Annotated in this window: 42 protein-coding genes; 23 read left to right on the top strand and 19 right to left on the bottom strand. The window is 46.3% G+C overall.

All coding sequences use genetic code 11. From position 1 onward, the window contains the following. The 3 genes from ACH10T_RS05560 to ACH10T_RS05570 all read right to left on the bottom strand — a co-directional run. Positions 1-96: DUF4372 domain-containing protein (locus ACH10T_RS05560; protein ID WP_394808366.1), on the bottom strand; the 96-nt coding region annotated here is incomplete at its 3' end. A 258-nt stretch (positions 97-354) separates the two neighbouring features. Further along, complete coding sequence (locus ACH10T_RS05565; protein WP_394808327.1) at positions 355-645, bottom strand: Lpp/OprI family alanine-zipper lipoprotein; 291 nt, start codon at positions 643-645, stop codon at positions 355-357. A gap of 277 nt (positions 646-922) precedes the next feature. Beyond that, a complete protein-coding gene (locus ACH10T_RS05570; RefSeq protein ID WP_394808328.1) occupies positions 923-1,438 on the bottom strand; it encodes a L,D-transpeptidase family protein in 516 nt (171 codons plus the stop codon). Between the two features lie 128 nt (positions 1,439-1,566). Between ACH10T_RS05570 and ACH10T_RS05575 the strand changes: the two genes are divergently transcribed. After that, the gene (locus tag ACH10T_RS05575) at positions 1,567-1,806 is read left to right on the top strand and encodes a HypC/HybG/HupF family hydrogenase formation chaperone (RefSeq protein ID WP_394808329.1); all 240 of its coding nucleotides are present in this window, start codon (positions 1,567-1,569) and stop codon (positions 1,804-1,806) included. 23 nt (positions 1,807-1,829) lie between these two features. Further along, entirely contained in the window at positions 1,830-2,135 is a 306-nt protein-coding gene (locus ACH10T_RS05580) for a hypothetical protein (RefSeq protein WP_394808330.1), read from the top strand. 34 nt (positions 2,136-2,169) lie between these two features. Here ACH10T_RS05580 and ACH10T_RS05585 read toward each other — a convergent pair whose 3' ends face one another. Then, the gene (locus tag ACH10T_RS05585) at positions 2,170-2,346 is read right to left on the bottom strand and encodes a transposase (protein ID WP_394808331.1); all 177 of its coding nucleotides are present in this window, start codon (positions 2,344-2,346) and stop codon (positions 2,170-2,172) included. A gap of 258 nt (positions 2,347-2,604) precedes the next feature. Here ACH10T_RS05585 and ACH10T_RS05590 point away from each other — a divergent pair, with 258 nt between their 5' ends. Further along, on the top strand, positions 2,605-2,766 hold the full coding sequence (locus tag ACH10T_RS05590) for a hypothetical protein (protein ID WP_394808332.1): 162 nt from the start codon (positions 2,605-2,607) through the stop codon (positions 2,764-2,766). 335 nt (positions 2,767-3,101) lie between these two features. Here ACH10T_RS05590 and ACH10T_RS05595 read toward each other — a convergent pair whose 3' ends face one another. After that, complete coding sequence (locus ACH10T_RS05595; RefSeq protein ID WP_394808333.1) at positions 3,102-3,545, bottom strand: hypothetical protein; 444 nt, start codon at positions 3,543-3,545, stop codon at positions 3,102-3,104. Positions 3,546-3,789: 244 nt separating this feature from the next. Here ACH10T_RS05595 and ACH10T_RS05600 point away from each other — a divergent pair, with 244 nt between their 5' ends. Then, positions 3,790-3,984: a hypothetical protein gene (locus ACH10T_RS05600; RefSeq protein WP_394808367.1), complete on the top strand. Its 195-nt coding sequence runs from the start codon at positions 3,790-3,792 to the stop codon at positions 3,982-3,984. Positions 3,985-3,990: 6 nt separating this feature from the next. Here ACH10T_RS05600 and ACH10T_RS05605 read toward each other — a convergent pair whose 3' ends face one another. From ACH10T_RS05605 to ACH10T_RS05615, 3 genes are all read right to left on the bottom strand, one after another. After that, a complete protein-coding gene (locus tag ACH10T_RS05605) occupies positions 3,991-4,650 on the bottom strand; it encodes an SCO family protein (protein WP_394808334.1) in 660 nt (219 codons plus the stop codon). 30 nt (positions 4,651-4,680) lie between these two features. Continuing rightward, complete coding sequence (locus ACH10T_RS05610; protein ID WP_394808335.1) at positions 4,681-6,531, bottom strand: multicopper oxidase domain-containing protein; 1,851 nt, start codon at positions 6,529-6,531, stop codon at positions 4,681-4,683. Positions 6,532-6,685: 154 nt separating this feature from the next. Then, a complete protein-coding gene (locus tag ACH10T_RS05615) occupies positions 6,686-11,713 on the bottom strand; it encodes a peroxidase family protein (protein ID WP_394808336.1) in 5,028 nt (1,675 codons plus the stop codon). Between the two features lie 1,322 nt (positions 11,714-13,035). On the opposite strand from ACH10T_RS05615, the gene ACH10T_RS05620 reads away from it, so the two are divergent. The 4 genes from ACH10T_RS05620 (at position 13,036) to ACH10T_RS05635 (ending at position 18,464) form a co-directional block, all read left to right on the top strand. Then, a complete protein-coding gene (locus tag ACH10T_RS05620) occupies positions 13,036-14,277 on the top strand; it encodes a TraB/GumN family protein (RefSeq protein ID WP_394808337.1) in 1,242 nt (413 codons plus the stop codon). 6 nt (positions 14,278-14,283) lie between these two features. After that, entirely contained in the window at positions 14,284-16,125 is a 1,842-nt protein-coding gene (locus tag ACH10T_RS05625; protein WP_394808338.1) for an ABC transporter ATP-binding protein, read from the top strand. A gap of 288 nt (positions 16,126-16,413) precedes the next feature. Then, positions 16,414-17,478 (top strand): TonB-dependent receptor plug domain-containing protein, encoded by a 1,065-nt coding sequence (locus ACH10T_RS05630; protein ID WP_394808339.1) that lies wholly within the window; start codon positions 16,414-16,416, stop codon positions 17,476-17,478. Between the two features lie 104 nt (positions 17,479-17,582). Then, a complete protein-coding gene (locus ACH10T_RS05635; protein WP_394808340.1) occupies positions 17,583-18,464 on the top strand; it encodes a hypothetical protein in 882 nt (293 codons plus the stop codon). Between the two features lie 180 nt (positions 18,465-18,644). Here ACH10T_RS05635 and ACH10T_RS05640 read toward each other — a convergent pair whose 3' ends face one another. From ACH10T_RS05640 to ACH10T_RS05665, 6 genes are all read right to left on the bottom strand, one after another. Next, a complete protein-coding gene (locus ACH10T_RS05640) occupies positions 18,645-19,904 on the bottom strand; it encodes a tetratricopeptide repeat protein (RefSeq protein ID WP_394808368.1) in 1,260 nt (419 codons plus the stop codon). Next, positions 19,813-20,241: a response regulator gene (locus tag ACH10T_RS05645; RefSeq protein WP_394808341.1), complete on the bottom strand. Its 429-nt coding sequence runs from the start codon at positions 20,239-20,241 to the stop codon at positions 19,813-19,815. Before ACH10T_RS05645 ends, ACH10T_RS05640 begins: the two co-directional genes overlap by 92 nt. 73 nt (positions 20,242-20,314) lie before the next feature. Next, complete coding sequence (locus tag ACH10T_RS05650; protein WP_394808342.1) at positions 20,315-21,022, bottom strand: sensor histidine kinase; 708 nt, start codon at positions 21,020-21,022, stop codon at positions 20,315-20,317. Between the two features lie 112 nt (positions 21,023-21,134). Further along, entirely contained in the window at positions 21,135-21,914 is a 780-nt protein-coding gene (locus ACH10T_RS05655) for a DUF2063 domain-containing protein (protein ID WP_394808343.1), read from the bottom strand. Further along, positions 21,892-22,749, bottom strand: coding sequence for a DUF692 domain-containing protein (locus ACH10T_RS05660; protein WP_394808344.1), 858 nt, complete (start codon positions 22,747-22,749; stop codon positions 21,892-21,894). The genes ACH10T_RS05655 and ACH10T_RS05660 overlap by 23 nt, the downstream gene beginning before the upstream one ends. Positions 22,750-22,761: 12 nt before the next feature. Next, positions 22,762-23,100 carry a hypothetical protein gene (locus ACH10T_RS05665; RefSeq protein ID WP_394808345.1) on the bottom strand — a complete coding sequence of 113 codons (339 nt, stop codon included), beginning with the start codon at positions 23,098-23,100 and terminating at the stop codon, positions 22,762-22,764. 278 nt (positions 23,101-23,378) lie between these two features. On the opposite strand from ACH10T_RS05665, the gene ACH10T_RS05670 reads away from it, so the two are divergent. Beyond that, positions 23,379-24,101, top strand: coding sequence for a hypothetical protein (locus ACH10T_RS05670; protein ID WP_394808346.1), 723 nt, complete (start codon positions 23,379-23,381; stop codon positions 24,099-24,101). 116 nt (positions 24,102-24,217) lie between these two features. Continuing rightward, positions 24,218-25,756 (top strand): murein biosynthesis integral membrane protein MurJ, encoded by a 1,539-nt coding sequence (gene murJ, locus ACH10T_RS05675; protein ID WP_394808347.1) that lies wholly within the window; start codon positions 24,218-24,220, stop codon positions 25,754-25,756. A gap of 14 nt (positions 25,757-25,770) precedes the next feature. On the opposite strand, the gene folE2 is transcribed toward murJ, so the two are convergent. From folE2 to ACH10T_RS05695, 4 genes are all read right to left on the bottom strand, one after another. After that, complete coding sequence (folE2, locus tag ACH10T_RS05680) at positions 25,771-26,577, bottom strand: GTP cyclohydrolase FolE2 (RefSeq protein ID WP_394808348.1); 807 nt, start codon at positions 26,575-26,577, stop codon at positions 25,771-25,773. A 103-nt stretch (positions 26,578-26,680) separates the two neighbouring features. Beyond that, positions 26,681-28,525, bottom strand: coding sequence for a 1-deoxy-D-xylulose-5-phosphate synthase (gene dxs, locus ACH10T_RS05685; RefSeq protein WP_394808349.1), 1,845 nt, complete (start codon positions 28,523-28,525; stop codon positions 26,681-26,683). 34 nt (positions 28,526-28,559) lie between these two features. Further along, positions 28,560-29,453, bottom strand: a complete 894-nt coding sequence (locus ACH10T_RS05690; RefSeq protein WP_394808350.1) for a polyprenyl synthetase family protein — start codon at positions 29,451-29,453, stop codon at positions 28,560-28,562. After that, positions 29,443-29,697 (bottom strand): exodeoxyribonuclease VII small subunit, encoded by a 255-nt coding sequence (locus ACH10T_RS05695; RefSeq protein ID WP_394808351.1) that lies wholly within the window; start codon positions 29,695-29,697, stop codon positions 29,443-29,445. The genes ACH10T_RS05690 and ACH10T_RS05695 overlap by 11 nt, the downstream gene beginning before the upstream one ends. 473 nt (positions 29,698-30,170) lie before the next feature. Between ACH10T_RS05695 and ACH10T_RS05700 the strand changes: the two genes are divergently transcribed. From ACH10T_RS05700 to ACH10T_RS05740, 9 genes are all read left to right on the top strand, one after another. Continuing rightward, positions 30,171-30,656, top strand: a complete 486-nt coding sequence (locus ACH10T_RS05700) for a hypothetical protein (protein WP_394808352.1) — start codon at positions 30,171-30,173, stop codon at positions 30,654-30,656. 150 nt (positions 30,657-30,806) lie between these two features. Further along, the gene (locus tag ACH10T_RS05705; RefSeq protein ID WP_394808353.1) at positions 30,807-31,958 is read left to right on the top strand and encodes an N-acetyltransferase; all 1,152 of its coding nucleotides are present in this window, start codon (positions 30,807-30,809) and stop codon (positions 31,956-31,958) included. After that, complete coding sequence (locus tag ACH10T_RS05710; RefSeq protein WP_394808354.1) at positions 31,955-32,800, top strand: nucleotidyltransferase family protein; 846 nt, start codon at positions 31,955-31,957, stop codon at positions 32,798-32,800. Before ACH10T_RS05705 ends, ACH10T_RS05710 begins: the two co-directional genes overlap by 4 nt. Before the next feature lie 63 nt (positions 32,801-32,863). Next, the gene (gene lptF / locus ACH10T_RS05715) at positions 32,864-33,943 is read left to right on the top strand and encodes an LPS export ABC transporter permease LptF (RefSeq protein ID WP_394808355.1); all 1,080 of its coding nucleotides are present in this window, start codon (positions 32,864-32,866) and stop codon (positions 33,941-33,943) included. Next, positions 33,940-35,001, top strand: coding sequence for an LPS export ABC transporter permease LptG (gene lptG, locus ACH10T_RS05720; RefSeq protein WP_394808356.1), 1,062 nt, complete (start codon positions 33,940-33,942; stop codon positions 34,999-35,001). The genes lptF and lptG overlap by 4 nt, the downstream gene beginning before the upstream one ends. Before the next feature lie 121 nt (positions 35,002-35,122). Beyond that, positions 35,123-36,361 carry a CDP-alcohol phosphatidyltransferase family protein gene (locus tag ACH10T_RS05725; protein WP_394808357.1) on the top strand — a complete coding sequence of 413 codons (1,239 nt, stop codon included), beginning with the start codon at positions 35,123-35,125 and terminating at the stop codon, positions 36,359-36,361. Next, positions 36,292-38,376 (top strand): diacylglycerol/lipid kinase family protein, encoded by a 2,085-nt coding sequence (locus tag ACH10T_RS05730; protein ID WP_394808358.1) that lies wholly within the window; start codon positions 36,292-36,294, stop codon positions 38,374-38,376. Before ACH10T_RS05725 ends, ACH10T_RS05730 begins: the two co-directional genes overlap by 70 nt. Before the next feature lie 64 nt (positions 38,377-38,440). Next, complete coding sequence (locus ACH10T_RS05735; protein WP_394808359.1) at positions 38,441-39,085, top strand: DUF2959 domain-containing protein; 645 nt, start codon at positions 38,441-38,443, stop codon at positions 39,083-39,085. A gap of 91 nt (positions 39,086-39,176) precedes the next feature. After that, entirely contained in the window at positions 39,177-39,758 is a 582-nt protein-coding gene (locus ACH10T_RS05740) for a YaeQ family protein (protein WP_394808360.1), read from the top strand. 176 nt (positions 39,759-39,934) lie between these two features. Here ACH10T_RS05740 and ACH10T_RS05745 read toward each other — a convergent pair whose 3' ends face one another. Beyond that, a complete protein-coding gene (locus tag ACH10T_RS05745) occupies positions 39,935-40,318 on the bottom strand; it encodes a surface-adhesin E family protein (protein WP_394808361.1) in 384 nt (127 codons plus the stop codon). Positions 40,319-40,642: 324 nt separating this feature from the next. On the opposite strand from ACH10T_RS05745, the gene ACH10T_RS05750 reads away from it, so the two are divergent. The 4 genes from ACH10T_RS05750 (at position 40,643) to ACH10T_RS05765 (ending at position 43,653) form a co-directional block, all read left to right on the top strand. After that, complete coding sequence (locus tag ACH10T_RS05750; protein ID WP_394808362.1) at positions 40,643-41,290, top strand: MotA/TolQ/ExbB proton channel family protein; 648 nt, start codon at positions 40,643-40,645, stop codon at positions 41,288-41,290. Continuing rightward, on the top strand, positions 41,277-41,678 hold the full coding sequence (locus ACH10T_RS05755; protein WP_394808363.1) for an ExbD/TolR family protein: 402 nt from the start codon (positions 41,277-41,279) through the stop codon (positions 41,676-41,678). Before ACH10T_RS05750 ends, ACH10T_RS05755 begins: the two co-directional genes overlap by 14 nt. A gap of 11 nt (positions 41,679-41,689) precedes the next feature. Further along, positions 41,690-42,565, top strand: a complete 876-nt coding sequence (locus ACH10T_RS05760; protein ID WP_394808364.1) for a hypothetical protein — start codon at positions 41,690-41,692, stop codon at positions 42,563-42,565. A gap of 251 nt (positions 42,566-42,816) precedes the next feature. Then, positions 42,817-43,653: a DUF3391 domain-containing protein gene (locus ACH10T_RS05765; protein WP_394808365.1), complete on the top strand. Its 837-nt coding sequence runs from the start codon at positions 42,817-42,819 to the stop codon at positions 43,651-43,653. Positions 43,654-43,752 lie beyond the last annotated feature (99 nt).

A 43,752-nucleotide genomic window follows, 5' to 3' on the forward strand; every position in this document is an offset into this window, starting at 1 on the left:
GCCCGAATCGCCGCCATGACGAGCCACGATTCTCGCGAAGCTCGTCCATGGCACAAACTCCATGAGTTGTGCGAACAGCGTTTTTCCAAAGTTCATAGACTATCTCCAGAAGGTTCAACTTCTGGAGATTACTCGAACCTGAATTTGAAAAATATGATTTCAAATCGGCACCAAAATATTTTCTCGGAGAGCCGCTTCAGCACTTGGCTCTATCGTTTCAGTAGCTAATTTAACCGGACACTATTGACTCAAAATAACAACTAACTCTCTAGAGAGAGAAGAAGAGGTATTCATAAAAAACCCCTCAATAGAGGGGTTTTTTATGAATACAACACTACATCACTTACATCGTTATTACTTATGCATAGCTTTTTTAAACATGCGATCAATTTTTGATTCCGTATCCATTGAACGTCTGTTTGCTTCCTCTGCAATACGTACAGCATCATTTGCTTTGGCGTTAGCAGCATCTGCTGCTGCTTTAGCGGCAGCTGCATCGGCTTTAGCTGCAGCTATATCTGCACTAACTTTATTTTGATGTTCTTCTAATTGACCTGTGGTTGCACAGCCCGTTAACCCAATAAAAGCACCTGCTATCACTGCCAGCGTTAACACACGAACTGGATGCTGGATTTTCTCTCTCATTCCGATATCTCCTCAGTAGTTTATCTATTCAAAACGCACAATCATCCGCCACTTTACTAGCCACTGATACCTGAATATCAGCAACGCACAGGGATCTTATCTGATTTTTTCTGCAAAATAAATGGATTGTATGACAAATTTACGTCTCACTCAGTCATAAAAACAACAAAAAATCCGTTAAGTAACTAATAAAATGACGTATTTAGTCTGAAAATTCAATTCAAGTAATTAACAACAAACAGCTCATATCTCAATACAGCTGTTGATTATCTGCGGCTTAGCGAATATTCACCAATATACCGGGCCTGATCCATTTACCCAGCTGATCAATCTGTTCGTTCGTTAGTGCGATACAGCCATTAGTCCAGTTGTATTCATGATGAATCTCCCGATCCCCCCTCCCGATTCCATGTATGCCTATGTGACCTCCTAACGGTGTATTCTGAGGCGGTGTCTTTCCCATACTTTTTGCTTCCAATATCGACAACCAGGTTTCTTCATTGATCCTATTTTCATCCAGCGCACGTTTTGCTGTATCGAGATTTGGATAATTCAGCCCAAAAAAACGATAATAACGGCTTCTTTCATTGACCCAACCCACTCTGAATCTCCCCAGCGGGGTTTTGTCGTCTTTTGTCATTTTGGACCAAGTTGTACCATAGCGTCCAATAGCTACATTCTTAAATACCGTTTGAATGGTATCGCCTTGCATCACCGACAGAGTATGTGCAGACGTATCTACATCAATCCATATTCCATTATCTGCCCAAACAGAATTCGGTATTACCGACAAGCTCAGCAATCCAAATAGTAAGATCACTAAATAAAGAATTAAAGAATTTTGTTTGATCACTTTCTAGACAATTAATAATTACGATAGTTAATTATGTCATAATTTAAGCATCTAGAAACTTACATAAAATGCTTATGTGCCTTGCTATTCCAGCTTGTGTTGAACAATTGGCTAATAAAAATTATGCAATCATCAATCTTGGTGATATACGCAAGGAAATTTCGTTGACATTGGTTAAGGATGCTATCCTTGGGGGTTATGTCATCGTACACGTTGGTTTCGCGCTACAGAAACCGGATCCGACGGAAGCAGAACGCACACTGGCGATGTTTTCAGAAATATCTGCTCTTGACCAAGAAAACATCTAATGACGGCGAGCAAATGATCTGTCATGAAATATATTGATGAATTTCGTACCGGTGCTTTGGCGCAGAAAATCGCTGCCAAAATCGCATCCGAAGTAAATCCGCAACGCGATTATCATTTTATGGAATTTTACGGCGGTCATACTCATGCCATTTCACGTTTCGGCATTATTGATCTGCTTCCTGACAATGTACATATGATTCATGGTCCTGGTTGTCCAGTGTGTGTTTTACCAATTGGCCGTGTAGAAAATGCTATCCGACTAGCACAAACACTTGGACTGATACTCTGCAGTTACGGCGATTACGTATACCTACCGCAAGCGGCATGAGCTTGTTGAAAGCAAAAGTACAAATGCCGATGTATTACTCGTGGTGTATATCAATCACCGCTCCCGTTGCATTCTTGATCATCATTCCGTGTGATGGAGGCTGTTCATTAATTAAGGCAAGTAGATCGTCTAGCCGGTTACGAAACCGGCACAGAGTAGTTTCGTCCGGTATCTCCTCCGACAAGGACAAACCAAAATTGTAGAAGATCAATGCAGCACATGCAGCGTTTGCTTCAATGCGGCGTCCGATAAACTATGCCACTGACCCAACAGGATCGCTTTGAACATCAACAAAGCATCAAACTTTTAACTGCCTCTATTTTAGAGTCTCATTGTGCTGACAAATTTAAGCTGCACAAAAGTCTTAAACGAAATAATGCATTTACCGGGCGATAATGGATAATGCAGTCTGGATTGAACAGAAAGATGCTATCGATTACCTGCACTTTGCTTTTTATTAATGGTGCCTATGGATACCAAACAATGTAAGCATTTGCGGGAAGCATACCTGAAAGCGACTAAGCGCACTATTCGAGCCATCGTGGTAATGGGTGGCTCTGATTTTATGGTGCAATGGTATACACCTATAAACCACATTGAGCAGGCTATCAGTTCCACCGATGAATTCTAGCGCAATATTAACGCTACGAATGATCTGGTAAAGACCCTTATCATTGACACAGTGTCGTTTACCAATCGGTGCTTTGGAGACACGTTATCGGATTAGTGGAGATCACTTTGAGCTCAATAGATTTCAAGAAAAAATAACACACATCTCTGAAACAATCGTAATCAACTCTGATTCTCTCGCACTACTTCAGAGAAAAGTGCAAAAACACGTCAAATAAACGAACAGCAAGAATCCTTGAAAAGTTATCGAGACGAAGAACTCCGTCACATGCAACTTAATCTCCAGGGTTTTGACCCCAATGACCATGCTGCACTACCATTTCGCACATCGCTTCATTACCGCTGCTCTGCCACTGTATCCCGCTTGAATGTTTTTACCAGGTTTGGATCAAATTCAGGAGGTTTCTCGGCTGGTGGAATTACACCCGGGCATTGTTTGATAATTGCCCATTGTTGTATCGCATCATACTCATTTTTTAGTTGCTCATACTCAGCTTCTTGTTCTTTGGTTCCCCCCAATGCAAATAATGCCGCCCATGATAGCGATAAATCCGCACCGAGCACCCATTTGTCTTTGGTCGGATTTTTGTCATCCATTTTGCCTGTTAATTGACTGACTCTGGTTTGAATTCGTTCAATCTCAGCCAATAACTCATTGCAATTATAAGTTTGAAATTGCCCTGGGGAAATGTAAGGCACATGATTATTCTCTGATGATGCCGCGCAACCCGATAGTAAAATTACGGCGGCAAGAAAAACAGTAGCAATTGATCTTTTCATAACACCAACTTCCTTCTTGGGTTTTTACACTGACACGCAACGTTTCCACACACCTATTTTCGTGAATTAATTGTACACCGATATTAGTACTTTCAGTCCCACATCATAAAATTGACTAAAGAAACGAATTCCTGACAATCATGCACTGTGATCTTTGAAGGTATTGGTGGATGCCATACTCAAAGATGGATCGGTGATTTGATGATATTTATACACAGGAAGTCCGCCCCAGTGAAAGCGGCAACTGACCAAGCATATTGGATACAACCTGTTGTCCCGCTGGTTTGTCAGATTGGACGCAGATGATCCGGCATGGGATCACAACACCTTTACCAAGAAAACCACTGGAACCAAACTGCATTCCAGTGGTTTTAATCTGCAAGGTAACTATTTTCGCAGTAACAGTTTGGGTATGAGTATGCTCTGTTATGCGAGATAGTTGGTACTAGGTAGGCTGCTCCTCATAAGTATGAATAGCTTTTGGATCAAGATGATTGATGGTGGCCATAATTTGGTGCGGCTCAGCCAGAGCAGGTGCCATACTCCATCGTTTCAGTGCATCGTTACCTATGCGTACCATGCCAGTGTGATTCTCTTTCACTTTATCAAGATCAATTTCGCGATCAAAAAAACCCAGTCGGAAGCGAAGTAATTCGATATCTTCCGGCGCACCGGTCAGAAACTTCCAGTTAGCTTTGATGCCATAGCGATCGGCATACTGTTTGAGGCCTTTGGGAGTATCCTGTTCCGGCTGCAAGGTGATTGAGTACATAAAGACATCGCGCCCCGCACGTTCTCCCAGCATGTTTTGCACCTGGAGCAGATTGGCCGTCGCCAACGGACAAATGCCAGCACATTGGGCATACATCATATTGATGGCGACCACTTTATCGCGAATCAAGTCGTCGTAAAATCTGACCGTTTCTCCCTCATGCGTATAGAGCGTTACGTTTGGAAACGGCGTGCTGCTCAATGTATCCCGATTGTCCCAATTAGCAGGGGTGCTCGGCATTTTGCCGCTAAGCCCTTGCCAAGCGGCATTCAGACCGATTAGTCCCAATGCGGCGACCCCCATGCCAGCTAAAATTTCTCTGCGTGTATTCATGATAGTTTCCTCTTTGTTCATGGTATGTTCCTATTGTGGCTCGATATCCCAACGTACCATCATGGCATGGTCTTCGTGGATCATATTATGGCAATGCATCACATATTTTCCTGGAAAATCCCGGAAACGCATGAATAGTCTGATGCGTTCGTTTGGCCCTAGCACGTAGACATCCTTACGGCCTCTCTCGTGGGGAGGTACGGCCACTTGAACACCATTCCTGAATCGTTGAAGAATATGCCCTTCTTCGAAGTGGATATGAATCGGATGAGACCAACCGCCGTTTGGATTGCTCAAATCCCATATTTCTGCGCTGCTCGCCTCAATGTGAGCCCCGGCAGATTTGACGTTGACTAACTTACCATTGATAGTCCACAAGCCATTCGTGCGATTAAAACTCCACGCTCTGACCGGTGCCTCAGCGATTTCATCCGCAGTGGGTCTGCGGATCGGGCGTAAGGTATTCGGTACGAGGCTGTTATCTACCGCAGCACGATTGACAACCATCTTGAGCACGCGCTCACCGGGGGCTACAACAGCACCGGGTCCACGTGTGGTCGTTTGTACCAGCCGATTGACAAGATACAGCTCCGTGTTTAGCGGATAGCGGGAGAAATCCACCACGATGTCACCACGCTCAGCTACGCCCAATCTGACTCGGGTTTGATTGCGCAACGGCGCAGGCAAGAGATTGCCGTCATTGGAAATATAATCAAACGTCTGCACGACGCCTGCGGCGTTCACCAGATAAAACTCGTAAAAGCGGGACGGACCCGCATTGAGCAGCCGCAAGCGATACTTACGTCTGGCGACATTCAGTAGCGGTTCGATCTTGCCATTCACCGTAATCTTGTCGCCAAATGTACCTTCCGGATCAATTTGATCGAATATCTGGACACCCGATGCGTCGAAACGCTTGTCCTGAAAAGCAAGCGGATAGTCGTAGGGATAGCTCGGCAACTTTAAAGCCGGACTTGGATCATTTTCGTTGCCTGTATCGAGGGCGTCGAACAACAAGTAGAAACCTGCCAGACCACGACTCGCATTGGCGGCAGTGAAATCCAGGGTATGGTCGTGGTACCACAACGTTCCCAGCGCTTCACGGCTGTCTCCGCCGACAGGGTTGCCGGGGCCTTTAGGAAACTCATCGAAACCGGCATAGATATTGGGGTAGAACTGATCCTTGAATTTTCCCGGTTTGTTAAGAGTAGGGCCGGCCTTGACCGGGCTGAAATAATCACCGGGAAAACCATCGCTCTCAGACGGCGTATGCAAATTGTGCAAATGCATACTGATCTCAGGCGTGCCGAAGCCGACATGATTTTGTGGCAATTCATTATGTAAACGCACAATGACTGGACGCCCGTAGCGCGCCACAAATGTCGGATTATAATAATCCTGACCAATTATATTCTTGCCTACGTAGTTCCAGACCGGCTGCGCAGGATAGTCTGGATGGAATACGTGACTAACCTCTTTGACCTTCAATTCATACAGATCTACTTGGTCGACCGGTCCCGCGTCCGGATCATTGTTCAGAACCGGACCGTAAAAAAATTCATTCCAACGTTGGTGATTATTGCGTCCGCATTCGTCGTAATAGTCATTCGCTTCTCCCTGCGGTATCCGATTCGGATCTGTAAAAAGATCTGCCTTTTGCATGAGATCAAACGCATTCGGTAAAGATTCTGCCCAAGGCGTGGTCGCTGGGCTCGGCCCTATCGGCGGCGGCACGACTTGTGCTTCACTTTTACTGGAAGTTAACATTACCGGTGCCGCAATAACCGCAGCGCCCGCTGTTTTAAAGAATGTGCGTCTCGATCCGCTGGGTGGGCCATCAGATAGGCTATCTTGGCTCACATCGCGCTCATTGTCCTTCATGATATTCTCCTCTATAACTACTTATTTCTAGATGATAATCACTGATAACATGCAGTCATCGCGTGATTGATTCTTATGGATAATCCTTCCAATGCTTACTACTGACCCCTATCACTCACAATCAATTAGATAGAAGTCAGTATTCCTGGTCGTTTTATAAAATAATATCCGTCACGACAAGTGCCGGAGCTGCCGTTAATTGGATCTCAAAGTCAGCTGCAAGAGTCGCATTCACGTTGGCCTGAAATATACCCGTCGCAGAATCGTAACGCACCTGCGCTGAGCCACTGAAAGCGCCATTGCCGATAAAGACAAAATCCTGATTTCCAGCAGCACCAGTGTTAGCATCAATGGCATTCAGATTGATTTTGTCGGTTCCGCTTAAGAAATCGGTAATGGTGTCTCGAACCCCGGAAGTTGATTCGCTGTTAATGTTGTAAGTAAACGTATCGGCGCCGTTGCCTCCCGTTAAATTATCGGGCCCTAATCCACCGATCAATATATCATCCCCATCACCGCCATTTAGTGTGTCCGCAGCGTCCAAACCTGACAGGATATTGTTGTTACTGTTACCCGTCAGTACATTGATTTGCGAATTACCGGTGCCATTAATAGCATCCGCGCCGGTGAGGCTAAGTCTCTCCACGTTGGCAAGTAACGAGAATGTCACTGAACTCTCCACCGTGTCGGTACCTCCGCCCGCAGCAGCTTCGGTAATAATATCGGTAGTAGTATCCACCACATACGTGTCGTTACCCGTGCCCCCGATCAGTGTATCCACACCCCCCAGACCGTTCAGCGTATCGTTACCGGCCAGACCACTGAGCCTGTTGTTGTTACCATTACCAGTGATAATATTGTTGCCAACATTGCCGGTACCATTCAGTGCAGCACCCAGGAGGGTGAGATTCTCCACGTTGTTCGCCAATGTAATTGTGATGGTACTTTCCACCTTGTCGGCGGTACCGCCGCTGGCCAGTTCAGAAATCGTGACAGCATTATTCACCACATAGGTGTCGTTACCGGTGCCTCCCAGCAGGTTATCCGCACCCCCTGCGCCATTCAACGTGTCGTCGCCAGCAAAACCGTAGAGTGTATCGACTGCGGCTGTACCCACTAAACTATCGACACCGGGGGTTCCGAGAAACGCAGACCTGTCCAAAAACTGCAAACGTTCGATGTTACGCAGCGTATCGCTGCCATCGTCGCCCCCCGCACCACCACCAGGATTAGGGTTAACGTGATCGATAAACACCGTACCGCTAGGACCGCCAGCGCTACTGCTCGTAACCATATAATCGACCCAGTTGCCTTGATACAGGGCGACGTCACCCACACTGGCTGTGGTCTTAATTTCACGGACGATACTGAGCTGATCCGGGGAATAGACGCCATTCTGCATCGCAGTCCTCAGCGCGCTGGTCATGTTTTCGTAGAATACCGGTGTGCTGACCCCATTGTCGGCTTTAATCCGAATATCCAGCCAAGCATCGCCGTCCAGAATATCATCGCCAGCCCGACCTTCGAAAGTATCACTGCCGCCACCGCCCAACAAAATATTACCGGAGCTGAATGCGTTAGCGCCACCCAGCAAAGCCTGTAGCCCAGTGATCTGGGCAATTCTGGCGGCGGCACTGTGGCCTACTTGACCAATGCCATTAGCATCATCCAGCGCGTTGTTCTGCCCTGTAATCGGGTCAATCAATTCCAATTCAAGGAAAGTTTTGTCGTCGCCACGAATGATGTCGTTGAAATTCCATCCCGATGCCGCTTCGACAAAATTATAACGATCCACAATCGGTACGAAAGGACCCGGCAAAACAAGCCTTGCCAAATCGATATCGTTAGCAGTGGTACGGCCATCGCTAATGGTCCAATCAAATCCGCTGTCCCCGTCGCTTCTGTTCTGTCCACCCAATCCGCTCATGATGTCATCACCGCCTTCACCGGTGAAATCATCAATATTATTGCCCCCGTAAAAAACATCATTCCCGCGGATGGAGTCATTCCCCAAGGGGTCGGCATTATCACCTGTAGCACCGCCGGCACCATTCTGAATCCAGTCGTTACCGGCGTTCCCCAGCATGGCTAAATTGGCATTATTGCCGAAGATGAAGTCGTTACCTGCACCCGCAAACACTTCTGAGGAATCGTTGCCAGTAGTCACAAAATCACTGCCCGCACCGGCAAGAATCAGGTTGAGACCCGGGCCGCCGTTGATCGTGTCGTGACCGTCACCACCTTTAATGTTGTCATCGCCAAAGGAATCGCTAATGATGTCATTACCAGCACCACCATTCAGCGAATCATTGCCAGCTCCTCCCTCCAGACGATCATTGCCGCCATCACCCCACAGCGTATCGTCACCGGCACCGGCACGCATTCTGTCGACACCTCCGGTGCCACCCATCACAATGTGGTCTTCGCCGTTATAACGCACCGTATTGGCACCGATTGAAGTGTCACGGATGAGCAGCGCTGTTTCATTGTAAGGCGTAGCTGTATCGTCGATGATCGGACCACCCGGATTCTGAGCACTCATCTCAAAAGTATGCGTCGGTGTCGAAAAGCTGTCAAAAGGCAAATGCTTAACATCCGGTAAATTAAGCATGATCAGCTCGGAAAACGAATTCGCTTCCAGTTCGGTAAGGAAATCGAGCCCAGCTGTACGGGATAGATAGTAGAGGCGATCAGCGTCTTGCAAGCTCTCCATCTGTGTTTCGAACACAAAGTTGAAGGTAGAACCTAATAATCCGCCAAACGGCGCTTGATTCTCAGCCAAGCCGCCAATCCAGAAGTCGACATCGTCCAGCCCGGTAATAACCTCTCCCAACAGCGTGTTCGCCCAATCGCCGGTACTGTTCATAAAATCATCGCGATCGGCAGATGCTCCCAACCCACCGTTTACCAGTAATTCTGCTGCTGCGCGCTTATCAGCCAGCGTTGTTGCGGCAAGGATACTAGGATGTGTGCCGTAGGCTGCAACAAAATTGGTCAGCGACTCGGGATGCCTGATGTTCGCCCCAAAGTCGGCCCAGCTCTCATAAGGCTGTAATGCACTGTTTTGCCCGGTATCTTCGTAGAACATGCGGCGCGCATCATTCAATCCAGGGATGCCAGTATCCCGGCCACGGGCGATGTTGATCGCAGCCAGATCCAGTGGCAAGCCCACTAGATTATTGCGCAAGGCTCCCGTGACAAACTCGTCAAGCTCGTTGCCGACTTGTGCCGTCATACCGTTCACCACTGCAGCAGCAGCTTCGGTATTGTTGTTATAGGCATCAATGCCTTCACCTCGGAATGCCACCGGATTCAGAAATGCTTCAATCAAACCGATGTCATTGGCTGAGCCATCCGCATTGGTTCTAGCTACTGTTTCTGTCAGCATTGAATGACCGAAGCGATAAACCACGTGGGCAAACTCGGCCATGATGGCAGGATTGATCGAACTGTCATAGCCGATAAAGGCATCTACATTTGGCTGCACTTTGCGCGCAAACTCTTCGAACACTAAGTGCTGATATTGCATTTCAGTGGCAAAGCGAGCTGCTTGGAATAAGCGTTCACCGTTCCATGAACCATCCGGCAGCTTCCATTGTGTAATCAGTGCAGTATCCCCAGCGGTGATCGCATCGTCAATCATGACTTTGACAAATTCGACAGAGCGATTGTGCTCAGCATGAAACACTGTGTGCACCGTGGTCAGACCGATATTTTCGTTACCACGGCCATCGCCGGTAATGAAGTGTGCATCGAGCAACTCATCATCATAAATATTTGTGGTCAACGTGGAATCTGACAGTCCAATGGCACTGTCATCGTCAGCAAATTTCATGGTTCCATTAGAATTACGAGGCGCTGCTGTGTGGGCGATATCATCCAAGAAGGCATGGCCAGTGCGAACGACATCAATCGGAACATCGATACCCAGTCCGCTGTTCTCTAACGGATTGCCTTCGACCAGACCGCTGGCTGTCACGATTTGTGCAAAACCATTAGCACCTGGAATAAATTTGCCATAAGTGTCGGTCGCGAGCAGCGGCAAATTAGTCAAATCGGTATCGGTCAAGTTGATACCGAGCATGCTATGCGCCTGTGCCTTGATGTCCGCCCAGGTAGCCAGTCCGTCACCCGTAGCACTACCTTCCAGCAACTTGCCGGTTGCAACCGTTTGACCCGTTGTCAGGTTGGTTTCATATTCACGCAGGAAGACCTGGTGAGAAGGATGCGAAGTATAGGTCTGATTCTGATCGACAAAAGGGGTAGTTTGATTGACGTGATTGCGGTCATCATCGGTAGTTCCCATTATCCCATCTAGACCTGGGCCATTGGTCGCCCGTGTCACCGCCATGAACCGTAGATTCGATGGCAAGTCATCGAGACCCTCATTAATAAAGGTAGCGGGATCGTCGCCGAAAAAGGCTTCTGCGCCGGAACTATCATCAAGACTCTCGTCAAAACCGACTGTACCGAGATCATCACCGAAAAAGGCCTCTGCGCCGGGACTATCATCCAGGCTCTCGTCAATAAATGTCAGGGGGTCATCGCCGAGGATGCCGTCTGGCCCGGGAATCAGCGGATCATCAGCCTCCAGTGGTATGAATACCGTACCGCTCTGGCCCTTGTTCACCAGATCCAGCCCGTGATCGAAGAACTGTCCAAACAACGTAAACCATGAATTGTAAGGAGCAGACAGCCCCACATCGGGGGTTGCATTCGGGATGAAGAAGGTGCCCTTCCCATCCACATTAGAAACTGATCCATTGGTTTGAGCTGCAGCGGCTACTGCAGCCGGATTATCGTCGGTCTGATCAACGATCAGGTTACTCACCGTACGAGGCTTTGAGTCGAATACAAAACCGCTTGTCTGCAAGTAAGACGTAGGATCGCCCACAGTTAGGGGGCCCGGTCCATCCAAATCGAATGTAACTGGTCCAGCAGGTAGAAAATTGGGGGTCAATAAACGCGGGAAAAGCTGATCGGCTGCTCCATACAAGCTTTGTCCCGGAAATAAATTATTATACGATCCATTAACGTTACGTAAACCTTCCGGCAGCAAAGGACTACTGACAAGGGTCGGCAATACATCGAGTGTGCCTCCTTGCTGCGCTGCGGAATCGCCCTCGGCGATAAGAATTTGCTGAAATAGAAAATCTAGATCAGTTCTGCTGAAATTTGCCATTTTATTTTCCTCACTTAAATTATATTTCCAGAAGGATATATCGCAGTTCTAATATGCATCCTTTTGAAATAAAAGTATTTTATTTGATCCCAATTTTCAATTCTAAGCTATGCACTTTCTACAGTGCGTAGACTCACTACAATAAATCTATTAGACGACACTCTCTTTAATCACTTACCACTTCCGGGCTTAACTCCTCTCTGCTGGGAACGGCGCACTTTAATACGCTGTGCGGCCTTTACACTTGGGCAACGTTATTACTTCCTATCAACCGGATAAAATGCTACACGGTCAGATAAGCATCACTGATACTCTAGAGACAGGCCTATTAGCCATTGGGAAAAAGGGCAACACAAACAGTTTCAAACGAAAAACTGATGAATCAACCGGAGAAATTCAGAACAACCAAGCCACTTACTACTTGTAACCTAAATAATACAAATTGTTTTTATTCTTAAAGGCCTAGATACCTGTTTCTTATTGTTCTGAAATCCTTAACTACTCTTCTTCTTTTTGGCATTAGTAGATTACTTCAGTAAGCACCTGTTAAGTAAGGGACAAATGGAGTCATTTTACTAGGACACATATCCTAGTAATGTCCTTGTTTACATAAGAATATTCTTATGTACTGAGCGCCAATTCACTTATCTTCTGCCATAAAAACTGGCTATTATACACCGAGTTCTCGCGCAGAATTCCCGCGATTCAACTGTGAGAAAAACTGCTAAAAAGGAGCCTGCACAGAGAATGGCCGCCAAAAATGGACGCTCCAAACAAGGCAAAGAGCGCACCAATCCTCTGATTTATATTGAACAGCGAGGGTTATCCAGTTGGTTCGATAGTCTAAAAATTACACTTTGGTGTAGCGGGACAGAATTCTAATTCTTTCAATATTTGCGGCGGTCTCGGTACGCACTCGTGGCAGCCGAATCGCCATTCCCCTAACCAAGTTGCACAGTGAGCGCGGAACCAATCTGTATAATGTTATGGATTTCGCCTATGATGTACTGCAGATTCACAACATGAATCGGCAACTCGGGTAGATTCCGTTGATTAACATTTGAGGGATAAATTTGGTGGTGTACGTTCCCATGCTAAGGTCATGTGTCATTTGATGCTTGGCATTACGACCTTGACCGCCAACCAGATGCTTACTCAACCAATCATTGAATACAGCTCGGCGGTTCGCCTAAACACATTCACCTTTTGTGCGGCTGAAAGAAAATGAATTTTGTTTGAATTATCGCCATGATAATCTCTGTTATGCAATACTTGGATTACCTTTACCCGCCAACACCTACGACTCTTAGAAATAACAAACAATGGTTAAATTAGAAGAACAAGCGATTGAATTAGCAAGTGAGCACGACACACAGACTGAACCGCTCAGAACTGTCCGAGTAAACAACTGCAACATCACTTTGCTGGGAACCGCGCACGTTTCAAAAGCCAGTGCTGATAAAGTTCAGGAACTGATTGCCACAGGAAAGTATGATGCCGTGGCTGTTGAATTATGCCCGAGCCGCCATAGAGTTATCGTTAACCCCGATGCCATGGCCCAAATGGATTTATTCCAAGTGATCAAGAATGGCCAGGCCAGTATGGTCGCTGCCAGTCTTGCGTTAGGCGCTTTTCAGCAGCGCATGGCAGAACAGTTTAATATCGAGCCCGGCGCCGAAATGCGCGTGGCAATTAAAGATGCGCAAGCCGCCAAATTACCGGTTCTGCTGATAGATCGAGAAATTGGCACGACACTGAAACGGATTTACCGCAATGTTCCCTGGTGGAAGCGTTTTACTTTATTTGCCGGTCTGATAGAAAGTGTGATCAGCAAAGAAAAATTCAGTGCTGAAGAAATCGAAAAACTCAAAGAAGGCGACGTACTCGAAAGTTCTTTTGCACAGTTTGCTGAAAATGAAAAAGACTTATTCCGGCCACTAATCAGTGAGCGCGACGAATACATGTCAGCGCGCCTTATCAAAGAATGCAGTGAAAATGACTACCAGCATATCCTGGCAGTGATTGGTGCCGGACACTTGAATGGCATGGTGCAACAACTTGAGACTCAGAGCATTACCAATCCAGAGGAAAGAATTGCACAACTCGATACCATTCCGGCATCCTCTCAATGGCTCAAATTTATCCCTTGGATAATTGTTACGCTTATTCTGTCAGGCTTCGTCATCGGCTTTACCCGCAGCCCGGAAATAGGTACCGCCATGGTCGTTGACTGGATAGTGATTAACGGCGGGCTTTCCGCATTGGGTGCAGCGATTGCTTTTGCTCATCCACTTTCTATTCTGACCGCTTTTCTGGCTGCCCCGCTGACTTCTTTAAATCCCACTATTGGCGCCGGCATGGTCGTCGCTGCCGTTGAAGCGTATTTACGCAAACCTAAGGTCAGTGATTTTAATCGGCTCAGAACGGATACAACCACTTTGAAAGGTTGGTGGAATAATCAAGTAACACGCATCTTGCTAATCTTTATCCTTTCTACGCTGGGTTCAGCAATTGGTACTTATGTAGCTGGATTTAGAATACTTGAACAACTCAGTAGTAGTTAAATAGATATGTTCGACTACTTCGAACGCCTGATAAACCCTTACCCCCCGGAACATCCGGTTGAACCACCCAAGGGGTTGTATCAATTCTGCCGCCATTATATCCGTGGCATTGAGTTTTATCTGATTTTACTGGCACTATTGACCACCTGCCTGGCGATCAGCGAAGCCATGTTGTATGGCGTGCTTGGACAAATGGTCGATTGGTTGGCGGAAAAAGAAACCACGCATTTTCTGGAAGATGAATGGCCGACTTTATTGGCCATGTCCGTATTTGTTTTAATAGTGATTCCGCTTCTGGTGCTGCTGCATTCATTAGTGATCCACCAGACACTCATGGGTAATTTCCCTATGCGTGTCCGGTGGTTGTCACATCGATATTTACTTAATCAAAGTTACGCATTCTTTCAGCACGAATTCAGTGGCCGGATTGCCACCAAAGTCTTGCAAACCGCGCTGTCAGTGCGGGAAGCAGTCATGAAACTGCTGGATGTCATACTTTTCGTAACCGTTTACCTCACGACAACGTTACTGTTAGTGTTCCATGCAGATCCACGCTTATGTTTGCCGTTACTGGCTTGGTTATTCCTATACATCGGCATTCTGTCGCATATTGTCCCGCAATTAAAACGCATCTCCACCTTGCAAGCCGACGCACGCTCTCTCATGACCGGGCGTATTGTCGACAGTTATTCCAACATCCTGACCCTCAAGCTGTTTTCTCAGAGCCAGCGGGAATCCGCTTATGCCAAAGCGGGCATGGAAGAATTCATGGCCACGGTATACCCGCAAATGCGCCTATCGACGCAACTCAATGCGAGGGTTTGGATTATCAACATGCTGCTGGTATTCGTAACAGGGGGACTGGGTATCCATTTATGGTTACAAGGCGCCATCGGCCCAGGAGCTATTGCAATTGTCATGAGTTTGGCCATCCGGCTGACCGGCATGTCACATTGGGTCATGTGGGAAGTCAACGCACTGTTTGAAAATATCGGTACGGTACAAGACGGCATCAACACACTATCCAAACCCCAACATGTCACCGATGTACCGGATGCAAAGGAACTACAAGTTCATCAAGGCATGATTGATTTTAATCAAGTCTGTTTTTCCTATCACCCCGATCAGCACGATTCTCATCGTATCTTTGATGATCTCAATCTCCACATTGCAGCTGGCGAAAAAGTCGGCATCGTTGGCCGCTCAGGCGCAGGCAAATCGACATTCGTTAACCTGTTATTGCGCTTTTACGATGTGCAACAAGGCAATATCACCATCGACGGACAAGCTATTCACACAGTCACTCAAGATAGTCTGCGTGCCAGCATCGCCATGGTGACACAGGATACTTCGTTATTACATCGCTCGGTGCGTGACAATATTCTGTTCGGAAAACCCGATGCCGACGATGCGCAAATGATCGCAGTGGCCAAACAGGCCCAAGCGCATGAATTTATCCAGACATTGCGGGATATCAAAGGCCGGACCGGCTATGATGCGCATGTAGGCGAGCGCGGCGTCACGCTTTCCGGCGGGCAACGGCAACGCATCGCCATTGCCCGTGTGCTATTAAAGAATGCGCCCATTCTGGTATTGGATGAAGCGACATCGGCACTGGATTCCGAGGTGGAAGCCAGCATTCAACAAAGCCTGTATCAACTGATGGAAGGCAAAACGGTAATCGCCATCGCACATCGCCTATCCACCATCGCGGCGATGGACCGGCTCATCGTATTTGACAAAGGTCATATCGTAGAACAAGGCAGTCACGCCAAACTCATCGCCAGTAATCAGCTCTACGCACAGTTATGGAATCACCAGTCGGGTGGATTTTTAGCCGATTTCTAACTCCGCAACGGCAACACGGACTGCATTTCAACAGCCTGTTACTGACTATCAGTCAAAATCCAAAACTGAATAATATTCTTCTGTTTATTCTGATTTATCAAGGTAGCACACCCAGTTTACAATTCCGGATATTCAATTACCCCCCATATTCCTCGATCAACACTGATGAACGCCATTTCGAGTCGACAAATAGCGCGTCTAATTAGCGCGTTTCTGCGGTTTCTTCTTTTATATATAGTCACAATTTCTGTATTCGCCAACCCGAGTGTGCCGTTAAAGCAGGGTCTCATGGATATGCCGCTGGAAGAGCTAATGCAAACAAAAATATCCACCGTTTCGCGCAAACAGCAAACCATAAATGAGACCGCTGCCGCCGTGTTCGTTATTTCCCAGGAGGATATCCGTCGCTCCAGCGCCAACAGTATTCCTGAATTATTGCGTATGGCGCCCGGCATATTCGTAGCGCGCATTGATGGCAACAAATGGTCAGTCACTTCACGCGGCGATAGTGGACGTTTCGCGGACGATCTCTTGGTAATGGTCGACGGCCGCTCCGTTTTCTCTCCTCTATTTGCAGGCACCTTTTGGGAAACGCTGGATATGCCTTTGGAGGATATTGAACGCATCGAAGTCATCCGCGGCCCCAGTGGAACTATTTGGGGTGCCAACGCGGCCAATGGCGCCATCCATATCATAACCAAGCGCGCCAAAGACACTCAAGGAAGCTTGGCAACCCTCGGTGGCGGGACAGAAGAAAGAGGGTTTGCTACCTTGCGTCATGGTGGCAAAATTGGAGAAAACCTGCATTTCCGTATCTTTAGCAAAAGATTTTCTCGCGACAACAGCTATAACCCAGGCGGAACAAACGATAGCACGCGTATGGGCACAGCCGGTTTTCGTGCTGATTGGGATATTAACGCGAATAATGCTGTGATGTTTCAAGGCCAGTATCACGGTGGCAAAGCGGGTCAAAACACGACTTTTGTCAGTCCTCTGGCACCGGACGTGGCAACTACCCGCATCGAAGATGCCAATATGACCGGCGGCAATGCATTAATTCGCTGGAATCGCACAACCGGCGAGCGATCCGGCAGTGTATTACAAGCCTATTACGATTATACAAAACGCGATGAATTGTCTTTCCGGGAATCCCGCCAGACGGTTGATGTGGATTTTCAACATCGTTTCCCATTAACCATACCTTTTAGCCCGGATATCGTATGGGGAGGGGGATATCGTTGGACGGGCGATCAAACAGGCATCAACTTGCCGATTTCCTTCGATCCCGCACGGCGCGAGATACAAACCGGAAATGTATTTGCCCAGAGTGATCTGCGGTTGATACTGACCTAGATTCAATACATAAAATGCAATAATGTCTCCATAATTTCTTAAAATATATGGAACATTCCATCACTTAAACATTCAACTCATTTAATCAATCGAGGCACTTCAATATGAAACAGCACATAAAACAGTTACTTTTCTCGGCTTGCACATTCTTTCTGCTCTGCAATACACATTCTGCTCTCGCCGATACTGCAAGTGATACCGAGAAATTGCTCAACTGGGCTGAAAAGACTTACCCGGCGATCTTCCCTAGCCACCAGGCTACGCAAAACATCGAGCCTTGGTTATACCGGTACTATCCAGAGTTTGGTATTTATGCCGGTGTCAACAAAAGCGACAATAGTGTTTATGTGCTGGGGGGCCCTTGGGGAAATAATCCGACAGTGATTAATACGCTTGCAAGTTTAATCAATGAAATCGATAATTCTGGCGGGAGTGGCGGCATCGCTGCTTGCGATACCGCAAATATCCTCACCGGAGTTACTTATAGCCAGAGCGGCAATGTCGTAACAGTCACCACAAATGGACACTGTGCCGCTGCCCCTGATCTAACTAAAACCAATCTTTGTCAGGTACCGAAACAAACAACTGCAAGTGGTATTTCCTTGCTTGGCAGCAATACGATTACTTCATCAAGCATAGTAGGCTTATCAACCAGTATTCCAGGATTACCCAATCCGTTTCAAGCTATTGTCGATGCAGCAGCAAACGTTAAACACTGCACGATGAATGCGCCGGCTGGAACTGCCAACTTGGTTGTCAATTCCGATCTTTGTCTCGATATTACAGCAGCCATAACCGACGCAATAGGAGCTTTACCCATTGATGGAATAGTGATAACACCACCGGTGAATTATTTCACAAAAGGCACCTATACAAGTCAGAGCGTGCCCGATTGCTTTGCGACGGACGCCACGACGATTAGTGATGCCTTGACAGGAGAAGTCTGGATCAACCAAGAAGGTAGTTTTGTTAAGGTGGGTGGTTAAAGCTCATTCGCATTGAAAGCTTTTCTTTAGAAGAAAAGCTTTCTGTGTGGCGAGGCTGTTGAAGAGAACCATCTGCGCTGTAAAAAGGTTCAGAATGCTGATTTATCATGCATAAACTGTACTACTTCACCTTTTTTCCTCGCACCGGTACCACGAAACGTTTTGAATAATCTGGCTAGATCATGTTGATGCGGAGAACTGATTCAGTGCAGCCATCAGGCGGATAAAACGCGGTTCACCGGGTGACAATTCGTTTGCAGCGAGAAGACTACTACGCGCTTCTTGAGTCAGCTCTGGCGTTGGTCTTTTTTTTTGAATATACGTAATAATCACGTAGGCTAAGTTGAGTAACACACGCATGTTTGCCGGCATGGCTGCGTAAGCATCCCGCATGGCGTTGACCGCCTCTTCATACTGTCCCTTACTGACGAGCAATACACCACGATTCATAATCAGCATGGCTTCCTGGCGTATCGTCTCAATTAATTTACTGCCTTCTTCGCCCATGCCAGCTTGATCAAATATTTCTGCGACATCTTGAAGCAAGGCAGTATTCTCCGGATTATTCTTAATCTCCCGCTGCAATAATTTGATGGCTTTGTCCTTATCGTCCGTAACCATCAGTAGACGGGCTATTTCCAGTGATCCCTCACTATCTGGATGAATAGCATCCTGATCAATCAACTGGATGATCTCAGTGGCGATCTGTTTAGTCTTCTCGGCATTATCGCTTTGATGATAAATCATTCCTTCCACTGCCAACACTTTTAGGCGCATTTCATCCGTAGCGAAACTCTTATTGAGCTGACCCAGCACTTTAATTGCTTCATCAGGCTTTTTACTGGTGCTGCATGCTTTGGCAAGGCCAAAATAGGCATCTGCTGTTTTTAGTACGGAATCTTCCCCTAACGATATACTCTTGCGGAAAGCCCGTTCAGCATTCTCCAGTTTGCCGATTTTCATCGCCACGACGCCAAGATTTTTCTGTCGCAATACCGAGTTTGGCGATAGCTTTACTGCGCGCTCTAGTACATTGTTCGCTTCTTCGAGATTGCCCATAGCTTGCAACGTTTGCGCGAGCAAATCATGCGCCTCAAGGAATGCGGGATTTGTTTCAGCAGTTTCCTCGAGCAATGTTTTAGCTGCTACAAAATCATTTTTCTTTAGCAGAATTTTAGCTAACGCCGCTTTCGCCCAAGGCAGATCGCGCTCAGTCAAAATTTTTTCCAGTACTTTTTTGGCACGATCATATTCGCCAGTAATCAATAACAAATTGCACTTAGTCCTGAGCAAATCAGCCGCATTAGCCTTATCGGAAGTTAAACGTTGATCGCACAAACTTATGGCTTTAGAATAATCCAGTTGCATCATCGCCTGGTGAATCTCTGCAAATGCTTTCTTTTTTCCCCAAATTTTGGCTAAGCGCAAACGCAGATTCATTTCGGTAACCGGTTTCAGCAAATAGGCATCGGGTTGATATTCTGCGGGCACCTGTCACTGCTTCCGGAGATTTTTCTGCCGAGATCATGACCCACAGACAAGAAGACCCAACAAGCGACAAATGCTTGGCTTCCTCAAGTACTTGTTGTCCATTCTTCCCGGATCCCAAATCGAGATCGCACAGCACGATGTCAAATTGCGTTTTTTTGATTAAAGAAATGGCTTCGCTTCCGCTTGCTGCCATAGATATTTTCTTCACATCAGCACCACAGCTACGCAAGATATCGCGAAAAATGCTGCGCATTTCTTGATAATCATCGATTATCAAGACAGTCATATCTGAGAAATCCATGTCAGCTGTTAAAGAATTAAACTCACTAGTATTCATAATTTCAATAAATAGCCATTAATTACGGAAGACGTAACACAAAACAAGCGCCTCTGAGTGAGCCACCATTCTCCAGCTTTAGTTCGCCTAAACAGCCTTGATTGTGATGCATGCGTGTCACCATCGCCGAAAAATAGAAACCTAACCCTGTGCTACCGCCCTGAAAATCAACACCGCGCGCGCAATTATCACTTTCCTGTAGAATTTGACTCGAATAGCCATTCCCGTTGTCTTCAATCCGCAGCACCAGTTTTCCTTTATTCTCCTCGGCGATTATATGGATACGGTCACGCGTGTAACGCATGGCATTACTTAACGCATTACCAATCACGCCACTGATTAAGTCTTCATCGAAATACCAATATAATTCGGGATTAACACGAACTTCCAGGTTAATCGCACGAAATCTAAGTAACTCCCCATATTGCGCAACCATCACATGCAAAAAATCATCCAGGCAAATGGATTGTAGATCAAAGGGATAAATTTTCTGACCCAGCTTATAGAGTGTCAGCAATTGAATCAGGTTGTTGTTAATACGTTTTGCTTCATGATTCATCTGCATCAATTCAGCATGCGTAGAAAGTTGGGTCGCTTCAGCTGACGCAAGCGCCTTTTCCAGACCACCAATCAACATACTTATTGAATTCTTCATATTATGTGCGGAAGAAACCAGAAAGTTTGTCATGTTGTGCACAGAGGGGATACTGCCGACGCTATTTTCCTTCATGTCAAACGTGTCCGTGTCATTTGATTTTCCGCACAAGATATGCGCCTTCATCATTTACCAATGGCAGTCTAACGGCATAACACCTTGAAGCTGTAACGCTATTTCTTGATCGTCAGGTTCTACTCCCCAAGATCACTTGACGCTGTTTGAGATCGTTCAATATTTCTATACCGCCCTGGATAACGATATTGGGTTGCGGGTGATTCAGTTCTGTGGCCATTTGTTGCAGCAAAACTCGCCCGGATTGGTTGTCATTCTCCAAAATCAGCTGCATTAGCCGCGCCGTCACTGGATTGATCTCGATAAAATGCACATCGAAATTGGCATCGCGATAAACAATCAAGTGCGTTTGCGTCTCACCGGCTTCCTTAGGCCGAAAAGCCGGACCAATTCTATGAACGGGAAAGCGATAACTCAGTGACCAGGCAAGGGGAGAAACAACAGGTATCCCATCCAGTAAATCGCCACGCGTATCTATTTTTGTTTCGTCAATTTTCTCATCTGATAAAGAAAGCACTAACTCAACCCACTCATAGTGAGCAAGTTCCAGTATGAAAGGCGGGTCATCAGAATGCGGGTTGCGCTCCTGTTCCAGATACTTTAGAAACTCGCGCGGCATTTCCGGAAACAAAGGAGTATGCGACAGGTGATTAGCAAAATAATCACGGATCATGGCATGCCAGCATTCATCCGGTGTAATTTGACGTAATACCGGATAAGTATTGGCCATAAAATCTTCCACGTTGTTATAAAACAACTCGCGGTAGATTTTCATGCGCCGTTCTTCGATCGCTTTAGGACAAGGATTTTTTTCCGGATTCCGGATATGTGCCGCAAAAGCATATTGCTGCCGCACAAAATCGGGACGATCAGCCGTGTTGTATGTGACCACTGCTTCGATCCAACCCTTTCGACTGTAATGAACGAATGATTTCCACTTCTCCCAGCAGCTCTGCCAGCGGTGGAAGATTAAAATCTCGCTCCAGCAACGTGGGAATAACACCAAAATGTTGATAGGCTTTTCCGAGTAATTGCCAGACTGGATCAGTTACATCAGCGCCATGCGTATCCACAATCAGATCTTCTGCTTCTTGGTAATGCCCTGCAACATGAATATAACAAATACGCTCGGCTGGGAGTTGCCGGAGGAATGTCTCTGCATCGTATCGATGGTTAATGCTGTTCACATAAATATTATTGACGTCCAACAGCAAATCACAATCCGCTTCCTGCAACACGGCTTTGATAAAATCAATTTCTTCCATTTTCTTGCCAGGTACCGCATAGTAGGAAACATTTTCCATTGCAATGCGTTGTTCCAGGATATCCTGGACACGCCGGATACGATCCGCGACATAATGCACCGCTTCTTCCGTAAAGGGGATTGGAAGCAAGTCGTACAGATGACCGTCGTCACTGCAATAACTCAGGTGTTCACTGTAATACCGGATGTGGTGCACTTTCAGGAAACGCTTCAGCCGTTGTAGAAAAGCTTCGTCCAATGGCGACGGTCCGCCGATTGAAAGTGATAATCCATGACAGATAAAAGGAAATTTCTCAGTCAGCTCACAAAAAATTTTTCCGTGGCGTCCGCCCACGCCAATCCAATTCTCCGGTGCAACTTCCCAGAAATTAACCGGATGCGTGGCTTGATCCGCAACCGAACTCATTAATGAGCGCCGCAGACCAAGACCAGCGCCATGAACAGGATAATGGTTACTGCTCATGGATTGTTCGAATTACTTTTTAGAACCGCATTTCCCTTCACCACATTTACCTTCTTGCTCGGCTTTTTTGCCGCCGCATTTTCCTTCCATATTTTGTTTCATTTCATTTTTACCACCACACTTACCTTCACCGCACTTACCCTCTTTCTCAGTTTTCTTACCATCATTTTTACCTTCTTGGTCTGATTTGTTAGCGCTGCTCGCATCGGCAAGCTGCATGTAACCGCCAGATAATTCATTCATCGAAAAAGGATTTACGCTGGTATCAGCTGAGAGATTAATGGCAGCAAGACCGGTTACAAGTGCAGTGCCTACCGCAAGTGAAATAGGTTTCATTGATTTTTTTGACATTTAGCTTCCTCCATAAAAATTGATCAATTTGGTAACGCATGATAATAATAATAACTCCAAATTCAAATGAAGTCCCTTATTTCTTTATTGTTTCCGGAATCTCCGCACGCTCTGCGCATCGGAGTGGAAAGCTATCGCTTGATATGGATTAATCTGCAGCGTTTTTCCGGATCAGTTTCAATCTATTATCTATCTTGCTTTTTTTGCATGCTTCTCTCTGATAAACTCAGCGCTTCGATGAATACTATAAAAATAGCTTGCAAATTGAGGAATCCCAAATGTTTGACAAACCCAACCAACTCATTTTTTATATCAATGTAACACTCATTATTTTCGGTGTTCTGGTCGCACTGTTGACCGACTACGTTGTGATCGGGCTAATATTTGCTTTCAGTGCATCGTTACTGGTCTATGATCAATACAGACAAAACAAATCCGCATTTACTATCGCAGATCTAAGAAAAATACTGACTGTCCACGACACGAGCGGCAATAAGGCAACACTGACACAAACACAAATGACAACCGCCTGTCATGTTGATAATTCAGAATATTGGTTTAGAAATATTCGTGCGGTAGGCAGCATCAGTCACTTTAGAGTTAATGATAGCGATCCGGCTGAACAGATAAAAGAAAATGGAAGTTATCGGGTATGCATGAAACTTCCACCTAAGTTAAAAGTAGTGAATGGTTCTGATCTGACCCTATCGTATGAATACGAAGATGCTTTCACACAGACAGAAGGTGTTCTTTCCCACGTCGTTGACAATGACACGCGGCAACTGCATCTAACTGTTGAGTTACCGGCGGGACGCACCATTTCTTCAGCCCGGTTTTTCTGTAAACATGATGATTTAGAAGAAGCGCTATTACCCCCTGTTGTCACCGGACAAACCAAAATCGATGTCCATATTAGAAACCCAAAACTTGGTGCCGAATATTGCCTGCAATGGAACTGGTCAGATGCCGGTTTCATAAAGAAAATAAGTCATTTTTTCTAATCTGGAACTGTCCGTTTTAGTTTGATTAGGACTAAAATTTATTCTGAATCACAGCTACCCCGAACCAAACAGCCTTCCATCTTTCCTACTAATCGCGCAAATACTTATATATCGTTTTGAATTTACTCAAAGCCCTCGCTGCTGTCAGCAGCATGACATTTATATCGCGCATTCTCGGTTTCTTGCGTGACGTCATTATTGCGCGGATTTTTGGCGCAGGAATGGTAACCGACGCTTTTTTTGTTGCTTTCCGTATTCCCAATCTGCTACGGCGACTATTTGCCGAAGGCGCATTTTCACAAGCATTTGTTCCCATTCTTTCCGAGTATAAAAACACGCGCACCCCCGAAGAAACGCACGACTTGGTTGATCACATCACCACGCTTCTAGGTATCACACTTTTTTTCGTTAGCGTCATTGGTATCGTAGCAGCACCACTAATTATCTACGCCAGTGCGCCCGGATTTTCTGCCGATCCGGAGAAATTCAACTTAACCGTTGAACTCTTGCAGATTACGTTTCCCTATATATTTTTTATTTCCTTGGTTGCTCTAGCAGGCGGCATACTCAACACCCATGGCAAGTTCAATGTTCCTGCGATTACACCGGCACTATTAAATTTATCATTTATCGGCTGCGCGCTGTGGCTCACACCTTTACTCGATCCGCCGATTCTCGCGCTGGCATGGGCAGTGTTTATCGGTGGTATATTACAACTCGCTTTCCAGATACCCTTCCTGCTACGCCTCAAACTATTGCCTCGCTTCCGTTTCAGAAACCCGGACGCCGGTGCCTGGCGTGTGATCAAATTAATGGGCCCAGCAATCTTTGGTGTATCGGTCGGTCAGATCAGTTTGTTGATCAACACCATCTTTGCCTCACTTCTGGTTACCGGCAGTGTATCCTGGCTTTATTATGCCGATCGATTAATGGAATTCCCTGCCGGTCTGCTGGGTGTGGCATTAGGCACGATTCTGTTGCCATCGCTAGCCCGGCATTACAACAGCAATAGCACCGAAGAATATTCCCGCTTGCTCGACTGGGGCCTGCGAATGACCATTCTACTGACCTTACCGGCAGCCCTGGCATTAGCATTATTAGCAACTCCTTTAATCACAACTCTTTTTCACCACGGCGCATTCACTGACCATGATGTCTGGATGACACGCGAAGCATTAATTGCCTACAGTGTGGGATTACTCGGATTAATTCTGGTTAAAGTACTGGCACCTGGATTTTATGCACGTCAGAACATCAAAACACCGGTCAAAATTGCTGTCATCACGCTGATTGCCACACAACTGATGAATCTTGCCTTTATCATTCCTTTGAAACACGCCGGATTGGCATTGGCAATCGGTCTGGGGGCTTGTCTTAACGCGGGGTTACTGTATTACAAATTACGCAGCCACAAAATTTATCAACCGCAGCCCGGATGGCTTGTTTTCTTTCTAAAAATACTAATCGCTTTGACGATTATGGGCACTGTCTTATGGTTTGCAACAGGCAGTGATGCTTCTTGGTTAATCGACTCAGCTATGGCACGTGCCGGGCGATTAAGCTGGGTAGTCATTCTTGGTGCATTCAGCTATTTCGCCGCTTTATGGTTACTGGGATTCCGTATCACAGACTTTACCAAGCAGCAGGCAATATAAAAACTAACCATTGATTATGCGCTATGTTTCTTGTCATTTTCAATCAATGCATACGCTGAATGATTATGAATAGATTCAAAATTCTCCGACTCGACCACGTAGGCATCAATGCGCTCGTCATGGTTTAGCACTTCCGCAATATCTCTTACGATATCTTCAACGAACTTGGGATTGTCATAGGCCTTCTCAGTTACATACTTCTCATCAGGCCGCTTCAAAAGACCATAGAGCTCACAGGAAGCATTACGCTCTGCAATCCCAATAACATCTTCAATCCATACAAAACTATTCGTGCGTACGGAAATAGTAACGTGGGAGCGTTGGTTATGCGCACCATAATTCGATATCTTCTTAGAACACGGACATAAACTCGTTACTGGCACCACGACTTTCATGGTAAAAAAATATTCGTTATTTTTAATCTCGCCAATGAACGTAACCTCATAATCCAATAGACTTCTTACTTGCGACACCGGTGCGGATTTATTAATGAAATAAGGAAAAGTCATCTCAATATGGCCAGAGTCTGTTTCCAGTTTTTCGATCATTTCTCGCAAGATAGCCTGAAATGACTCGACAGAAATTTCCCGTTCGTGGCTATTGAGTATTTCCACAAAGCGGGACATATGCGTGCCTTTAAAATTATGCGGCAAATTCACATACATGTTAAAGATTGCCACGGTATGCTGCACCCCATCATCCTTGTCGGCCACAACCACGGGATGGCGTATGGCCTTAATCCCCACCCGGTCGATCGCAATACGCCGGGTGTCAGGCGAACTCTGCACATCGGCAATGGGCAAATCTATTTGTTTATTCATATTATTTCCTCCTATTTAATTAGGAGTCTCTGGCAACAATTGAGTTCCACACTCGTAACTCCCAGTCAGAATCAACACTGTTGAAACAACAGTCAGTTAAATATTACTCAGACAGTATTAACCGCACTGATTGGATAATACCATTCTTGTCTAATCCGCAATCTACAAGCATTTGTTCATGATCACCTTGATCGATAAAAACATCCGGCAGCCCGAGTTGTAACACTTTGACACAAATTCTCTGACTGTTCAGTGATTCTGTAACAGCACTACCTGCTCCCCCCATCACAGTATTTTCTTCAACCGTAACCAGCAAGTCATGGCTGGCAGCCAAAGATGCCACCAGATCATCATCTAGCGGCTTGATGAAGCGCATATTGACCACTGTTGCGTTGAGTTCTTCTGCAGCTTCCAGGCACGGCGCCAGCATACTGCCAAAAGCCAGCAACGCAATTCGCTTTCCCTGACGCCGGATTTCACCGCGACCAATGGGTAATGCTTGCATTTCTTTTTGCACCTGCACACCGCTTCCAGCACCTCTGGGATATCGTACCGCTGATGGTGTATCCAGTTGGAAAGCAGTATACATCATCTGCCTACATTCATTTTCATCTGCAGGTGCCATGACAGTCATATTCGGAATACAACGTAAATAAGACAGATCAAAACTACCTGCATGCGTTGGGCCATCTGCCCCCACTAAGCCAGCCCGGTCAATGGCAAATACAACCGGCAGATTCTGAATAGCAACATCATGAATCAATTGATCATATGCCCGCTGTAGAAAAGTTGAATAAATCGCCACGACCGGCTTTAATCCGTCACATGCCGCACCCGCCGCAAATGTAACCGCATGTTGCTCAGCGATACCGACATCAAAATAACGTTCGGGATATTCCTGTGAAAAACGAACCAACCCGGATCCTTCACGCATTGCCGGGGTAATGCCTATTAAACGGGAATCCTGTGCGGCCATATCACACAACCAATCACCAAATATTTGTGTATATGCGGGTTTTCCTGCTGATTTAGCAACAATTCCTTTTTCCGGATCAAACTTACTAACACCGTGGTACAGAATGGGGTCCTCTTCAGCTACTTTGTAACCAGCGCCTTTACGCGTAACCACATGGAGAAACTGCGGACCATCAAGGAGCTTGATATTATTCAGCGTGGTAATTAAAACATCCAGATCATGACCATCAATCGGGCCGATATAATTAAATCCGAATTCTTCAAATAAGGTACCCGGCGTTACCATGCCTTTGACATGCTCTTCAGCGCGTTTGGCCAATTCCAGCATAGGCGGAACGACACCCAGTACTTTCTCGCCAGCACGCCGCGCCGTGGCATAAAATCGCCCCGACATCAACTTCGCCAGATAATTGTTCAGTGCACCAACCGGCCTTGAAATCGACATATCATTGTCATTCAGGATAACCAGTAAATTGGCATCCATCACACCAGCATTATTTAGCGCCTCAAATGCCATCCCTGCACTCATGGCGCCGTCACCAATAATGGCGATTGCGCGCCGGTCCGTCTTGTTTAATTGCGCAGCAACCGCCATACCGAGCGCGGCACTGATGGAGGTACTGGAATGAGCGGTACCAAATGCATCATATTCACTTTCATCGCGACGCGGAAATCCGGCTAACCCACCCTGCATACGCAGTTTATTCATACCACCTCGCCGGCCGGTTAGAATTTTGTGCGCATAGGTTTGATGCCCTACGTCCCAAACAATCTGGTCATTCGGTGTATTAAAAACATAGTGCAGAGCAATGGTTAATTCAACCGTACCCAGATTGGAGGACAAATGCCCACCGGTTTTCGCGACCGATTCAATGAGAAAGCTACGTAATTCCTTAGCAAACTGCGGTAATTTCTTCTGATCCAGTTCACGTAACTGAGAAGGCGAGCTAATGGTATCTAACAGTGGATACATTCAAAACCTGAAAAAAATTAATGGGGAAAAGAACTTAGAATTTACGTTTAATTATAAAATCGGTTACTTGACGCAATCGTAATGCAGCTTCACCAAAACTATCTAAAGCCTGATAAGCGTCATGCTGCAATTTCTCCGCCAGTTCACGCGCTTGGCTAATACCTAGAATACTGACATAAGTGGGCTTATTATTCTCAGCATCTTTACCGGCGGTTTTACCCAATGTGGCTGTTGTTGCCTCGGCGTCCAACAAATCGTCAACCACCTGGAATGCCAGACCAACGCATTTGGCAAAGTGATCCAATTTACCCAACTGATTATTATCTAAACGGTTATTACAACGAGCCCCGAGCATCACAGCAGCACGGATCAGCGCACCGGTTTTATGGATATGCATAAATTCCAGCTCCGGCAGGCTTAAAGTCTTGCCGACACTATCCAAATCAAATGCCTGCCCCCCTGCCATACCACGAGAACCAGTAGCCAATGCCAGCTGCGCGACCATCTCTAACTGCGTCCCCGGTTCATCAGCCAGACGCTTCTCCGCCAATAATTCAAAAGCCAAGGTTTGCAAACTATCGCCCGTCAGCAGTGCGGTAGCTTCATCAAACTCTATATGACAGGTAGGTTTGCCGCGCCGCAGAATATCGTCATCCATGCACGGCAGATCATCATGCACCAAAGAATAAGCATGTATGAGTTCTACCGCCGCGGCAACAACCGTAACACGCTCAGCATCTGCACGCACAAGTTCCCCGGCTGCAAAAGACAATAGCGGACGTACGCGTTTTCCTCCACCCAGCACAGAATAGCGCATTGCTTTATGTAATCGCTCAGGAACGCAATCTGCGCCAGGTAATCTCGATTCCAGAAATATTTCGATACGCGCCTGACAACCGCTGGTCCAATTCTGAAAATCAGCGCTCATCACGGTCAGATCCTGTAAAATCTTTTAATATACCGGCTTCAAGCATGCGAACCTGCTGTTGCGCACCTTGCAGTTTATTCTGACAATACTGTAACAACTCTGCTCCACGCTGATACGCTGAAAGAGAAACCTCCAGTGACATTTGCCCTGCTTCCATGGCCGTCACTATTTTCTCCAATTCAGCTGATGCCGCCTCAAAACTCTCTGGCTGAGATGAAACAGCATGCTTAGATGATTTGGTCATAAATACTTAGCCTGCAAGAATACAAATATAAAAATAGATGGTTTTTTTACAAAAAAGCAGATAAAAATAACGCAATAAGCAGTGTCAGGTCAATTCAAATTTAGTAATAACTGTCCCCGCTGCTTTTTGAAACCACAGTTGAGCAGCTGAAAAACGGCTTAGATCACAAGGCACATGTGATTATCAGTCCTTTAATAAAATATATTGCCCACACTTTTTTCATAACCGGTTTTCAATTTTAGCAACACAAAATAACAATATTGATACATCACGCTTACTATGGCAAGATACGAGCCTAGGTAGGCCTCGTCAGGATTAGGTAAACATTCGATTTGTTAAAAAATAAGTCATTGAAAAATAGTCCTTTACTTGTTCCATCGTCACGACCGCTTATTTCGGCAATACCCCCGGGTAGAGGTTCTCGATACAAGAACCCATTCTGCGTTTTCTAATGTAATTAAATTGAGACAACCTTGAACGAAATCATTGACCAAATCTCCGGATATTTTGAAACCGTGCCGTTATGGCCATTTGTCTTATTTGGCTTTCTAGGGCTGGTGGCTGTATTTGTTGAAATTCTTAATCGCAAGCGCCGCGCCGATGCGATTGATAACTTCCGCTATACGATAGAAACAGAACTCGCTGACATGTATCCTCAGCATAAACGCTGGCCTAAGAATATCAACATTTACCTCTGCTCCCGGCTGCCTGGAATGCAGCAAGAATTTGAAGTCTTGAGAGTATTCCTTCCTCAGGATCGCCTGCTCAGCTACAATACGGATTGGAATAATTATTGTGATTTCTGCCGCAATATCACAGATGAGAAAATTGCCGCAGCTGAACAATCCTCGGCATCCGATCCTTCTGAAGGTACCAAACAATCTACGCATAAAGAATCAGATCCAAAAGAAGTTTTTCATAAGCTTGTAGCGGATTTATTGAAACACACACATATATAAAAACTTCTTCGCCCTACATGATGCAATGCAGCGAATCAGTGGGTATTGGCATAGCAACAGATTCGATGCAATTGGCAGTGATTCCGGATTGTCTAGCGAACAGGTTCATAATCCAGCGCATTATCATTAAAACCACATCATTCATTTGCCATGAATACACACGATAAACCGGTTGGTTCCAAAGTAACGGTGCGCCCGGTAATGTCTTATCGTGATATGGGCAAGTTTATTGATGTACCTTGGTACATATACGCCAATGATCCGTTGTGGGTGCCACCTTTACGCCTGGAACGGCGCTTCCATTTTTCCCGCTTCAATCCTTTTTTTAAACATGGTGAATGGCAAGCTTGGGTCGCCTATCAAAACGGTCAACCGGTTGGGCGAATCAGTGCACAGATCGATTCGCTGCACCGGGAACGCTACGGTGCAGATAGCGGCCACTTCGGTCTGCTGGAATGTATCGACGATTCAGAAGTTTTTGCTGCATTGATACTGAATGCTGAAGCATGGCTGGCTTCCCGGCAAACGCGTCATGTGAGCGGCCCGTTTAATCTCTCTATCAATCAGGAATGCGGTATTCTGGTCGATGGATTTGATACACCACCGGTTATCATGATGCCCCACTCACCGCGTTGGTATGGCCGTTTACTGGAAGAACAAGGTTATCTTCCCGCCAAAGATTTACTGGCTTATAAGGTCCGGGTCGATTTTGAAATACCCCGTGTCATGCAGGTTTTGATCAATCGATTTGCTTCAAAGGTAACATTGCGTACATTGAAGCGTAATCATTTTGATGAAGAAATGGAAACCTTGCGGGATATTTTTAACGATGCTTGGTCTGAAAATTGGGGTTTCATCCCCTTTACACGGGAAGAATTTGCCGAACTGGGTACCAGCCTGCGCCTGTTACTGCCGGATGAATTCATCCAGATTGCCGAAGTCGATGGCAAGGCTGCGGCATTTATGGTTGGACTACCCAATCTCAACGAAGTCTTAATCGAATTAAATGGGAGCTTGTTTCCGTTTGGCTGGCTCAAACTGATCAGAAAGATCAAAAATAAAGAGATACGGACAGGCCGCATACCGCTAATGGGTGTCCGCAAACAATTCCACAATACACCGCTAGGCCTGGCATTGGCTTGCCTGGTCATTGATGCGCCCCGTCAAGCAGGAATTGCCCGCGGCATTGAAGAGGTTGAGATGTCATGGATACTTGAAGATAACGTCTCGATGCGTAGCATTCTCGACAGTATTGGCAGCGAACAATACAAACGTTATCGTATTTATGGAAAAACATTGTGAACGATGAATCTTGTTCAGCGCCGCAACGATTCGCCGCACTGGTTCTAGCTGCCGACCGCACCAACAAAGATCCCATCACGCAGCATACCGGTGCCGCCTGCAAGGCCTTTGCACCTGTAGATGGCATTCCAATGGTTATCCGTGTTCTGGATACGCTGGCGGCTTGCGATTTGGTTACCACAATTATCCTTTGCGGCCCTCCTGATTCCCTTCACTCACATTGCCCGGAATTAAAACAGCGCGTTGCTTCCGGACAAGTGATTTGGATACCGAATCTGGATTCCCCCAGCCGCAGCGCTGAAAGCGGTCTGAGTCAAATACCCAGCGATACGCCGGTATTATTAACCACCGCAGATCATGCTTTGCTAACACCCGATATGGTACAAAGTTTTCTGCGTGACTCCTTAGCAACCCAGTGTGACGCCACGGTTGGCTTGGTCAGGCAGCAAGATATCACTGCCGCATTTCCCGTCTCCAAACGCACTGTTATCCGCTTACGCGACGGTGGATTTTGCGGCTGCAATCTGTTTACTTTTAACCCACAAGGGCGAGCATTAATCAGATTCTGGCGGCAAGCTGAAGATTTGCGCAAACGCCCCTGGCGATTGATCGCTGAAGTACTTGGATTCAAAATGGTATTGGCGTATTTTTTTGGATTTCTCACGTTACAACAAGGATTGCAAGCCGTATCCGAAAAATCCGGGGTAAAAATACAAGGAATCATGCTTGATGATCCACGGGCCGGTATAGATGTCGATAAAATAGAAGATTTGGTGCTTGCCGAATCCATACTCAAGAAAAAACCATATTCTTTTCCCAGTGACACGCAATCTATTGAGTAATCTGCCACCTGCTCTCGTCAATGCTATTCGCCATACCATCAGTTATGTTAATCACGCAGATTTATGAAATTAATTGAACGGTATATCGCGCGCGAGATATTGCTGCCCTTCACGGTAGTCATTCTTATTCTGGTCGGTTTATTTGCCAGCTTCAGTAGTGCACGGCTTTTGGCAGGAGCCGTCACTGAAACTTTGGGAATCACTGCCCTGCTGAAACTGGTTTTCTTAAAAACACTGATTGCACTGGAAGTATTAATCCCCATCGCGCTCTATATTTCGGTCATCATAGGTCTGGGCAGACTCAACAAAGATCAGGAGCTGAATGTCATTCGTTCTGCCGGTGTCAGTGGTACGCGCATTGTTCTCACCGTACTGACGGTGGCGATACCGGTTGGTATTGTCAGCGGCATGCTTTCATCCTATGTTCGTCCTTGGGCCTATGCGGAAAGTTACATTCTGGACGCACAGGCAGAAGCCGAGTTAAATACAAACCGGTTTCAGGCCGGGCGTTTTCATGGTAGTGAACGAACCGGCAGAATCGTCTATGTACGCAACAAGAATGACGCAGACAAGCAAATGCAGTATATTTTTCACTATATCAAGAAGCCGGACGGCAGCGAAATTGTCATTGCCAAGCAAGCTCGCCAAATTCAACCGTCAGAACCGGAACAAAGACCGCACATCCAGTTATCTGAAGGTATGATTTATCAATTAACAAGAACAGCCAGCATTGATGATGTCATCCAGTTCAAAAACATGACTTATTTTATTGATAGTGACTATGCTCTGAATTACCGGCGCAAGGCAGCCGCCACAAGAACACTTTGGGAATCCGATCAGCCGCGTGATATTGCCGAATTGCAATGGCGAATTTCCCGTCCGCTCGCCACGATTCTATTGGCTTTAATTGCAGTGACATTCATTCGTAGCACGCCGCGCCACGATAAAACCGATCGAACGTATCTTATTGCCGCACTCGTCTTCGCCGCCTATTATAATTTTACTGGACTGGCCAAAACCTGGGTTGAGCAAGGTGTCGTTGGCAGCATACCGGGGGTTTGGTGGCTCTATCTACTCATGCTAGCAGCATTGGGTATCTATGCACTGATATCAAGTCAAAGACCATTTTCACGCCCACGATGATAATTTATCGCTATATCGCTTACCAAGTGCTGATCGGCTTCATGATTGCCGCTTCGATTCTGCTTCCATTATTCAGCTTCTTTGATTTATTAGATCAACTGGATAATGTAGGCAGAGGCACTTATCGCATCCAAGATGCTTTTCTCTACACAGCGATGCTCTTGCCACGCAGATTTATTCAGATCGCACCTTTTGTTGCTTTATTAGGCACAGTCGTTGCACTTGGAAAACTGGCCGTGGATTCGGAATTAATTGCTATGCGCGTTGCCGGACTGTCACCGCTTCGTATCAGTCTTGCACCATTAAGCGTCGGTATTGCACTACTGCTGAGCGTCGCGATTTTAGAGCAATTTGTAGCACCCCAGCTGCAACAAAAAGCGATTACCTATCGGGCTATCGCGCTGGAGCAAAGTGCTGAATTAGGTAAAAACCTGGGTATCTGGACGCGCAACGAGCAAAATATCCTGCGCATCGGTCATATGTTGCATGTCAAAAGAGCGGCGGATATTGAAATCCTGCAACTGGATCAAGAAGGTTTCTTACTCACACATACCTTGGCACAATATGCGGACATTATCGATGACGATATCTGGGAATTAAGCAACGTCGTTGTCAGAACATTTAAAGATGATCAGATATTAGCAACCCGGGCTAATACATTAAACTGGTCCTCTTTTCTGAATCCAGAAGATATCCTAACGCTCACCAAACCACCCGAAAGCCTGTCACCACTTGAATTGGTACGGCATGTAGAATTTTTACGCAGCACCGGTCAGGATGCGGATTCCTACGCCTTGGCGTTATGGCGAAAAGTTGGCAGTGCACTGATGACGGTAGCCATGCTGCTGTTATCCATTCCATTTGTATTTGGATCGATCCGAACCGGTTTGAGCAACAAACTGGTATTGGCTGCGCTGATCGGCATCGCTGTTTACTTGTTGGATCAAATTATCGCCAATGCCGGTCTGATATTGCGCCTAAACCCCGCATTCATCGCACTTGCCCCTGGATTATTCATGATTATTCTGGCCAATATATGGTTACGCCGGACTTTTTAACACCGATCTGTTATTGTTGTTACAAAACATCTAAAATCGCGTAGCCTTGCATAACCTATAGTTCATTAGATTAATATTCAATCGTTAGCTTCGTTCAGACAAAATCCATTATCAACCGCACATGTCGACTTCAACATATATTTATATTTTTGGTGAAAGTGAAATCACCATTTGGGGATTAACGGGTCGAGAGCGTTTGCAACGCATGTTACAAACGCACGAGCACATCCAGCTGGTTGATGATGCCGAAAAAATTCCTGCCAGCGCGACTACTTTATTTTTGAATTCTAATTTTCTATTTGATGCCCGGGTGTTGACTGCATTGCTCGGGCTGGACAAGAAAATCGCCTTATACAATGACGAAGGCTGCCCCTCCGCGATACGTACCGATGGCAGTCAAGCACCGCAAATACTCAGGAATCTTAACAATAATAAAAGCCAGAATTATAAGTTCGTGTTGCTGATCATTCCGCGCATTGGTCTACAAGATCTGAAAATAGATTTTCAACAAAATCTGAAAAAGAAAGACCCTCCTTATATTTTACCTGTCAGCGAAACCAATCGTCCGTTACTGGAAAAGGAGCTGTTCTCCGGGTCATATAAAGGCGTGACCGATCTGGTCACTAAATGGCTGTGGCCGCTGCCGGCATTCTGGGTAACGCATTATTGCGTGCGTCAAGGCTGGCAACCGAATCACGTCACCTATCTCAGCATCGTGCTCGCCATTCTGACCGGATTAGCATTCTGGGGCGGATTTTTTGGCATTGGATTGCTCATGGGATGGTTCATGACCTTTCTCGATACCGTAGACGGAAAGCTTGCACGCGTCACCGTAACTTCCAGCCATCTGGGGGATGTTCTGGATCATGGCTTGGATATTATTCATCCACCACTGTGGTATCTGGCGTGGGGTGCCGGTTTAGCAAGCACCCTTACACCCATTAGCGGATTGGAAATAATGATGTGGCTCATGTTTTTAGGTTATGTGGGCGGGCGCTTATGCGAAGGCGCATTCCAATATTGGCTGGCATCTTTCGATATGTTCATCTGGCAAAAATTAGACTCATTTAACCGGCTGATTACTGCCCGGCGCAATCCGAATCTGATTCTACTCACGTATGGATGGTTAACTAATCAACCTGATGTCGGGCTACTGTTAGTCGTCGTCTGGCATGTGATCTCAACGGCGATACTGATATGGCGCTTGATGATCGGTTGGCAAACCAAGCAGAAAGAGGGAACACTAAAATCCTGGTTGCAGGATATCGATCCAGCACGTGACCGGGAAATATGGGCAGTCAAAATATTTACACGCGCGCCGATCAGTCTGAGAAAACCCTATCCCATATCATTCCCTTAAGTCGCACGCAGCATCGCCCAATGACATTACAAGCACGGATTGATCGCTTAAAAACCGGAGCAGCCAAAATCGGCTGCCTGATCAATCCAATGGGGGGTCAGGTACGTAAACGCAAACCGGCCATCCAGCTGGCGCTGGATGCAATACCCGGCATCATGATCTGCGAAGCCGCGGATGCGGTAGCTTTCAAAAGCGCAATTAATCAGTTAATACAAGCAGACATCGATTTACTGGTGATTGTCGCCGGCGACGGCACGACGCACGCGATACTAGGCCATCTGTTTAAATTATTAGCACCCGGAAAATGGCCGGTCTTGATGGTCATACCGGGCGGCACCACCAATATGACGCCACTGGATCTGGGCATACAGGGCAAACCCGAACAAGCATTACACCGCTTGCGTGATTATCTGTTAAAGCCATCAGCGCCTAAGCTGGTGCAGCGCCCGGTGCTACGAATCGAGCAAACTGGAATGAACCCGATTTACGGCATGTTCTTCGCGGTTGGGCTGGTGGCGCGCGGCGTGAAATTTTCGAGCAGCCCGGTCAAACAACTGGGAATCACCGGCAGCACTTTTACTTTTTTGATCATGCTACGATCAATCATTGGCATAATTATCGATATGCAACTTGGTCGCCAGAAAAGCGAGTGGGCACCGGTCAATATGACAATGACGGAAGTGAATGGACGAATCCATCACGGCACTTATCTGTTGGCACTGGTCAGTACAGTGGATTGTTTGCTACTCAACATCCGTCCGTATTGGGGCAAAGAACCGGCACCGCTTCATGTCACTTTGGTCAATCAACAACCTAAGCGACTGTGGCGTTCGGTATGGCCATTACTGTCAGGCGGCGGCCAAGTGTTACAAGAAACCGACGGCTACTATAGCCATAACACCCATTCCTTGACCTTGCGAATGGAAGATGAATATATTTTGGATGGTGAATTGTATCGATCTGTTCACTCCCATGAACCTTTGCGAATTTCCGCGACGGATCCCGTAACATTTTTTGTACCAGAGGACACTACGAATTCCATGACTAGCTCCAAAACCACATCTGCTGTGCAACTGCCTGTTCGATTGATTAACGAAGTAGCCTGGGAAAGCAAAAAGACGGTATCACCCGATCTCGCCCCTTTGTTGGATGCGCTCATCATGCGCTTCGGCGCATCACTGGATGCGGTGATTCTGTATGGCTCCTGCCTGCATTCCGACATCAGCTTGGAAGAAGGCATTGTCGATCTGTATGTCATCGTTGATAGTTACCACAAGGCTTATCCAGAGCGTTATTTGGCCAATTTAAACACCTGGCTGGCACCCAATGTTTTTTATCTGGAAGTACCGCATCAGGAAAGAACGTTACACGCCAAATACGCCGTCATTTCTACCAGTGATTTTGCACGTGGTGCGCAATTCTGGTTTCATCCGTATATCTGGGCGCGCTTTGCGCAACCATCGCGATTGCTCCACTGCCGTGACGACTCCGTACGAGAACGCATTTATGCAGCACTCGCGCATTCCGTCGTCACCTTTTTAAAATCTGGCGTACCAACACTCGAAGCAAACATACTCGATGTAGAAGAAATCTGGACCCGTTGCTTGATGCTCACCTACGCCGCCGAATTACGCGCAGAGCAAGAAACACGTGCACGCCACCTGGCACAGGCCAATCTGAATGCACTGATCCGCCTAACAGAAGTGGCAGCCCCCATGCTAACAGAGGTATTGGAAAAACAAGAAAATGGAAAATATCGCTGTCTGACCAATCCAGAGACACAGCGGAAAGCACTCTGGCACTGGCGGCTGCGCCGCTGGCAAGGACGCATTCTGTCGATCCTACGATTATCCAAGGCCACGCTTACTTTTACCAATAGCGTCGAATACGCTGCCTGGAAAATAGAACGGCACACGGGTGTCCGCGTGGAAATTACCCCGATGCTGCGCCGTCACCCCATCCTGTGGGGTTTAAAAGTAGCCTGGCAGTTATTGCGGCGGGGGGTGTTGCGTTAAATCCAATGACCTGTTAAGAAATAACAAAGATCGACAACCTAAAAACTTTTTAATGGAGACAAACATGAACTATCTGTATCGGTTACTCATTCTTTCCGTATTTTTTATGCTAATGGGTTGTTCCACGATGTATCTCGAGGCCCTAGAGAAAGTTGGCATTCCGAAGCGCGATGTGATGGTATCCCGGGTTGAAAAAGCGCGCGACACACAAGAAGTAACCAAAGAACAATTCAAATCGGCATTGGAACAATTTACTGCCGCCACCAATTTTGATGGCGGTGATCTTGAAGCCACATACAAAAGGCTAAATGACGCCTATGAAGCCAGTGTCGCTAAGGCCGAAGAAGTCAGAAGCCGCATCGCCGATATTGAAAGCGTCTCTGAAGCTTTATTTACCGAATGGAAGCAGGAAATCACGCAATACAGCAGCGCCGCGATGAAACAAAACAGCCAGAAGAAACTCAACACCACGCAAACACATTATCGCCAGCTAATCACTTCGATGAAACAGGCAGAAGCCAAGATTGAACCGATCCTCACCGTGTTTAACGATCAGGTCATGTTTCTCAAACACAACCTCAATGCACGCGCCATCGCTTCACTCAAAGGAGAATTGAGCACGATTAAGTCAGATGTATCTGCATTGGTTGTTTCCATGGAACAATCGATCAATGAAGCGAATGCGTTTATCAACACGATGGAAAAATAAATCATCTCAAGAAATCCCGGAATAACTGTCATTTCGAGAGTAGCGAGAAATCTATAGCGCTGTTCGCCAAAGATTCCTCACCGCGTTCGGAATGACAAACGGGTATTCAATAGCTCCTTACGATACAGGCACATCTGTGGCACTCAAACCCACCATCTACAAATTTAAAATTGCACTGACCGACCTCAATCGTAATTATTACGATACGCTCAATCTGACTATTGCCCAGCATCCATCGGAAACACTCGAACGCATGATGGTACGCATGCTGGCGTTTTGTATCAATGCACAGGAGTCCCTAATACTCAGTAAAGGATTGAGTACCGTAGAAGAGCCCGACCTATGGGCACATACCCCGGATGGCCGGATTGCGTTATGGATCGATGTCGGAGAACCCGCCCCGGATCGAATCAAGAAAGCCACCCGGATCGCTCAAACAGTCAAAGTGTATAGCTTTAACTCCAAATCGAATGTCTGGTGGATGCAGGAAAAAGCAAAATTCAACGAGCTGACCGCAGCCCTTTTTCAATTTCAATGGCCAAACATTCAGGCGCTGGCCAAGTTGGTGCAACGAACGATGGATATCTCCGTCACGATTACTGAGGAATCTGCTTACGTAGCTACGGAGTTGGGAGAATGTGAGGTGAATTGGGTTGCGTTAAAAATATCTTGACCCACTCAAAGAGCGTTCTGCCGATCCTTCGGTAATCCGCAACTTCTCGAGCCAAGTAGCAGCACGAAGCAGGGGTTTTTTCCAGCACTCAGACTCGTGAATCACCTTCTGATTCCTTAATAAAATAGGACAAACCGGAAATTAAAAACTGAATCCAATTATACGTTTGAACTCGTTCAATCAATACAAACCGTCTCCGCAATATGCCGGAAAATTGAGTTGGCCGAAAAACCAAACCAATCCCGGGATTCATCATGATGCGCGCCAATTACCATGCCTGCGGCTTCTTTATCAGGATACAACAACATCGTGATTGAGCGGGCTTTGTGATAGGCGCAGTCAAATTCATACAATGTTTTAACCGCGTGGTGACCACCTTTTTGCTTTTCCTCGTAGCTGGACAACACCCAGATTTTTCGGAACTGGCCGTTCTTTTGCAGGGTCTCTGGGTCAAAGTAATGCGCTTCGCCGGATTTGGCAGCAGCATCCGCTTTAATCCACTTGGCTTGCACAGTTGTAACAGCCATCAACAGAAACAGTACCATTAAACATTTTTTCATGATTAATCGCTATAATTGGCTTGTTCAATCTGTTTTTCTTTCCTCAGAATTTCCAAGCAATGGGTAATCCGTATAGGTTTCGTGCCTTTCTGCAACAAAGTCACAAAAGTAAATCATTTTGCCATTAAAGTGTTCCAACTGCTGGTGTTTTCAACTATTCTTAGCATCCATCCGGCCGGGTGATGTTAGGTTTTGTGTCGCAGATTCTCAATAGAATGACACGATGACGTGCACGTTATGAATGTAATGATAGCTGGATATTTTTGGGTTCAATAAGTACTGGCAATCTACAGCTTTATGAATAGCCTTAATCTGGAGTTAAATATGGAAGAACTAAATCAAGCCTGGGTCATGTTAAAGCTTGGCGGAATTATTATCATTCCACTGTCTTTACTGGCGGTTATCGCTCTGGCAATTATGCTTGAAAAAACATTTGTTTATTGGCGTTACGCACGCCTTTCCAGCGATTTGCTAAACCTTGTCGAAACATATGGTTTCAAATGGAACGATCTGGAAAAAATCCTTTCCGGATTGGATAAGCGTCATTATTACAAGCGTTTCTTTGAAGTGGTGATTTCCAACCGGCATAAACCGGCATGGTGGACGGAATCGCGCGCTGCCGATGAAGCGCAAATCATTGAAGAATCTTTGTCGCGGCGGCTCTGGGCTTTGGAAACCATCGTAACCGCCGCACCGCTGCTTGGATTGGTGGGAACCGTTGTCGGTATGATGCGCGCTTTCCAGGTGATTGGCAGCGAAGGCATTGTTAACCCCGCGGCGGTCACAGGCGGTGTTGCAGAGGCGCTGATTGCAACCGTGGTGGGCTTGGCGATTGCGCTGGTGGCCTTATTTGGATTCAATTATTTTTCCCGCTTGCAATCGCTGACATTGGATGAGATGGAACGTCTGGGTACGCGACTGATCGATAACATCCGCCTGGATCAACAGGATAATAACCATGAAGCTCCGTAAATCCCGCACAATTCCTAAAGGTAAAATAGAAATCATTCCGATGATCGACGTGATGTTTTTCTTGCTGGCGACGTTCATGCTGGCTTCTTTATCGATGCAGAAACTGGATTCATTGCAGGTTGATTTGCCCGAAGGCCAAGCTGAGAAGCTCAATGCGGAAAAGCCCGTTACTCTGACGCTAACCAAAGACAGTAAAATTTTTATCAATCAGACGGCTGTTACGCTAGAAACGCTGGCCACAACACTCAAACCGTTACTCGCAGACTCAAAACAGAAATTGATTGTGTCCGCGGATAGTGAGGCGCCTCAAGGCGTTGTCGTGCAGGCTATGCTGCGCGCTCGATCTGCCGGTGCCCAGCATTTTCTGATTGCGGTCAAACATAAATAGCACAGCACAGAATGGTAAGTTCCAGATCGAGAGAAATTCGCCTGTGGTGGCCATTGCCACTGGCTGCGCTCGTCTGGTTGTTGATTATTTGGGGACTGGGTTTTTTCTTGTCAGTGCCCGAGATAGAAGGCGAAACGCCGATCCCTATTGCTGCGAGCTTTATCGATTTAAACGAAACAGAGGATGCCAAGAACTCGCTACCTGCTTCTCCACAATCTGCTCCAACGCCACCACAAGAGAAACCTAAAACTGTCGAGGAAGCGAAACCGGCACCGAAATTGCCGCCGCTTCCGGCCCCGAGTCCGCCATCGCGATCACAGCCCAAACCCAAAGCGGTTGAAAAACCTAGTAAGCCCACGCCCACCCAGCCTACCAAAAACAAGGCAATCACTAGAACGCCGCCAAAACCTGCCCCCGATTCGGCTACGGATTTGTCCGATTATATTAATCAAGCCAAAGCGCGTCGCCGCGCGGAAGGTCTTTTTGATAATGATGATGTGGCTGCGAACACTGCCACGCCGCAACCCACTGCCGATGAAATCCGTATGGCCAATGTCAGGCGCAATCTCCAGAATCCTGGCACCAGTGGCATATTTCAAATTCTTAGAATAGGTCCACGCACGGCTGAATTTTCATTCCGCGCCTGGACAACGGGCCAAAGCAATCCCCGGTTGCAAACTATCCAAGTGGATGCCGGACCGGATGGCAATGTTGAACTAGCCATGGTTCGCCGGATGATCCAATTAATTCGTGAGCATTACAAAGAGGATTTTAACTGGGAATCACACCGTCTGCACCGTGTCGTCGTGTTATCCGCACGCGAGAAAGATTCAGCGGGACTGGAAGATTTTCTGATGCGCGAGTTTTTTATTAATCCGGTACGTTAAGCCAGCTCTGAATAACTGTCATTTCGAGCATAGCGAGAAATCAATAATATTGATTGTCAAAGATTCCTTATTGTGTTGGGAATGACCTATGAGGGTTATTCAGAGCTTCCTTAATAAGATTTTACTTAAGAAATTTTCCAAATACGTCGTTACCCCCTTAAAGTAGAAGACTCTTTCATTATTCAATCCTTCAACTCATTCGAAGTTTATTTATTGTAACTTCCTCTCATTCTTCAGCGAATACTTCTGCTATGGCAAGTAATACAACAATCGAAGTTCCTGTAGACGATCTTCAAGTAGGCATGTATGTCAGTGATCTTGATCGTCCTTGGCTTGAAACACCCTACTCTATTCAAGGTATCCTCATCCAATCCCAGAACGATATTGACATTTTAAAACGCTATTGCACTCTTGTTTATGTGGATGTAGACAGGAGTGAGATTTTTGTGGCTCAGCAACATACTCCTCATGCGAAGATCTCTGCTTCAACGGATATTGCTAATAAGCATAAGCAACTACAAGCCAATGAAACTGAATCTCTCAGTACACTACCCCAACGAGTAAAAACTTATACTGATATCCACACTGCGGAACAAGAAATACCTGCTGCTACGAAGGCATATAGCATCGCATTCACTTTATTCAGCGATATCAGTATCAACATCGAACGTAACACCAAATTTGATATTCAAGCAGCGCACGAAGTGGTTGATACTTTATGTGAAAGCATTATCCGTAACCCAGATGCGGCACTTCTGCTTGCGCAGCTCAAAACTACCGGGAAAGAACTCTACGATAGTGCAATTAAGACCTCGGTTCACTTACTTGCCTTCGGTCGTCACCTCGGTCTTCCACGCAAAGAATTATCGATACTTGGCTTAGGTGGATTGTTGATGGATATCGGAAAACAACGCCTGCCGAAAGAAATCCAAACTAAAAAAAGTTTGCTTCTCAAACCTAATGAACGCAAGCTAATGAAGCAACATATATTTTATGGAGAAGAGATCATTACCCAGCTAAGTAATACACCGGAAGAAGTAATTAAAATTGTGCTCCAGCATCACGAACGTGAAAATGGGAATGGGTAATCTAAAGTGGACCCCGCAGTCAAGACAATAATAGATTGAATTTAAGAGGGCACCCTATTCATGCAGCGGAACGGCGCTGCCCCGATTTTTTGTTTTTAT

The sequence above is a fragment of the Nitrosomonas sp. genome (assembly GCF_043753625.1).
Lineage (GTDB): Bacteria > Pseudomonadota > Gammaproteobacteria > Burkholderiales > Nitrosomonadaceae > Nitrosomonas.

Bases quoted from the DNA above. Each gene is read 5' to 3' on its own strand.
- ACH10T_RS05565 (WP_394808327.1), bottom strand. From the start codon at position 645: ATGAGAGAGAAAATCCAGCATCCAGTTCGTGTGTTAACGCTGGCAGTG.
- ACH10T_RS05575 (WP_394808329.1), top strand. From the start codon at position 1,567: ATGCTTATGTGCCTTGCTATTCCAGCTTGTGTTGAACAATTGGCTAAT.
- ACH10T_RS05580 (WP_394808330.1), top strand. From the start codon at position 1,830: ATGAAATATATTGATGAATTTCGTACCGGTGCTTTGGCGCAGAAAATC.
- ACH10T_RS05590 (WP_394808332.1), top strand. From the start codon at position 2,605: ATGGATACCAAACAATGTAAGCATTTGCGGGAAGCATACCTGAAAGCG.
- ACH10T_RS05595 (WP_394808333.1), bottom strand. From the start codon at position 3,545: ATGAAAAGATCAATTGCTACTGTTTTTCTTGCCGCCGTAATTTTACTA.
- ACH10T_RS05605 (WP_394808334.1), bottom strand. From the start codon at position 4,650: ATGAATACACGCAGAGAAATTTTAGCTGGCATGGGGGTCGCCGCATTG.
- ACH10T_RS05610 (WP_394808335.1), bottom strand. From the start codon at position 6,531: ATGAAGGACAATGAGCGCGATGTGAGCCAAGATAGCCTATCTGATGGC.
- ACH10T_RS05615 (WP_394808336.1), bottom strand. From the start codon at position 11,713: ATGGCAAATTTCAGCAGAACTGATCTAGATTTTCTATTTCAGCAAATT.
- ACH10T_RS05620 (WP_394808337.1), top strand. From the start codon at position 13,036: ATGGTTAAATTAGAAGAACAAGCGATTGAATTAGCAAGTGAGCACGAC.
- ACH10T_RS05625 (WP_394808338.1), top strand. From the start codon at position 14,284: ATGTTCGACTACTTCGAACGCCTGATAAACCCTTACCCCCCGGAACAT.
- ACH10T_RS05630 (WP_394808339.1), top strand. From the start codon at position 16,414: ATGGATATGCCGCTGGAAGAGCTAATGCAAACAAAAATATCCACCGTT.
- ACH10T_RS05635 (WP_394808340.1), top strand. From the start codon at position 17,583: ATGAAACAGCACATAAAACAGTTACTTTTCTCGGCTTGCACATTCTTT.
- ACH10T_RS05640 (WP_394808368.1), bottom strand. From the start codon at position 19,904: ATGAATCTGCGTTTGCGCTTAGCCAAAATTTGGGGAAAAAAGAAAGCA.
- ACH10T_RS05645 (WP_394808341.1), bottom strand. From the start codon at position 20,241: ATGACTGTCTTGATAATCGATGATTATCAAGAAATGCGCAGCATTTTT.
- ACH10T_RS05650 (WP_394808342.1), bottom strand. From the start codon at position 21,022: ATGAAGGAAAATAGCGTCGGCAGTATCCCCTCTGTGCACAACATGACA.
- ACH10T_RS05660 (WP_394808344.1), bottom strand. From the start codon at position 22,749: ATGAGCAGTAACCATTATCCTGTTCATGGCGCTGGTCTTGGTCTGCGG.
- ACH10T_RS05665 (WP_394808345.1), bottom strand. From the start codon at position 23,100: ATGTCAAAAAAATCAATGAAACCTATTTCACTTGCGGTAGGCACTGCA.
- ACH10T_RS05670 (WP_394808346.1), top strand. From the start codon at position 23,379: ATGTTTGACAAACCCAACCAACTCATTTTTTATATCAATGTAACACTC.
- folE2 (WP_394808348.1), bottom strand. From the start codon at position 26,577: ATGAATAAACAAATAGATTTGCCCATTGCCGATGTGCAGAGTTCGCCT.
- dxs (WP_394808349.1), bottom strand. From the start codon at position 28,525: ATGTATCCACTGTTAGATACCATTAGCTCGCCTTCTCAGTTACGTGAA.
- ACH10T_RS05690 (WP_394808350.1), bottom strand. From the start codon at position 29,453: ATGAGCGCTGATTTTCAGAATTGGACCAGCGGTTGTCAGGCGCGTATC.
- ACH10T_RS05695 (WP_394808351.1), bottom strand. From the start codon at position 29,697: ATGACCAAATCATCTAAGCATGCTGTTTCATCTCAGCCAGAGAGTTTT.
- ACH10T_RS05705 (WP_394808353.1), top strand. From the start codon at position 30,807: ATGAATACACACGATAAACCGGTTGGTTCCAAAGTAACGGTGCGCCCG.
- lptF (WP_394808355.1), top strand. From the start codon at position 32,864: ATGAAATTAATTGAACGGTATATCGCGCGCGAGATATTGCTGCCCTTC.
- lptG (WP_394808356.1), top strand. From the start codon at position 33,940: ATGATAATTTATCGCTATATCGCTTACCAAGTGCTGATCGGCTTCATG.
- ACH10T_RS05725 (WP_394808357.1), top strand. From the start codon at position 35,123: ATGTCGACTTCAACATATATTTATATTTTTGGTGAAAGTGAAATCACC.
- ACH10T_RS05730 (WP_394808358.1), top strand. From the start codon at position 36,292: ATGGGCAGTCAAAATATTTACACGCGCGCCGATCAGTCTGAGAAAACC.
- ACH10T_RS05735 (WP_394808359.1), top strand. From the start codon at position 38,441: ATGAACTATCTGTATCGGTTACTCATTCTTTCCGTATTTTTTATGCTA.
- ACH10T_RS05740 (WP_394808360.1), top strand. From the start codon at position 39,177: ATGACAAACGGGTATTCAATAGCTCCTTACGATACAGGCACATCTGTG.
- ACH10T_RS05745 (WP_394808361.1), bottom strand. From the start codon at position 40,318: ATGAAAAAATGTTTAATGGTACTGTTTCTGTTGATGGCTGTTACAACT.
- ACH10T_RS05750 (WP_394808362.1), top strand. From the start codon at position 40,643: ATGGAAGAACTAAATCAAGCCTGGGTCATGTTAAAGCTTGGCGGAATT.
- ACH10T_RS05755 (WP_394808363.1), top strand. From the start codon at position 41,277: ATGAAGCTCCGTAAATCCCGCACAATTCCTAAAGGTAAAATAGAAATC.
- ACH10T_RS05760 (WP_394808364.1), top strand. From the start codon at position 41,690: ATGGTAAGTTCCAGATCGAGAGAAATTCGCCTGTGGTGGCCATTGCCA.
- ACH10T_RS05765 (WP_394808365.1), top strand. From the start codon at position 42,817: ATGGCAAGTAATACAACAATCGAAGTTCCTGTAGACGATCTTCAAGTA.